The 57,671-nt window shown below is 43.0% G+C and carries 51 protein-coding genes (2 of these 51 cut by a window edge); 42 read left to right on the forward strand and 9 right to left on the reverse strand.

What is annotated here, in order from left to right:
* From FM038_RS20715 to FM038_RS20730, 4 genes are all read left to right on the forward strand, one after another.
* A protein-coding gene (locus FM038_RS20715) for a S41 family peptidase (RefSeq protein ID WP_223292932.1) crosses the window boundary here: on the forward strand, positions 1–95 show its 3' end. It extends 1,417 nt beyond the left edge of the window; the window shows 95 of its 1,512 coding nt (coding positions 1,418–1,512); the start codon falls outside the window, past its left edge; its stop codon occupies positions 93–95.
* Positions 96–123: 28 nt separating this feature from the next.
* Complete coding sequence (locus FM038_RS20720) at positions 124–471, forward strand: hypothetical protein (protein WP_142871389.1); 348 nt, start codon at positions 124–126, stop codon at positions 469–471.
* A 237-nt stretch (positions 472–708) separates the two neighbouring features.
* Positions 709–969 carry a hypothetical protein gene (locus FM038_RS20725; protein ID WP_142871388.1) on the forward strand — a complete coding sequence of 87 codons (261 nt, stop codon included), beginning with the start codon at positions 709–711 and terminating at the stop codon, positions 967–969.
* Between the two features lie 78 nt (positions 970–1,047).
* Positions 1,048–1,572, forward strand: coding sequence for a peroxiredoxin family protein (locus FM038_RS20730; protein WP_142871387.1), 525 nt, complete (start codon positions 1,048–1,050; stop codon positions 1,570–1,572).
* Positions 1,573–1,617: 45 nt separating this feature from the next.
* On the opposite strand, the gene FM038_RS20735 is transcribed toward FM038_RS20730, so the two are convergent.
* From FM038_RS20735 to FM038_RS20760, 6 genes are all read right to left on the reverse strand, one after another.
* Entirely contained in the window at positions 1,618–2,472 is an 855-nt protein-coding gene (locus tag FM038_RS20735) for a PA4780 family RIO1-like protein kinase (protein ID WP_142871386.1), read from the reverse strand.
* Between the two features lie 115 nt (positions 2,473–2,587).
* Positions 2,588–3,001, reverse strand: a complete 414-nt coding sequence (locus FM038_RS20740; protein WP_142871385.1) for a DUF3010 family protein — start codon at positions 2,999–3,001, stop codon at positions 2,588–2,590.
* A gap of 118 nt (positions 3,002–3,119) precedes the next feature.
* Positions 3,120–4,874, reverse strand: a complete 1,755-nt coding sequence (locus FM038_RS20745; RefSeq protein ID WP_142871384.1) for a hypothetical protein — start codon at positions 4,872–4,874, stop codon at positions 3,120–3,122.
* A gap of 687 nt (positions 4,875–5,561) precedes the next feature.
* Entirely contained in the window at positions 5,562–6,332 is a 771-nt protein-coding gene (locus tag FM038_RS20750; RefSeq protein ID WP_142871383.1) for a phosphoadenylyl-sulfate reductase, read from the reverse strand.
* Entirely contained in the window at positions 6,307–8,040 is a 1,734-nt protein-coding gene (gene cysI / locus FM038_RS20755; RefSeq protein ID WP_142871667.1) for an assimilatory sulfite reductase (NADPH) hemoprotein subunit, read from the reverse strand. Before cysI ends, FM038_RS20750 begins: the two co-directional genes overlap by 26 nt.
* Positions 8,041–8,137: 97 nt before the next feature.
* Positions 8,138–9,940 carry an assimilatory sulfite reductase (NADPH) flavoprotein subunit gene (locus FM038_RS20760; RefSeq protein ID WP_142871382.1) on the reverse strand — a complete coding sequence of 601 codons (1,803 nt, stop codon included), beginning with the start codon at positions 9,938–9,940 and terminating at the stop codon, positions 8,138–8,140.
* A 348-nt stretch (positions 9,941–10,288) separates the two neighbouring features.
* Between FM038_RS20760 and FM038_RS20765 the strand changes: the two genes are divergently transcribed.
* Both FM038_RS20765 and FM038_RS20770 read left to right on the forward strand, forming a co-directional pair.
* Positions 10,289–11,674: a MipA/OmpV family protein gene (locus tag FM038_RS20765; RefSeq protein WP_142871381.1), complete on the forward strand. Its 1,386-nt coding sequence runs from the start codon at positions 10,289–10,291 to the stop codon at positions 11,672–11,674.
* Between the two features lie 282 nt (positions 11,675–11,956).
* Positions 11,957–12,223 (forward strand): hypothetical protein, encoded by a 267-nt coding sequence (locus tag FM038_RS20770; RefSeq protein WP_142871380.1) that lies wholly within the window; start codon positions 11,957–11,959, stop codon positions 12,221–12,223.
* Positions 12,224–12,561: 338 nt separating this feature from the next.
* Here the strand turns inward: FM038_RS20770 and FM038_RS20775 are convergent, their stop codons facing one another.
* Complete coding sequence (locus FM038_RS20775; RefSeq protein ID WP_142871379.1) at positions 12,562–13,047, reverse strand: TetR family transcriptional regulator; 486 nt, start codon at positions 13,045–13,047, stop codon at positions 12,562–12,564.
* A gap of 118 nt (positions 13,048–13,165) precedes the next feature.
* Positions 13,166–14,047: a hypothetical protein gene (locus FM038_RS20780; protein WP_185965713.1), complete on the reverse strand. Its 882-nt coding sequence runs from the start codon at positions 14,045–14,047 to the stop codon at positions 13,166–13,168.
* Positions 14,048–14,282: 235 nt separating this feature from the next.
* Between FM038_RS20780 and FM038_RS20785 the strand changes: the two genes are divergently transcribed.
* The 36 genes from FM038_RS20785 (at position 14,283) to FM038_RS20960 (ending at position 57,309) form a co-directional block, all read left to right on the forward strand.
* A complete protein-coding gene (locus FM038_RS20785) occupies positions 14,283–15,206 on the forward strand; it encodes an LpxL/LpxP family Kdo(2)-lipid IV(A) lauroyl/palmitoleoyl acyltransferase (protein ID WP_142871378.1) in 924 nt (307 codons plus the stop codon).
* A 247-nt stretch (positions 15,207–15,453) separates the two neighbouring features.
* A complete protein-coding gene (locus tag FM038_RS20790; RefSeq protein ID WP_142871377.1) occupies positions 15,454–17,742 on the forward strand; it encodes a nitric-oxide reductase large subunit in 2,289 nt (762 codons plus the stop codon).
* Positions 17,743–17,963: 221 nt separating this feature from the next.
* Positions 17,964–19,514, forward strand: a complete 1,551-nt coding sequence (gene norR, locus FM038_RS20795) for a nitric oxide reductase transcriptional regulator NorR (protein WP_142871376.1) — start codon at positions 17,964–17,966, stop codon at positions 19,512–19,514.
* 82 nt (positions 19,515–19,596) lie between these two features.
* Positions 19,597–21,042, forward strand: a complete 1,446-nt coding sequence (locus FM038_RS20800) for a M16 family metallopeptidase (RefSeq protein ID WP_142871375.1) — start codon at positions 19,597–19,599, stop codon at positions 21,040–21,042.
* Positions 21,039–22,640: a M16 family metallopeptidase gene (locus tag FM038_RS20805; RefSeq protein WP_142871374.1), complete on the forward strand. Its 1,602-nt coding sequence runs from the start codon at positions 21,039–21,041 to the stop codon at positions 22,638–22,640. The genes FM038_RS20800 and FM038_RS20805 overlap by 4 nt, the downstream gene beginning before the upstream one ends.
* Before the next feature lie 410 nt (positions 22,641–23,050).
* Positions 23,051–23,683: a response regulator transcription factor gene (locus FM038_RS20810; protein ID WP_142871373.1), complete on the forward strand. Its 633-nt coding sequence runs from the start codon at positions 23,051–23,053 to the stop codon at positions 23,681–23,683.
* A 114-nt stretch (positions 23,684–23,797) separates the two neighbouring features.
* On the forward strand, positions 23,798–24,070 hold the full coding sequence (locus FM038_RS20815) for a Flp family type IVb pilin (protein WP_142871372.1): 273 nt from the start codon (positions 23,798–23,800) through the stop codon (positions 24,068–24,070).
* 61 nt (positions 24,071–24,131) lie between these two features.
* Complete coding sequence (locus FM038_RS20820; RefSeq protein ID WP_419555604.1) at positions 24,132–24,434, forward strand: Flp family type IVb pilin; 303 nt, start codon at positions 24,132–24,134, stop codon at positions 24,432–24,434.
* A gap of 119 nt (positions 24,435–24,553) precedes the next feature.
* On the forward strand, positions 24,554–26,005 hold the full coding sequence (locus FM038_RS20825; protein WP_223292933.1) for a Tad domain-containing protein: 1,452 nt from the start codon (positions 24,554–24,556) through the stop codon (positions 26,003–26,005).
* Positions 26,005–26,874 carry a hypothetical protein gene (locus FM038_RS20830; protein ID WP_142871370.1) on the forward strand — a complete coding sequence of 290 codons (870 nt, stop codon included), beginning with the start codon at positions 26,005–26,007 and terminating at the stop codon, positions 26,872–26,874. Before FM038_RS20825 ends, FM038_RS20830 begins: the two co-directional genes overlap by 1 nt.
* Before the next feature lie 3 nt (positions 26,875–26,877).
* Entirely contained in the window at positions 26,878–27,552 is a 675-nt protein-coding gene (locus FM038_RS20835; RefSeq protein WP_142871369.1) for a hypothetical protein, read from the forward strand.
* A gap of 2 nt (positions 27,553–27,554) precedes the next feature.
* Positions 27,555–27,752 (forward strand): hypothetical protein, encoded by a 198-nt coding sequence (locus FM038_RS20840; protein WP_142871368.1) that lies wholly within the window; start codon positions 27,555–27,557, stop codon positions 27,750–27,752.
* A gap of 13 nt (positions 27,753–27,765) precedes the next feature.
* A complete protein-coding gene (gene cpaB / locus FM038_RS20845) occupies positions 27,766–28,662 on the forward strand; it encodes a Flp pilus assembly protein CpaB (protein ID WP_142871367.1) in 897 nt (298 codons plus the stop codon).
* The gene (locus FM038_RS20850) at positions 28,659–29,969 is read left to right on the forward strand and encodes a type II and III secretion system protein family protein (RefSeq protein WP_142871366.1); all 1,311 of its coding nucleotides are present in this window, start codon (positions 28,659–28,661) and stop codon (positions 29,967–29,969) included. Before cpaB ends, FM038_RS20850 begins: the two co-directional genes overlap by 4 nt.
* Positions 29,970–29,978: 9 nt before the next feature.
* Complete coding sequence (locus FM038_RS20855) at positions 29,979–31,712, forward strand: TadA family conjugal transfer-associated ATPase (RefSeq protein WP_142871365.1); 1,734 nt, start codon at positions 29,979–29,981, stop codon at positions 31,710–31,712.
* Positions 31,705–32,556 carry a type II secretion system F family protein gene (locus FM038_RS20860; RefSeq protein WP_142871364.1) on the forward strand — a complete coding sequence of 284 codons (852 nt, stop codon included), beginning with the start codon at positions 31,705–31,707 and terminating at the stop codon, positions 32,554–32,556. The genes FM038_RS20855 and FM038_RS20860 overlap by 8 nt, the downstream gene beginning before the upstream one ends.
* Before the next feature lie 9 nt (positions 32,557–32,565).
* Complete coding sequence (locus tag FM038_RS20865) at positions 32,566–33,429, forward strand: type II secretion system F family protein (RefSeq protein ID WP_142871363.1); 864 nt, start codon at positions 32,566–32,568, stop codon at positions 33,427–33,429.
* A gap of 1 nt (position 33,430) precedes the next feature.
* On the forward strand, positions 33,431–33,775 hold the full coding sequence (locus tag FM038_RS20870; RefSeq protein WP_142871362.1) for a DUF192 domain-containing protein: 345 nt from the start codon (positions 33,431–33,433) through the stop codon (positions 33,773–33,775).
* Positions 33,763–34,266: a tetratricopeptide repeat protein gene (locus tag FM038_RS20875; protein WP_142871361.1), complete on the forward strand. Its 504-nt coding sequence runs from the start codon at positions 33,763–33,765 to the stop codon at positions 34,264–34,266. The genes FM038_RS20870 and FM038_RS20875 overlap by 13 nt, the downstream gene beginning before the upstream one ends.
* A complete protein-coding gene (locus tag FM038_RS20880) occupies positions 34,263–34,952 on the forward strand; it encodes a TadE/TadG family type IV pilus assembly protein (protein WP_223292934.1) in 690 nt (229 codons plus the stop codon). The genes FM038_RS20875 and FM038_RS20880 overlap by 4 nt, the downstream gene beginning before the upstream one ends.
* A gap of 139 nt (positions 34,953–35,091) precedes the next feature.
* Positions 35,092–39,144 (forward strand): IPT/TIG domain-containing protein, encoded by a 4,053-nt coding sequence (locus FM038_RS20885; protein WP_142871360.1) that lies wholly within the window; start codon positions 35,092–35,094, stop codon positions 39,142–39,144.
* 53 nt (positions 39,145–39,197) lie between these two features.
* The gene (locus tag FM038_RS20890; RefSeq protein WP_142871359.1) at positions 39,198–39,605 is read left to right on the forward strand and encodes a hypothetical protein; all 408 of its coding nucleotides are present in this window, start codon (positions 39,198–39,200) and stop codon (positions 39,603–39,605) included.
* 156 nt (positions 39,606–39,761) lie between these two features.
* Positions 39,762–40,469, forward strand: a complete 708-nt coding sequence (locus FM038_RS20895) for a hypothetical protein (protein WP_142871358.1) — start codon at positions 39,762–39,764, stop codon at positions 40,467–40,469.
* A 25-nt stretch (positions 40,470–40,494) separates the two neighbouring features.
* On the forward strand, positions 40,495–40,929 hold the full coding sequence (locus tag FM038_RS20900) for a hypothetical protein (RefSeq protein ID WP_142871357.1): 435 nt from the start codon (positions 40,495–40,497) through the stop codon (positions 40,927–40,929).
* A gap of 70 nt (positions 40,930–40,999) precedes the next feature.
* Positions 41,000–41,545 (forward strand): hypothetical protein, encoded by a 546-nt coding sequence (locus tag FM038_RS20905; RefSeq protein WP_142871356.1) that lies wholly within the window; start codon positions 41,000–41,002, stop codon positions 41,543–41,545.
* Positions 41,546–41,549: 4 nt separating this feature from the next.
* Positions 41,550–42,230, forward strand: coding sequence for a hypothetical protein (locus tag FM038_RS20910; RefSeq protein ID WP_142871355.1), 681 nt, complete (start codon positions 41,550–41,552; stop codon positions 42,228–42,230).
* A 134-nt stretch (positions 42,231–42,364) separates the two neighbouring features.
* Positions 42,365–42,808 carry a hypothetical protein gene (locus FM038_RS20915; protein WP_142871354.1) on the forward strand — a complete coding sequence of 148 codons (444 nt, stop codon included), beginning with the start codon at positions 42,365–42,367 and terminating at the stop codon, positions 42,806–42,808.
* A gap of 68 nt (positions 42,809–42,876) precedes the next feature.
* Positions 42,877–43,896 (forward strand): hypothetical protein, encoded by a 1,020-nt coding sequence (locus tag FM038_RS20920; RefSeq protein WP_142871353.1) that lies wholly within the window; start codon positions 42,877–42,879, stop codon positions 43,894–43,896.
* Between the two features lie 59 nt (positions 43,897–43,955).
* Positions 43,956–44,174 carry a hypothetical protein gene (locus FM038_RS20925; RefSeq protein WP_142871352.1) on the forward strand — a complete coding sequence of 73 codons (219 nt, stop codon included), beginning with the start codon at positions 43,956–43,958 and terminating at the stop codon, positions 44,172–44,174.
* Between the two features lie 402 nt (positions 44,175–44,576).
* Positions 44,577–46,106 (forward strand): hypothetical protein, encoded by a 1,530-nt coding sequence (locus FM038_RS20930; RefSeq protein ID WP_142871351.1) that lies wholly within the window; start codon positions 44,577–44,579, stop codon positions 46,104–46,106.
* A gap of 237 nt (positions 46,107–46,343) precedes the next feature.
* Complete coding sequence (locus FM038_RS20935; RefSeq protein WP_142871350.1) at positions 46,344–48,194, forward strand: hypothetical protein; 1,851 nt, start codon at positions 46,344–46,346, stop codon at positions 48,192–48,194.
* A 71-nt stretch (positions 48,195–48,265) separates the two neighbouring features.
* Complete coding sequence (locus FM038_RS20940) at positions 48,266–49,708, forward strand: OmpA family protein (RefSeq protein WP_142871349.1); 1,443 nt, start codon at positions 48,266–48,268, stop codon at positions 49,706–49,708.
* 78 nt (positions 49,709–49,786) lie between these two features.
* Entirely contained in the window at positions 49,787–50,941 is a 1,155-nt protein-coding gene (gene zapE / locus FM038_RS20945; RefSeq protein WP_142871348.1) for a cell division protein ZapE, read from the forward strand.
* A 141-nt stretch (positions 50,942–51,082) separates the two neighbouring features.
* Positions 51,083–53,170, forward strand: coding sequence for a methyl-accepting chemotaxis protein (locus FM038_RS20950; RefSeq protein ID WP_142871347.1), 2,088 nt, complete (start codon positions 51,083–51,085; stop codon positions 53,168–53,170).
* Between the two features lie 160 nt (positions 53,171–53,330).
* Complete coding sequence (locus FM038_RS20955; protein WP_142871346.1) at positions 53,331–55,574, forward strand: DUF6351 family protein; 2,244 nt, start codon at positions 53,331–53,333, stop codon at positions 55,572–55,574.
* A gap of 61 nt (positions 55,575–55,635) precedes the next feature.
* On the forward strand, positions 55,636–57,309 hold the full coding sequence (locus FM038_RS20960; RefSeq protein ID WP_185965711.1) for a methyl-accepting chemotaxis protein: 1,674 nt from the start codon (positions 55,636–55,638) through the stop codon (positions 57,307–57,309).
* A gap of 199 nt (positions 57,310–57,508) precedes the next feature.
* Here the strand turns inward: FM038_RS20960 and FM038_RS20965 are convergent, their stop codons facing one another.
* Positions 57,509–57,671: the 3' end of a CehA/McbA family metallohydrolase domain-containing protein gene (locus tag FM038_RS20965; protein ID WP_223292935.1), read on the reverse strand. 1,412 nt of this gene lie beyond the right edge of the window; 163 of the gene's 1,575 nt are visible here — the last part of the coding sequence; its start codon lies beyond the right edge, outside the window; it ends in the stop codon at positions 57,509–57,511.

Below are 57,671 nucleotides of genomic sequence, written 5' to 3' on the forward strand. Positions count from 1 at the left end.
AGGGACTCGTTTCGCTGATAGTTAGTGAGCCTACAGCGCCTCAAGTTGTCTACAATCACAAGACTCCACCTCTGAAAGAGGCTAAATTCAATTAACTCAAGACCAAGTAAAATGAGAAACAATATGGCAAGTCAAAAAATAACCGCATTAACTGCCGACACCTTTAGCCGAGGTGCTTTAAGAATGACTGTCACCTTGCTAAGAGGCATCAATCCCCAATTAGCACTATCGGTACAAAACCAATTGTTCAATCCAATCAATCCTCAGCCAGATAATACCCCTAACCCTAAAGACAATTTTAAAATCAGTATGCAGCCTTTAGCGGTAAGAAAAGTGGTGGAATCCTTAAAGTCAAAAGGTGAACATCCTCAAGTAGATCCTGGCACGCAGATGATGGTAAAGGCGCTCATTATAGATTGGATAAATTATGCCAACTTACTTATTGAGCTAGAAAACAATAAAGAGGCGTAGTAGAGTCAAAAGGATTAGTAGAATCGAATATTGTCATTAAGCTCGTTTTCATCCTCTTACCGGCTGAAAACTCATCAGTAAATAATAAAAATAAAGTAAAAAACAATAAGGTATTTAGATGAGCAGTCCTATCGGCGGATTCTACCTAAACGCACAATATAGAAAAAAGCAGCCAATTTCGAGCTCTCCAGTAAAGCTCAGTTAACCCTTGAGACTAAAATATCTATAGATAACCAAATGGTCTTAGAAGATAGCCAGACGTGTCTCTCTGAGCATGAACTTAAGATAAACAAGGAACACCTCTCGGTCATTGTGTTACCGACAGTAATTGATAATGAAATGATAAGGCTAGAGTTCACCCTGAACATAACCGAGCCCAATCGTGACTCACCGGTATCCAAACAACAAATATTGAACCTATCATCAGGAGAAAGTCTCACCGCATTAGTTGAGGGAGATGAACGCATCAAGCTCACGACAAGCTGCTCAATTATCTAAACAAACAGTACAAGCAAGCTGCAAATAATGTGGTAACTTGATTATAATTATATATATCTCAGCCACTAGGTATCCAAGATGTTCAAACATGCGATAAAATTTATTCTGTTATCACTACTCAGCTTTTCAGCTACAGCCACAGATCTAAAGGTCGGCGATACTGCGCCTAACTTCAAATTGCAATCCACCGATGGACACTTCTATCAATTGAGTGACTACTTAGGCAAACAGACCTTAGTCCTTGCTTGGTACCCAATGGCGAACACCCATGGATGCACCCTAGAATGCCGCTCTTTAGTACAAAAGGGGCACTTGATCCGTGAGTACAATGCCGTTTACATGATGGCAAGCGTCGATGACTTAGAAGACAATAAAGATTTTGCAGAAAAACAGAAAGCAGACTTTCCAATGCTGAGCGACCCCAGCAAAAAAACAGCCAAAGCTTACGATGTACTCAACTTTGTACGTGTCGCCAGCAGAGTGACCTTCTATATTGGCAAGGAGGGTAAAATCTTAAAGATCGATGAAGATATCAATGCAGAAACAGCAGCTGAAGATATTGCGGCAAACTTGAAGCAGTTAGGGATTGAAAAAAGTAACTAAGTGCCAGGTATTAGGTTCTAGTCCCTAGGAACTAGAACCTTCTCTTTAACCTTCAGCAGCTTCTCTAATCCGTTCTTTACGTTCTTGCTCTTCGTCGAAAGCGGCTTCAATTTCAGCCAGTACCGAATCGACATCGGCAGCCTTATCACTCTCTGCAAACTGACCCGTCAACTCAGACTCAGGATTTAGCTTACCCGACTCAAACAGGGCCCACATCTCTTTAGCATACTTGCTACTAAGAAGATCAGGAGCATACTGACCGTAATACCGGGTCATATTGTTCACATCCCGTTCAAGCATACGCTTAGCATTATTGTTTGCTGCCGCGTCGACTGCCTGAGGGAGGTCTATGATCACAGGGCCTTTACTGTCCAGCAACACATTAAACTCAGACAAGTCGCCATGGATTAAGCCGACACACAACATACGCTGCACATCTTTTATCACTGATTTGTGCTGCTCTAGTGCCTGCTCACGGGTCAAGGTGATGTCGTTGAGCCTTGGCGCCACATATCCTTGATCATCGGTGATCAGCTCCATCAATAGCACACCATCGAAACAACCATAGGGCTGCGGGACTCGCACGCCGGCATCGGCTAGGCGAAACAGGGCATCGACTTCGGCATTTTGCCAGGAGTTTTCCTGCTCATTACGGCCAAATTTAGAGCCTTTCTCCATCGCACGAGCACGTCGACTATTACGACCCTTTCTGCCCTCACGATATTGAACCGCCTGCTTAAAGCTACGCTGCTCGGCTTCTTTATAAATTTTGGCACATCGTACATCATCACCACAACGGACGACATAAACATCTGCCTCTTTGCCACTCATCAAAGGACGAAGGACTTCATCAACTAAGCCTTCATCGACGAGAGGCTGAATGCGTTTCGGAATTTTCATAGCGCACTTATACCCTACTTAAGGTTTTGATGGAATAACAAAGCCGAATTTGATTCAAAATAGCCAGTAGCCATCAAAGAATTCATCAGCATTGGTAGCAAAAGTTCAGTTAACATTAAGCTAGCAGCTCGAAAGCAAGATCGTAGGCTTTTCCTAAATCGACTGTCTTCGGCTTGACCTCTTTTAACTCAAGCGTACGTTTATCTGTCGCTCTAAGCGTTGCAGGGTGTACCAACTCCACACAAACTGTTGTTCTGGCTAATATAACTCCTTCCATTAAGAAGGTGCCAGCTCCTCCAGCGCCTTGTCCCTTGCTTGCCCTACGATTTAGGACCACTTTTTCAATATTATTCTCTTCACAATATGCATTGATCGCGGCAGAAAAAGTGGCGACTTCCTCTTGACTAGGGTTTTTACTTAAACTCAGTTTATTAAACTTAGGTGACACTAGCTCATGAGAGCCGCGATGGCCATTAAGGCTAACAATTCGCACTTCATTTGCCTTTAAAAAAAATCCAGCGATGATCACTTTCTACCTCGACTATTTTTACTATCCCAGCGACATTCAACAAGGGGGGTAACCACCGAGAAACTCGCTAAAAAAAAGAACCAGCAAAGCTGGCTCTTTAATGGGTCACTATAATAGCTTACTCGCCGCCTTGTGTATCCTTGTCTGATGACACTTTATTATTCATGTAAGAATCAAAAACGATACCTTGATCATTAATATCCAGACCCATCTGTACCTGCATATTGTAATCTTTCATCATTGAAAACTCTTCAGGTATAGGCTCTCCGGTCATTTCAGCTAAGCTAAGAATAGGCGCAAAGACTTTACTGTAGTCCAAATAAACACTGTATAGACCATTATTGTCTAACTTTTCGCTGGATAGTTTTTCGGCAACAGCAGCTGCTTTGTCTCCCGTATAAAGCACCAGATGATCGCCTTTCACTGCAAGTTTAGGTGAAATGCCGTATTCAGGAGGAAGAGGTACTATGTGTGAAAGATCGAGTGCGCTACCATCTTGCGGTAATTGAATATTGGCAAGCTCAGGTACAAAGGACTTAGCCATGTTAAATAGCATACTTGGATTATCGGCAGACAAGCTAATGAGTGCATCGACACTTTCTAAACTGGGTTCGCTCTGATCCGATGCTTCAGCAAACTTGTAATCAATCAATGTAGCACTGACACCACGAACTCCATTTGCCATGCCAGTAAACATGCCTAGCATCGCTGGGCTTTGTCCTGACATCTCCTGCTGTATTTGATTCAAAACATCACACTGATATTGAGGTTGTAAAACCTCATCCCATACTGCGGTTAACGAAGGTACCAATTGATTGAGTTCGATGCCTATTCCCATAGAAAACACAGAGTCCTGACTGTTCTTCACATAATCAGGAATAAAACCACGCATGCTCTTGAGTGCATTGAGCAAGGTCTGATTCTTACTCTCAATCACAGTAGAGAAATCCATGCTGCTCTCTTTATCACCAATTGAAAGCTGATTAAGTCCGAAAACAGTACGAGGCCAATTAGCTGCAATCGCCGACAACTCACTATGACAATCTGGCGTTCTGAGCTCCAATAAAGGATCTTCCCCCTCTTGCTCTGCTAACGCTGTCAACTGCCTAGCGAGCTGATTACCATCTTTGGTGGTCATTGCTTTAACCAGCTCTTGATGATTAATAAAGCCGATAGATTCATCACGGAAACCATGAGTTTTGATAATATTCTGTAAAATACCTGAATCTGCCAACGAGGGGGTTATAGGGTTTAAGCCTAAAGCCGTTTCAAGTATCCCTTCACCAAGCATTGGTGTATCTAAGGTCACGGTGAGTAAACCAGCTTGCTGAGAAAACAACAGCTCAATGGGCTCAGAATCGCCGACATCAGTTAAGGTATATGCTCGGTAAGACACTCCTTTAACCGTTTTCATCTCATGGCTATAACCACTTTCCTGCTCAGCTTTATCAAGCAGAGCCCAGATAGCTTCAGGTTTTGCCACGTCGAGCTTAAGAACTGGCAGTAAGCCTAAGGTATAGAAATAACTCTTAACCTCATCAGCCAAACCAAAAGTGGTGACAAACTTTTCACCACTCTCTAGGCTTTCCATATATATCTGACTCAGACTGACGAAAAACTTTGCTCTAGCATCATCTGACTGCTCAAATTCAGCAAACATGTCATCAGGGTAGGTTTTATAGCTTTGCGACAAAGAGTTGATATATGACTTAATGGGAAAAGGAGCCAATTGACCAGAAAATATTGGTGTGTCGGCTGGTACAGAAGCAAGCACTGTGTTTGACTGTTCAGCACTGGAACTAGGCTGTTGACTCACCCAGTACCCGCCTGCTCCGGCGGCGACAACAGCGGCAGCAATTAATATTTTCTTCATTCATTAAACTCCATTTTATTGTTTGAAATTCCCTTAGGGGATAGCGTCTATCTCTGTACACAATAGAACTGACTCAAGTGTACTAGAGCAGGAACAAACTGACCATAAGCGGATTAGATATACTATAAGATAATTAGAATATTCAGGTACTAGACACCACAAATAGCCCGGCTAAAACCAGCGCGTAAGATGCTGAATATAAATCAGTTTTACTGCATTACTTGTGGGGTGTTCTGACAAGAGGTTAAGGCTGAGCTGACTAAACTTAACCTGAATAGCCTCATCGGGCTATTCAGGTGTAACGGCTTTTGATTAAGCAGGCGCTAACAAGCCAACCAAAACCAGTATCTTATCTCGACAAAGAGATAAACTAGATTTTAAAGACTGTCTGTGACTTCTAGCGAGTATTGTCACAAGGGTGACAACAAGCTCTAGGAAGATCTAAAAGTCATTGAGTCCAATGTTTATAACCTACAAGGTAACCAACATATGGACTCGATACAGAACGGCATTCTAAAACCACCTACGGGAACTTCTGACTATAGACTAGTTTTTTTACTTGTGCATAAGTTTGTGCGTAAAAATGTACAAAACACTAAAAAATACAACGAAAGTAGAATCAAGCACTCTATTTCAGTTATAAAATTAAGTAGATGCGAACAAATGAAAATAAAATCTTATCCACAACTAAATCTCGAAGTGCAGGCCACACTCTCGCTTCAAACCATTGAAACGAGTCTCCTCTTCAGTCATCCCAAGCTCTAGCGGTTTGCTTGAATGCGTATCTCCAACAGAAACATAACCTTGATCCCACAGCGGATGATAAGGCAGCTCATGCTCAGTTAGGTACTCGTGCACATCTTTATTGCTCCAATCTAAGATTGGCAAAATTTTATACCGCGTCCCATGGATAGCCAAAATTGGCAGAGCTTCACGCGTACTCGATTGACTGCGGCGCAAACCAGCAAACCAGGTCCCGACCGCTAACTTATCGAGGGCCCGCTGCATAGGTTCAACCTTATTCATCCGGTTGTACTGCTCTAAACCATCTAGTCCCTTTTCCCACAACAAACCAAAACGCGCCTCTTGCCAGGCTGGCGTCATCGGTGATGCAAATGTCTTCAGGTTTAGCGCTAAGCGCTCTGACAATTCATCGATAAATCGATACGTTTCAGGAAACAGATAGCCGGTATCGGTTAAAATAACGGGAATATCGGCTTTCTGAGCGCTAACCAGATGTAACATCACCGCGCCCTGGATCCCAAAACTTGATGACATTGCGTGAGTGTCTGGAAGATACTCAAGCGCCCACGCCACTCTCTGCTGTGGTGTTAGCTTAGCTAAATAGCGGTTAATTCGCTCAAGCTCACCCTTCTGCTCAACGGCTGGCGCGCTCAAGAGCGCCAGCAACTCGACAGAAGTGACGACTGATTCAGGCATTTGTATTCTGTTGTCCATGAAAATCCTTAGCGGCATCGTTAACCGCGGCCACGACGCCGATACGTACCGTAAAATTACCGAAAGTCTCAGCCTCTTCCCGCTCATCAACATATCGTGCAAACAAGCTATCTAGCTCAGATAAAATCTCAGCCTCTTGAATATTTTCACGATAAAGTTTATTTAAACGTGTACCTTCAAAGCTCGCGCCTAAATAGAGGTTATAACGACCGGGCGCTTTACCTACCAAGCCAATCTCCGCCGCAAAAGGTCGGGCACAGCCATTGGGACAACCTGTCATACGGATAACGATCCCTTGATCCAAGAAGCCATGCTTCTCCTGCAATGACTCAACTTTAGTGAGGAAGTCCGGGAAATAACGCTCGGCCTCAGCCATTGCAAGCGCACAAGTTGGCAAAGCCACACAAGCAATAGAGCGGCCACGAGTTTCTGTAATCAACTTGCCCATTAAACCGTGACTTCTAGCCAAAGCTTCAATGGTTTGCTTATCTTCTTCGGTGACACCAGCAATGATTAAGTTTTGATTTGATGTCATACGGAAATCGCCTTTATGGATCTTGGCTATTTCTCTTAATCCTGTTTGCAACGGCTGGCCAGGTAAGTCTTTGATCCGACCCCCTTCAATAAACAACGTCAAGTGCCACTGATTATCGACACCTTTAATCCAGCCATAACGATCGCCACGATCGCCGATCACTACATCACGTTTAGGCTCGAACTTAACCCCTGCGCGCTTCTCAACTTCTGCTTTGAATGCCTCATAACCATGCTTCACTATGGTGTACTTAAGACGTGACAGTTTACGGTTGGAACGGTTACCCCAATCTCGCTGTACCTTAAGCACGGCCTCGGCAAATTTGAGCGTGTCTTCGGCCTTGATAAAGCCAAAATCATCGGCAAGACGTGGGAAGGTTTCCACTTCGCCATGAGTCGATCCCATCCCGCCACCAGCCACTAAGTTAAAGCCAATCAGCTCGCCCTCTTCGGCCACGGCAACAAAGCCTAAATCATTGGTATATACGTCAACGTCATTGTCTGGTGGTACAGCCACTGCCATTTTAAATTTACGCGGCAGATAGGTCTTACCATAAACAGGTTCAACCTCATCGCCCTCGTTGGTGACAACCTTATCATCACCTAACCAAATTTCAGCGTAAGCCTTAGTGCGTGGTAAATATTGATCTGATAATTGCTTAGCCCAGTAATAGGCCTGCTCATGCAGACGAGATTCCACAGGGTTAGGATTACACATGACATTGCGGTTTACATCGCCACAAGCCGCAATTGAATCTAGCGCCTTGCTGTCCAGGCTCTGGATCAGAGTCCTTAGGTTACGTTTTGAAATACCATGGTACTGAAACGTTTGGCGCGTGGTTAAGCGAATGCTGTTTGAGCTGGTCAAGTTGGATGCGATCTCATCGACGCCTAACCATTGCTCAGGACTACATACGCCACCAGCAACGCGGGCACGTAACATAAAGCTATATAAAGGCTCTAGTTTTTGTTCTTTACGTTCATTTCTTAGGTCGCGGTCATCTTGCTGATAAAAGCCATGGAATTTAATTAGCTGCTGATCGCCTTCACTGAATGAGCCTGTAACTGCGGTATCTAACCCCTCCTCAATCGTGCCTCTAAGAAAGTTACTGTCTGTTTTCAGGTACTCATTAACCGATAATTTTTCTTCACTCATGGCCACCGCCTCACTCATCTCTTTGGTGCGACGCTCATATTGGCATCGCATCTTATATTAGGTTTAAACAGAAGATCTACTCACTGGGTTCGAGGCCCGACAAGGCTTCTGAATATCAATAAACATCTTTCTGGTAACGTTTTTCACTACGCAGGTTTTCGAAGTAGGCATCAGCTTCTTCTGCTGATTTACCACCAAACTTAACCGCTACATCCAGTAAGGCTTGATGCACATCTTTCGCCATACGCTCAGCATCACCACAGATATAAAAGTGTGCACCAGACTCAAGCCAACGCCACAGCTCTTCACCTTGCTCAGCGATCTTGTGCTGAACATAGATCTTGTGCTCTTGGTCTCTTGAGAATGCTAAGTCGATACGAGATAGCGAACCATCGTTAAGGTATTGCTGCCACTCAGTTTGATAGAGAAAATCCTGCTCAAAATGAGGATTTCCGAAAATAAGCCAGCTATTTCCTTCAATGCCTTGAGCTGCACGCTCCTGCATAAAGGCTCTAAACGGTGCAACGCCAGTACCAGGTCCCACCATGATCACTGGTGTTTCTGGGTTTTGAGGTAATCTAAAGTGATTATTTGGCTCGACATAAACTTTGATTTCAGCCGCTTCATCTGCCTGTGCTAAGAACTGTGAAGCACCACCGAATCTAGCAATACCATCTCGGTCATCCTCGACTAAAGCCACAGTTAAGTGCACCTCAGATTCAACTTCAGATTGGCTGGAAGCAATTGAATATAGACGAGGCGTTATGGGTCGCAACATAGATAGCAACTGCAGTGCCGTTACTTCGGCGCTATAGTTTGTCACCAGATCGGCTAACTGATTATTGTGTACAAATTGGCGTGTCAGCTCTTTATCTTCGGCAATCGCGATTAGCTCACCATTGCCGCTTAGTGCAGACCAATCCTTTATTAAACCGGGATAAAGCTGAGTTAGCTCCTTTTTCTCGATCAAGGCTTGTTTGAGTGACAATGCATCTTTGCCGACTGTCACCGCTTCATCACCCTCTAAGGATAGCTTGGTCAGTAGCTCATCGACTAAGGTTTCTGAATTGGTAAACCAGACCCCTAGCGCATCACCGGCCTGATAACGGATCCCTGACTCACCAAGATCAATCTCTACATGGCGAACGTCACGATCTGAATCACGACCCGTTAGTTTCTGACTCACGAGTAGCTCAGCGGTAAAAGGCTTCTGCTTGGTAAACGCACTTGTAGTAGCGCCTGGTAGCCCTGCTCCAGAGAGTGAGACAACACTCGCACCCGAAGTGTCAATTAACGGCTTAACTGCTTCTAAAACGCTCTGCTGCCATTGCTCTGCTGCAGATTCATAATCAACATCGCATAGCGCTATGGGTTGAATAGATTTAGCACCGAGGGCGGTAAGTCGCTCATCGAAATCTTTGCCCGTCTGGCAGAAGAATTCGTAACTGGTATCGCCCAGTGCTAATACCGAATAGTTTAAATTATCTAACTTAGGCGCACGCTTCGATGCCAGGAACTTATGCAACTCGATAGCATCATCAGGCGCTTCGCCTTCACCATGAGTACTGACAACCGCAAGCAATATGGTTTCTTGCTTCAATTGACGGACCTTATAGTCCCCCATAGAAGCGAGATTGACGGCATAGCCTTGTGCTTGAGCTTTCGCGGCTAATTCACTTGCCACTCCGCGGCCATTGCCAGTCTGACTACCATAAAGAATAGTGATGGTCTGCGCGGGAGCACTTTGAGCAGCAGTTTCGCTACTAAGAAGGTTGGTTCCTTGCTCGGCAGTAGCGGATAGATATCCACTTACCCATGCAAGTTGCACGGCGCTCAGCTCTGCAGTGAGCTGCTTTAACTTATCCACCTGCACTGTCGACAATGGCGAAGCGAGTGATGAAAGCTCTTTTAACAACATGGGTACGGCCCTATATCAATGTAATGTCAGTTAGCTTAGCCGCTATTAAGAAAAGCAAAAAAGAATAAAATCTGATTTTTAATTCCTTTTTGGAATATAGGAGGTTTATTTTTAAACAAAAAGAGAGGATTCTCGAGAAGAATGACCATTTTTACTGCATAGGCCAGTCTGTAAATTGATGGGGGCGTTAATTAAACATTTAGCAATTCAAGAGGCTTAGCTGAACAAAAAACAAAAGAAAGCGTAGGCATGTTCAGTAGAGGTACAGATAAGTTAAGGGATAATAAAGCTTTTAACTTTCTGTTTTCATTTTATACTAGCCAGATAAAGACTCCTAAAAAAAGCCATATGAAAAATTACTCTCTACTTATAGCTACCTCTCTTTCACTCACACTTTATAGCGGGCTAATTTTTTCATCAGAACACAGCGATGCTGATGAAATGAATCAAACCGATGAGAAAATGGCACCTATTTACGCTACTCAATTTCAATCAGAAAACTGGGGCTTAGGTATAGGTATTCGTAGGGGGGATATTCCCTATGCTGTAGATGATGATGAAGTCCACGATGTGCTTCCCTTGATTAAGTACCGTAACGATTACTTTTTCATTAATGGTATGGAGGCAGGGGTTCACCTTTGGAGCAACGATGAACACCAAGTCAATGCCTATACCCGTTTCAGGTTTGTCGACATCCCACAGGAATTACAAAACAAATCTCAATCTCAGGCTTTTGACTTCGGTTTACAGTACCGTTTTTTTCACGATGCCTGGGAGTCCGATATTGCCTTCATGTCTGACTCCAATAAACACAGTTATGGTTATGCTCGAACCCAATATCATTGGGAGCATGGCGATTGGTACCTCAACCCCTACGCCGAATTCCACTGGAAGAGTGCCGAGTTCAATCAACATTACTACGGACTAGATCAATATGATGTCGATGGAGGCATTGAGTTCAATGCAGGTATTAAAGCTAGGTACCATCTCTATAGTAACTTATACCTATTAGGCCAATTCGGTGTCGGGCGAATTGATGATGAAACTGCAAACCTGCCGACCATGGATACTCAATATCAATATGAGTCATTCTTAGGTTTCGGCTTCTTTCCTGACTTCAGTAACAAGAGTACAAAAAGTAAGGCGACTAAAGTAAAGCCAGTGAGCTCATCAAGCAGTGATGACGAATTTTTGCGTATCGCACACGGCTGGGCAACCCCCTCTAACCTCAATGAGATACTGTCATGGCAAACACGTACCGATCCCTATAACAATCAGCTGACCTCAATATTTTACGGAACACGCCTGACCGAAAGCTTATTTAACTTTCCGATAGAGCTTTACTTCACCCCAGGTGCGGTATGGCACCACGATTCAGAAGTACAGAGTAATTTGGCTGAAGGTGTTATCGCGATAAAAGCCTTCTATACCTTCGAGTTCGGTCCGAGGTGGCGATTAGGTGTCGCTGAAGGCTTATCCTATGTCTCCAGTGTCACTCATATAGAAGGGAGTGAACTCGATGAGAAGGGCTATAAGCCCTCTAAATTACTCAACTATCTCGATTTCTCATTAGATCTGAATATGGGCGATCTATTTAATAGCAGTTCATTAGATAATATGTGGATGGGTTACAGCATACATCATAGATCGGGGATTTATGAGAAGAGCTCTGCCTTCGGCCGTATTGGCGGCGGCAGTAACTATCAAACTTTATATCTACAGTGGCACTTCTAAAGCGCTATATACTGAGCAAGTCGCAAGTGTTAATGCCGTCACAATATCGTTCGTACGCATGGCAAAATTGTCGAATATGTTGTCGAATATATTGTCAGCCATATTTGAACTGAACCTTTGCAGTACCCTTGCTCTAAATAGAAGTGCAAAACAGTCAGTAGAACAGAGTTTTTTCTAAGTTGTAACTAAAAACCAACAAACTGACTTGCATAAAATATCAGCATCTGGTTATATATTGGCTTATTAAAATTGTTCATGAGTGGGTTACAAGGAGTTGATAACATGCAAGCATCGGCCATCAGTTCATTCACAGATTTCGATGACAGACGGATCACTCAACCTAATATAGATCAGCACTGGCATAAACTTTCCACAGCGCAAAGATTCGCATTTTATACCCTTGCTAAACTGGGTTATCAGCTGTTATTTGTCAGGCAATCTAGGAATGAAAAAACGGCGGTTATCAGACAAGATAATCAACTAGTGACCATAGACAGTGAGGGAGATATCAATTTCAGTCCCAAACTGGTGTTACGTGAAAATAGATAATTACGATTTAACAAAATAACAAAAAGGAGCACTAAGCTCCTTTTTGTTATTTATAGCTTTCGTCAATGTAATACCAGTTGCATTAAAAGTTTGACCATTCAGCGGGAATTCAAAGCCCTGTAGGCGAGGCGAGGGATTGAAGCTAATAGTAATTCTATATCGAAAGCCCACAACGAAGCTTAAAGGGCTTTGAAAGCCGCACTACGTGAGTGACTCAGGCTTCCCACTTCTGCTTTGCACTGGCTCAAAAGGGAATAACCATTTCTTCACCAATGCGCCTTGAATTGAAAAGCCTAAGTCGCTCTGAATTGGTCAAATACTTAGTGCAATTGGTATAACTAAGCCGCTTGGGCATTAATTTCACTAGCTTGGGCCAATAGCACCACAGCACTTCGCCCCAATAGATCATTAAATATGCTTAGCCCTGGCGCACCGAGTTTGGCGTTAGCTAAATCACGTGCCATATCTATTGCCTTAAACATGGTGATCTCACGGCTCGAGTATCCACATAAGCTAAAAAACAAACGCAACACGGCGCAAAACCCTGGTTTATTCAGTGCTTCCATCCAAGATAGCTCTAATGCTGAAGGATCGGAAAAGTCTAGTTCATCGATAAAAATACTGGCCATATTGTTATCGAGTCGAATTAAAAACTCTGCTTTTCGCGGAAAGTGATGACTTATTCCCGTACGACTGATCCCGGTTGCTGTAGATAGTGTGGTGTAAGACATGGACTCATAGCCAATAGATAGGACCTGCTTAAGTGCCTCATCCAGAATCTGCTGAATAGTTTGCTCAGTTTGAGCTTTTGAACGTTTTGCCATGCCAACTCCTCCACTCTCAATGCTTCATGCCTCTATAGTTACGCTAGATGCTATCAAACCAGATAGGGGAATACTTGACTAACTCAGCACATCAACAAGCTAACGAAAGCTTGTTCAGCTAAGGTTCAGCTAAAAAGGCGGGATCCACAGAGAATGGTTCAGCGTCAGTCAATAGACTTTGCTCTTGTAACCACTGTTGAGCACCTTCTCCCCCTAGAAGGCTGACTAAAGTCGGCTCGAAATACTTTCGTAAAGCAGGCTTACGCCAGTACATATAGTTGGGTAGGTTCATAAAAGCCTGGGGGCTAAAAGTTCTATGGATTAAACTGGAAAATTCATTTAATTCATCTTGATTTAAGAATATTAAATGAGGCAGTAAATCAGCGATAAGATCACCAAATTTATCAAACTTGTTTAGCTCCTCTAAAGAGTAACGCTGCAGAATTTGATCTAACATTGGCACCGACCAATGGCTCATAAATGACACATCTTTAATCACATCAAGATTTCTTCTGTGATATTGCTGCCAAGCCAGATCTAGGCTTTTTCTTTCTTTCGCCGAACGCCAAATAAGGTAACTGTCGGCCAGCCATTCATGTTGAAACTCGCTTAACGGTTTAAACATGCCTTGTTCAACGAGTCTTTTGGCCTCCAAATGACCTAATTCATGCCAGAGGGTCATCTGTTTCTGCTGAGCTAAATCAAAGGAATAGATGCTACCAGACAGGTCGACAACCACAGACTCGGGTAGATGGCTTGGCGCCAGAAGCACTAAACCAGATATATCCTCGTCATCAACAGCGAGTACCATGGCGCCTCTTCGGCCTAATTCATGTCTAAAATCAGCTTGTGTATTAGGCAGCTGCTGCCGTACATGCGGAGAAAGCTGGTTTAGACAAGTCTGTAAAACGGATACATGGCAAACCAAAGCTTGCTTGGAACCAATATCGGTCCAAAACAGGCTTACATTCAAGTTTAAAGCTAACGCCAACCAGATCAAAGCTTACTCACTATTTCAATTATTTATAGCATGGCCACTCACATCATCATCTTAATCAAACGATTAAACTGCCATTAAAATCAACAGAACACTTAACCATTATTGGATGGATAATAAAATGATGAATTAATTTTACAGCTATCCCCACTCACATTGGAGTAAGCTAGAATATTTCCACCATCATTGACTAACTTACGTTAGAATAATAGGTCTTTTCAAATTCTAGAGTCTCAACGTGGTAGAAAAAGCCCAATTTTCGACACATTTATATCATCCAAAATATTGGCTCCTTTGGCTCGGTGTAGGCTTGATGCGCCTGACACAACTACTGCCTCTATCGATACAGATGAAACTAGGAAGTCTTATCGGGCGCTTAGCTAAAGCCGTCATGGGCAGTCGTGTGCACACTGCCAAACGTAATTTGGAACTTTGCTTCCCAAAGATGAGCGAAGTAGAACGACAAGACTTGCTGACGCGTAATTTTGAAGAAACCGGTAAGGCCATCTTCGATACCATCAACGCCTGGTGGTGGTCGGATGCTAAGATTCAACGCCACATGAGCATAAAAGGCCAAGAGCATGTCGAAAAGACACTCGATGACGGCCATGGCGTTATCCTGTTCGCCGTGCATTGTCTGCCGCTGGAGATGGGCGCACGAATTTTCGGTCAGTTTCAGCCTGGTGTGGGCGTCTATCGCCCCCATAATAATGCCGTTATGGAATACCTACAGGTACAAGGACGTCTACGCTCTAACAAAGCCTTAGTGCCTAAACGCGATCTACGTAAGATGGTTCGATGCTTAAGGAGTCCAGATGTTATCTGGTATACAGCAGATCAAGATTTTGGTCGCTCCAGTGCCACTTTCATCCCATTTTTTGCCATGCCAGATGCGGCTACTATCACAGGTGCAACCACTCTCGCACGTCTTGGAAAAGCAAAAGTATTGCCCTTTAGCGTGGTTCGTAACAAGGACGATAGAGGCTATAGCATTGAAATTTTTCCCCCTCTGGATAATTTCCCCGGCGAAGATGAAGTTGCCGATGCTAAGCGAGGCAATAAAATTATCGAAGAGATTATTAACCGCGAACCTAGTCAATATATGTGGCTACATCGCCGCTTCAAGACGCGTCCAAATAATGACGATCCTTCGGTCTATTAAACAAGAGAATGCTCAGTAGTTCACCTACTGGGCACTAGCTTTCGAGAAAAAGTCCTCAACTAATACCAGTCGGTACAACAGTCAAAATGACACTCAGTGTCATGATGACCGCATAAGTCATTGTCACAATGACATGCGGAAAGACTTTTAATGCAATAACCTGAATAATATAAACAACTTAAAAACATGGAACGGTTAATGCTATTCCTCCTGCGCCTGAATAAAAATTACCGCGCTAAGAGGATTTATGAGCAAACTAAAATTAACCGCAATTGCACTCATCGCAGTGCTTATTGCATCCTTCACTGTACTGCTCAGTTTAGGGAGTGATATTTATCGTGAAAAACCACCGATCCCCATGGCGTTCGTTAACGTCAATGGACAAACATTATTTAGTAAAGATGATGTAGAGCAGGGGCAACTTGTTTGGCGTTCAATGGGGGGACATCAACTAGGTTCAATATGGGGGCATGGTTCATACGTCGCTCCCGACTGGACTGCAGACTGGTTACACCGTGAAGCGCAGGCTTGGTTAAATATCACAGCAGAGCAGCGTTTTCAAAAAGATTTTACCTCCCTATCAAGTGAACAACAGGCGGGTCTAGAGCAGCTTTTACGTGAAGATATGCGACATAACACTGTAGTGACTCATGCCGATGACACCACACTAGTCACCCTTTCTTCGACACGCATTGCAGCCATTAAGACAATCTGTCAGCACTATCTATCACTCTTTGGCGACGATCCACAGCTCTCCACGCTCAGGGAGCAGTACGCAATGAAAGAGGGCACAGTCCCTAGTCTTGAGCGCCGAGAAAAACTCAATGCATTTTTGTTTTGGGGAGCATGGGCGGCGATAACAGAACGCCCAGATCAAAATTATACCTATACCAACAACTGGCCATTCGACCCGCAATTGGGCAATACGCCAACGTCGAGCAATATTGTCTGGTCAATCCTAAGTATCGTCAGCTTGATCGCGGGTATCGGCGGACTCGTCTGGTACCATGCAGCGGGTAAACATGAATCCCTTCCTGAGCCTGCAGCTCAAGATCCACTTTTTTTTAAGAAGCCATTACCTTCACAAAAAGCGGTAGGTAAATACTTTGTCACCGCAATCGGTCTATTTTTGCTACAAATACTGCTCGGTGGATTAACGGCTCACTACGCTGTAGAGGGGCAATCATTTTACGGCTTCCCATTGGCTGAAATTCTCCCCTATTCAGTGACTCGAACTTGGCATACTCAACTGGCAGTATTTTGGATCGCGACCACTTGGTTAGGCACAGGCCTATATGTTGCGTCGGCACTATCTGGACACGAGCCTAAATATCAACGCCTTGGCGTTAATGTGCTGTGGGCTGCTTTGGTTGTGGTAGTACTTGGCTCAATGGCTGGTGAATGGATTGGTGTACAGCAATACTTTGATTTAGACATGAATTTCCTCTTTGGTCATCAAGGATATGAGTACATAGATCTTGGCCGCGTATGGCAGATCCTGCTACTTGGTGGACTATTAATTTGGCTTGCACTCGTTACTGCTGCCATCAAGCCTGCACTCAATAAACAAGGCGATATGGCACCCGTCATTTGGGTACTCTATGCCTCTTGTGTGGCTATCGGTCTGTTCTACGGCGCAGGTCTGTTCATGGGCAAGCACACCAACTTAGCTATCGCGGAATACTGGCGTTGGTGGGTGGTTCATTTGTGGGTTGAAGGCTTCTTCGAAACCTTCGCCACATCAGTTATCGCACTTATGCTTGTCCGTCTAGGGCTTATCAGGACACGCAGCGCCAACGCTGCAGTGCTCTTCACTACGCTTATCTTCCTCACTGGTGGATTAATCGGAACCTTGCATCACCTGTATTTTACTGGAGCACCGACTTCAGTGATTGCTTGGGGCGCAATGTTCTCAGCCTTAGAGGTCGTACCGTTAGCTATCATAGGTTATGAAGCGGTTGAAAGTTACCGTCTGCGTCAAGCAGCACCTTGGATGATCCGTTATAAATGGGCCATCATGTTCTTCGTTGCCACCGCATTCTGGAATCTTTTCGGTGCTGGAGTACTTGGCTTCCTGATTAACCCACCTATCTCACTGTATTTTGTACAGGGGCTGAACACCACTGCAACCCATGCTCACGGTGCATTTATGGGTGTATACGGCATGCTAGGTATTGGCTTAATGTTGTTCTGCATGCGAGGTCTTACCGGGCAAATGCAGTGGAATGAAAAGTACCTTAAAGGTGCATTTTGGACACTCAATATCGGTTTGATGGCCATGATAGTGATGTCACTGCTACCTGTCGGTATCGTGCAGTTTTTTGCTGTTATCGAAAATGGCTACTGGTTTGCCCGCTCACCTGAAGTGATCCACAGTCCACTCATCGAGACTCTGGTTTGGATGCGTGTTCCTGGCGATATAATCTTCGGTCTAGGCGGCCTGTTTATGGGGCTATTCTTCTTCGATATCATCAAGAAGGCCATAGGTAAGCGCACCACAATCGACGACAATGAAGAGCTATCGGCTAACGCATAGATAGTGCTAACCATACAGAGGGGCCTTGGCCCCTCTTATACAATCGGTATTATCCCCTTCAAGCCCATCTATTCACAATAAACCAACGCTGCCTGCGCATAAATAACAAAAACTTGTCATAGCGCAATATTCCAACTGTCATATTGACATAGTATCAATATGACAATGCACACCTGTTTGCTTTGAATTCGATTGCCAAACAAACCGCTTTAGGAGTCTATATGGCCTTGAGTCAAACTGAATTAACCCATATCGCCTTAGATATTACTTCTGGACTATCTAACCGAGATCGATTTTCAAGACTGCTCGACATCATAAGACAAAACCTCCACTGCGATGCTGCCGCCTTGTTAGCCTTTCAGGGCGGGCTATTTACCCCATTAGCCATAGATGGGCTCAATGCTGATGTATTGGGAAGGCGTTTTCTTGTCAATGAGCACCCAAGATTAGAAGCCATTGCCCGCGCTGGGGATATTGTCAGATTCCCCTCCGATAGCACACTGCCCGACCCCTATGACGGCTTGATCCCCAATCAGGGAGATGAGCTTAAGGTCCATGCTTGTATCGGTCTGCCTCTGTTTGCCAGTGAACATCTTATCGGCGCCATCACCATAGATGGCTTCGACCCGCTACAATTTGATAAGTTTACAAACGGTGAATTAAGAAGCTTAAGTGCCATCGCCGCAGTCTCACTCAATAATGCCTTGATGATCGATAGATTAGAGAAACTGGCGGCACAATCTCAAGACTCACCTCCAGCAATGCGGGTAGGCATAGACACCAACACAGATGTAGAGATCATCGGCCAGTCAGAGATCATGCAATCACTGCACAATGAAATAAAGGTCGTCGCAGACACAGATCTCAACGTGTTGATCTTAGGTGAGACTGGCACAGGCAAGGAGCTCGTCGCTAAAGCTGTACATCAGGGCTCTGAGCGTAAAGACATGCCATTGGTATATCTCAACTGTGCGGCTTTACCCGAATCCATCGCAGAGAGTGAACTCTTTGGCCACGTCAAAGGCGCATTTACCGGTGCTATCAGTAATCGCAGTGGCAAGTTTGAATTGGCCGATAAGGGGACACTGTTTCTCGATGAAATTGGCGAACTGCCACTGACACTACAATCTAAATTACTACGTGTATTGCAGTACGGCGATCTGCAAAAGATCGGTGACGATCGCAGTCGTAAAGTCGATGTTCGCATCATTGCCGCCACCAATAAAGATCTCAAACAAGAGGTGTTAGCGGGACGTTTTCGTGCCGACCTCTACCATAGACTCAGCGTTTTTCCTCTTCTGGTACCAGCTCTGAAAGAGCGAGACGATGATATAACCCTATTGAGCGGCTATTTTGTCGAGAGATGCAGGCAGAAATTAGGCATAAAAACCCTAAGCTTAAGCCCTGCCAGCCTGAGCCTGCTCAAGCGGTATCAATGGCCTGGTAATGTCAGAGAGCTAGAGCATGTCCTTCATCGCGCCGCCGTATTGGCTAAGTCACAATCTCGAGGTGAACTGTGCCAGATCTCCCCTCTTCATCTCGATCCTATCATGCCCGCAGAGGAGCAAGGCTATACGCCTCAAAGCAATAATAAACACAATCAGTTTGAAATAGGCGATCACAGCCTCAAAGATGCAATCGACGAATTTCAATCTCAATATATCAGGCAGGCATTAGCCGAAAATGAGGGACAATGGGCCGCTACCGCACGAAAATTAAAGTTAGACTCGGGCAACCTACACCGATTAGCAAAACGTCTGCGGTTGAAATAAGTTTAAACTGAAAATTAAGCGCTAGCTCTGCGAGACAAAAAACTGTTATAAAATAGTTATAGCAGCCAGATAAAGCGATAAAATGAAAACGGATTTTTATTTAAAATATTATTTTGCAACCAGTTTAAGCCTCCTTCTAGGTATAGGCTTACTATGCCAAAGTGCCATAGCAAAACAGCTAGATCTTGACCAGATGGCATTACCTCTCTATCAGGTAGAACGAGAGATCCGTTACCATCAGCTAGACAATGGCCTTCAGCTTAGAGTATTGCCTTTTGCATCAGGACAGAGCGTATCGCTTGCCAGTCAGTTCAGCGTAGGCTCTCGTGACGAAAAAACGGGCCAAACAGGTTACGCTCACCTTTTTGAACATATGTTGTTCAAAGGAAGTAAAAACGCCCCCGGTGACAGCTACGCGCAAACCATGAGTTCACTCAGCGGGCAATTTAATGCCTCGACCTTTTTCGATTACACTAACTATTACCTCACCTTACCCTCTGAAGCACTCGAACTCGCCCTATGGCTAGAGGCCGATCGCTTCATTCGTCCCGCATTAACCGCTGAAACCGTAAAGAATCAACAAGCAACGGTTTTAGAGGAGATGGCCACTAGCATAGATAATCAGCCCTATGTACGCCAAGCGATGGAGTTTCTTTTAGAGCAAGCCAAAGGCACTGCCTATCAACACGCCGTTATCGGATCTAAACAGGATATAGCGAGCTCCACGCCTGAGAGCCTAAACCTATTTCATCAACAACATTATCGCCCCGATGCCATGCAACTTAGCATTGTCGGTCAAATCCCCGAGAATACTCAGCATTGGGTTGAGACTCAGTTTGGTACATGGAGTCAACCAGCAACACCATTGGCACAACATCAGCACCTTAGCTTTGACAATAAGCCAGTCAAGGGTGAGATAGTAGACAGTCGCGGCCCTTGGCCTGCATTACTGCTTGCCTGGCATACCGTCGGACAAGCACATAAAGATGCTGCAGCAATATCGTTACTTGAAGCTTACTTATTCCAAAATAGAAATAGCATCATTAAACAGAGCGGCCTAAATGATCCTGAGCAACTACTCACTTATTCAATTCCACTGTCTATGGAACATATGGGCGTCACCAATCTAGTCATGGTACCCAGAGCCAAAACTTCATTAAACCAACTCGCTAAGAATGTTGAGCAGATGATTGCAGCAATAAACAACCGAGGAATAACTGATAGCGATCTAGTTCAATTGAAGGCTCAATGGCTCAACCTCAAACTAAGACAACTAGATAGCCCCTCCCTATTGGCAAGATCTCTGTCGGCAACATTAGCTCAAGATCAACTAACTCCTCTGACTGGCCCTTGGGAACGAATTAATGCCGTTACCACTGCAGACATGCAACGCGTGTCTCAAAGCTACTTCAATCAAGGATATGTCAGGCTAGACCTATTACCCCCCTGGTATATAAGATGGGGGAAAGCCATGCTCGAATGGCTGCCGAACTCTCTGACCGATAGCTTAGAGGATTGGGTATTATGATATTTTTAAAACCGCCAAAGGTTAAGACTTTATCTTTATTCCCTTTGTTATCAATCATGGTATTGATGCTAGGTTGCCAGCAAACAAAGTTAGTATTCACTGACAAAAAAGAGCCCGTAACACCGGTATTTAATCAGCTAGAAGGTGCGCCGCAAGTTCAGTCCAGTGTTGAGTTGGCATCACATAGTGATATCGAGTCCTGGACACCGGAAACTCTGTCGATTTCAGCAGAATTTAGCTTGCACCTCTTTCCCAAAAGCCCGTCTGAACTCAACTATGTAGAGCTTGTACTGATAAACCCTAACAAGCCCTTTAACAACATAGATATTCTCAGTGCTGCGCTCAACGAGCGTGCGCTCTGGCTAGCGGATCAGTATCCAATCTCCTGTATTGAGAGCCTAGGTGTAAATGCAAGAATGCATAGCATTAGCCTTAAAATGGCCTGCCCCGCCCATGAGGTCCCACAAGCATTAAACATTCTTGCCAATAGCTGGAGTCATTCTGCATTTGAGCAAATTGATCTAGAAAATATCCAAAGAAAACTAAAACTCAACAAGCATATCAATGCTTATAGCGGTGCAGAAATTGACAAAGTTTGGGCCAGAATAATCTTAGGCAAGTCTCATCCTTATAACCAGGCACTAGACAATCAAGACCTTCTGAATGAACTGAACATGGCGAGTCTATCTGAGCTTCAACAAAAGATAGGGACAGGGGCTAAATGGCACCTATTTATGTCGCAGCCTTCAAGTTTACAAATACCTGACGCACAAGACGCAAATTTATCCAAAAGAAATAAACTGATACAGCAAGCCACTAAGCTAGCTAAACAGCTAGAAAACAGATCAAGTATGGTTAAAGAGCAAAATACTACGGCATCCACGCTCCCAACAAGCAAAGAGGAGGTTAGTGATAATGGAAGTGATAGCCAGCCTTATATCAACACAGGTAAAATCATCTATCTAATCGATGCCCCTGGGGCCGTTCAGACGCAGGTGAGAGTGGGATATAGACTGCCACTTTCAGCTTCTGATACAGATCCTCTCAAGAGTGAAATATCACTTAGCGATCCCTTAAACTGTCAGCTACTTGCCAGTTGGTTGGGACGTAGTTTCTCCGGTCGCCTCTACTACGATCTCAGAGAAAAGCGAGGACTCACCTATGGCATTTACGGCCGTTGTTTCGATAACCCCCAAGCTCGTACGCTGAAATTTTATGGCAGCACGCAACTACAACACACGGGGGCCTTCGTCTCTGGCATCCTAGATCACCTTCAACTCACCACAGAGCAAGGTATAGGTAGCCAAGAGCTAGAAGCCCTTAAGACCTATGAGAAAAGTAAGTACGCACTCACAATGCAGTCTCAGCACTCAATGAAAACACAATACATTAACCAATTATCCCTAGGCCGTAATAATAAAGAGCTCATCATAAACCAAGCCAGGATCCAAAAGTTAGACTCGGTCACATTGAAAGAAATTGCCAAGCTGAACTTCAGCTCACCACCTTTTATTGTGCTTAGAGGCGATGCAGATAAAATTCGACAAGATCTAGCAGATAAACTGCCTAGCTGGAATATTCAAACTATTGAGCCATAAAAATAACAGAATAAAACCCTATCACTTATCTGTGACATCCAAAAACAAATAGTGAAAACCCTCCATGGATTAGTCACTTACATTCACACATTACAATATAAGATGACACGTACCACCTAATAAACAATATTTTCCACCCCATATTTTGATCTTTTAAATACATATCTAAAATCATAAAAAATAATAAAAAAACAAACTACAAATACTAAATCAGCCCAACAAAACAAACGTAACAAAATATTTACTACTTTAAACAGTAATTGTAAATTAAAGAACACTTGAAATTTTAACGGTACAATATCAAGTGATTTAAATATATAATGAGCTAAAAAAACAATAATAACATTTAAAGTAGTATCTTTATCCTAGTACAAAAGTATTACATCTAACAGATGTCATAAGGAAATGAAATGTATGATGGCGAAATATTCACTATCAATGGAAACTCTAGTAACTTTATAACCGCAAAAAGTGCTGCAGGCCTGCTAAACCTAAGCTTAAACAAGGATAAAAATCTTGTTCGGGCATGGTTAAACACGACTTCAAATACAAAAATATTACTGCACTTCATTGACTGCATGCAGAGCTATCTGCAACTGGTCGAATATGACTTATTTAAATCTGGGACTCATATAGCAATCTGCTCAACGTTAACCATTGAGGATGAGTTATTACTCATAGAGCATGGTTTCAATGCTGCATTGCTTTCAAATGAGAGCCCTTACACTCTGATAAAAAAAATGACCACTGTAATTGATGGCAATTTATGTTTTAGTAATGAAGCATGTTCACGGTTCATATTAAATACAAACAGAAGCCCTTTAAACAAAGATAGACTGACTCTTATATTTTCAACAACGAAGAAAGAAAAAGAAGTCATTAGCCTAGTTTGCAGTGGCATGAGTAATGAGCAAGTAGCCAACAAACTCAATGTGTCGATAAACACAATAAAAATGCATTTGCAAAACATTTATAAAAAGGCACAAATTAAGAATAGAGGACAGCTTCTTCTGACTTATGGTCAAAATTTTGTAGCACATTAATCCTACCCTTAAGGATATATATGTAACAAAATATTATCCATATGGGCAATTGAGGCATTTTCATACTTGTATAATATATCGACGATCATATTTTATATTTCAAGGAGAGAATGAATGTTAAACAATAAACAACGCGGTCAAGGTATGACCGAATATATTATTATCGTCGCACTGATCGCTGTTTCGGCTATCGGTGTATATAGCTTCTTCGGACAAACAATTCGTAACCAGGTAGCAGGTTTATCATCTGAGATGTCAGGTGTTGATTCCACCGCACAAATTACAGCAGCAAAAACCTCAGCGGTTGCTGCAACGAATGTTGCTAAAGAAGATTATAACTTGGGTAATTACAACGAAGCGGCCAATAAGAGTGCTTCAGGTAACTAACTACCTATAAAAGCAAGAAAAGGAGCTCTTTTCTTGCTTCTTTCACAAATGGATTTGAATGATGAAAAACCTCAATCATCAAGGTCAAGGCATGACCGAATACATCATTATTGTTGCCTTAATAGCCGTATCAGCAATCGGTGTCTATAGCTTCTTCGGACAAACAATCCGCAATCAAGTGGCAGGCTTAGCTTCAGAGATATCTGGAGTTGACTCCAGTGCACAAATCACTGCTGCAAAGGGCTCTGCAACACAGGCTACTACCCTTGCCAATAAAGATTATAACCTCGGCAATTACAATGAAGGTGCGAATAAAGCCAGTGGCGGTAACAGCGGCGGAACTGGTGGCGGCAGCGTAGACTAAGCCATTGATATATTTATAGATTTCACACCATTTATTAGTGTAATGAACAGTTACAATTCCAAATATCGCCAAGTTAACGCTCTATTTAAAGTGCATTTTTAGCACATGGAAGATACACAATGAAGCATGGACGTATGCTGACACGACATCAAGGCCAAGCTATGGTCTTGTCCTTAATTTTAATGTCGTTTGCATTGATGGTTGTAATTTTTAGCTTTAATGCCTCACAGCTAAATTTAAACAGTAGCAGATTACAAAATACCGCAGATAACACAGCTTACAGTATTGCCACCATTGCAGCCCGTGATTTCAATTTTAAGGCATATACCAATCGCGCTTCGGTTGCCAATCAAGTTGCGGTAGCACAAATGGTGGGGCTATCGTCTTGGTTTAACATGACCGACAAATTCGCTAAAAATGCCTGTGATACCCTATGTTGGGTTCCATACTTAGGGCAAGTCCTATCAGGAATCGAATCTGCAGTAGGTGCGATAAATAGTGTTGCCCAGCCAGTACTCGAAGCCTTAGTTTATGCTGAAGATGTCATCCTGCAGACCTTGGCAATGTCTCAACAAATTGTACATTATGCTGGCCTTACCTCTACTGTGATCACTGCTGATGACATAGTCAAAGCCAATGACCCTAAAGCTAAATTGGATCTAATGCAGAATCCACAAATGCTTAATGATGTCAGAAATGTATGGGTCAAATTTCAAAAAAGACATAGCAGAAGTAATCAGAATCAAAATCAAAATCAAAATCAGAATCAGAATCAACGAAGCCGTTCACAGAATAACTCCAGCCAATTTCAAGACTTCATTACCGTCTCGTTAGATTCTAGAGACTCTTTCAGTAAATCTCGTAGCTATAAACTCGGTTTCCCTTGGTCCTTTACCGCCTTTCCACTTCGATGGAAAACTTATAAGGCAGGTGGAAGTGAACTGATATCTAATGGCAACAATGAAGCTGAAACTTGGACATCTATGGATACCATCAGCTTTCATTTATCAAAATTCCGCTGCAGTTGGTCTGGATGTCGTTGGAGAGGCTACAATGAAATCCCGCTTGGCTGGGGCGCAACACGGTCAGATAACAGAGCAAATATAGAAAGAGTCGGTAACAATAGCTCTTGGGGAAGTAGCAGAAATAGAAATGGATGGGCCTCCCGTTATGCAGGCGATGATCAAGAAACACGGGGTGGCTATAACGGTGTCCAACCATTTTACGGCTTAGCCAATGGCGCCCAATCAAAAAACCAAACTGAAAATATTGCCGTTGTCATTTCAAAATCTCAAAATAATATTCGCACAAGCAGTACCGTAGACGTCGGTGAAGACAATACTAATCCGGCACAAAGTGAACAGATGTTGGGCGATAGAATGACAGCTATTTCTGCCGCAAAAGTCTACTATTCAAGACCTTATGATCTAATGATATCTTCATCTGCATGGCGAAGAAGTGATGGCCGTCATGAGTATGGCAACCTCTACAACCCCTTCTGGCAAACACGCTTATCAGACACCACAAATACTGAACGTAATGTCGTTTTAGCATTAACTAGGATGCTGTAATGCAATCTCCAGTTAATAAACAAGCCGGTCAAGCGCTAGTAGAAAGCGTGGTGGGCCTCACTTATGTCGTCATTCCACTGCTCATAATCTTGCCATTTATGGCAAAAATTGGCGGAGTACAGCATAAAGCTCAACAAGCCTCCCATTATTCAGCTTGGGAAAGAACCGTCTGGAAGGAGCGCAGACCCAGTAAGCTTCCCAGAAGAAGCGGGTTATATCTGGCTCAAAAAAGTGAACAAGATACAGCTAAACAGATCCCATGGCGGTTCTATCAAAATGATGGCAACAAACTGACCAGTCGAAACAGTAGCCAATGGGATTGGAACAAGAGTGTTCACCCAATATTGAGACATCAGACCCAACAGAATCAAAGCGCTGATACACTGCTTAAGTCTAATCAACAAACACCAGCAAATACTAACGTGCTTGATAGATTCACTCGCTCCCATTCGGGTGGTCGGCTACCAGGTGCAGTGGGCAGTGCTGTCGGCCGTGCTGTCGGACTGCTTTCATTCACCGGGTTTTCATTAGAGCGCGATCAGTTTTACCGCACAAGTATCAGTTCTAACATCCAAAATTTATACCTAGCGCCATTCGACAATTTAAACCTCAATATAAGCAGTAATAGCGCTTTACTCGCTTCTGGCTGGAATGCTGCAGGTCCTTATCATGTAAAAAATAGAGTTAAGAGGTTAGTACTTACCAACTACATGGATGTCAGCGTTATTCGTACCGCACAAAGCTTATTAGGCATCATCCCTTTTGGTAAAGAACTACGCCCAAGTAGGCTAAAACTGGGATATGTAGACCCAGACATTCTCCCTACCAACCGGCTCTGTACCTACGGCACAACCAATTGCGGAGGCTAATGAATGAAATTTCACTTACTGCTATCAAGCCTAATATTTTCAGCCACTACATATGCTTCAGATTGGCCTGAAATTGAATTTCCTGACACTGCGAAGGTAGAAGTGGTGGCGGATAGTATGAGATACCACGGCTACCCAATGAAAACCTGGGTGATGAACGACAAACAAAGCCAGATGATGACGGCAAATTTTTTTACACAACAATGGCAAGAAAACAGTGAGCGTTTTGATGCAAAAATGTTTAACGGCGATTACGTCATTAACAGTTTGCAGAGCCCTTACCTTCTCACTGCCCGTATCAGTAAAAACTATGATGGTGTTGTGACTTATGTCGGTATCACAAAAAATGTTGATGAATCTGAGCTCATTGACGCAAATCAAATCCAGTTTCCAAAGCCTAATGGCGCAAGGGTAATTTCTGACATTCAATCCCAAGATCTTTTCAAACTGGGTCGCACCTTAGTACTGAGTAGCCCTCAAAGCCTATCTGCTAGTTACCATTACTATCGCCGTCACTTTCAACAGAGAGGTTGGGCAGAAAACTCTGCCATTTTAGACACTCATGCAGGTAAAGCTGTGCTACAGATGAGCCAAGGAACAAACCTAATAGACATTAGCTTTAACAAGAAAAAATCAAAAGTTTACATTGTAGCCAATCAAGTCACGGAAGGACTTTAACGATGCATATTTCCACCAGAAAACTCAATATGAATGGCCAAGCAAGCGTCGAATACCTAGTGGTATGTTCAGCGCTTATTGCCGCACTATTAACCCCAATAGAGAACAATAACAACGTCATGGAACTTTGCCTTGACTCATTAAGAGACTGGTATACCGCATTTGCATACAGCAAATCATTGCCAACTCTGCCCAACTAAATTAGGTCTAACAATGCAAATAAAATCTATAGACTTCAACTGGGTTCTTCTCGTCATCGCTATTGTGCTTGGCTGTATCGCAGCTTGGGCGACAAAAAATTACTTCATCACTAAAGAGCAAGAGCTAAGAGCTGAGTTATCAAAAGATAATATCGTGATGGCTGATGTCGTGGTGGCAACGCAAGAACTAAGAAAAGGCGACATAGTCTCACAGCAAAATATGTCTGTTAGGCGGATCCAAGCCGACACCTTACCCCTTGATGCCCTTCACCCTAGAGACTTCGATAAAATCATGGGGCAAATGCTACTTGCACCTATCTCTCCAGGTCGCCCGTTAATGGCTAGCTACCTGCCAGGCCATAGAATTGAACAATTTTCCGATATGCTCAAAGAGGGTCAACGAGCGGTCACTATAAACATCGATGAAATTAACTCAACCGCAGGCATGTTGGTTCCTTCTGATCATATCGATCTCCTCCTATCCTTCAAAGAAGGTAGCGGCAGCGATGATCGCAATAAACTGCAATTATTACTGGAAGATATTACGGTACTGGCAACAGGTAAACACAGCATAGATGTCAACCCAGAGTTAGTAGACACGCTGTACGACAATCCAAATGCCTATGACACTGTCACCCTCGCTCTCAATGTTAATGATGCGGCAAGAGTCACACTAGCTAGAAAGAAAGGTAAGTTTATCACTTTTCTCCGTAATCAAAACGAAAGCCAGCCCCTTGAATTTGTCTCTCTTCACGAGGGTCAACTTTTTAATCAATCTGAAGATGCTTTAACGAGAGAAGTAGAGATTATTACTGGAGGTAACGGCATAAAAACATCGATTCAAGCCTACCCACTGCCTACTCAAATGTTAGAACAACTGAGCCAACTAAAGAATAAAGCAGCGCTATGAAGACTAATAACATCATTAAAATTATTTGGGTATGCCTATTCATCCCCTTCCTCAGTTTCGCCCATAACAATAAACCATTGAAGCTCTACGTCGGAGCTGTAGAGCTTTACAAAACCGCTAATGTTGAGCGAATTGTTGTTGGTAATGGAAACGTTGTCAGCGCCAAAGTGGTTGATAACAAAGGTGTTATTCTTATCGGGGAAGCCTCTGGAAACACAGATCTACAACTATGGCAAAAAGACGGTAAATTAATCAAGCTCAGTATCACAGTCACCAACGACAACAGCTTGCGGACCACTGACAAAGTAAAACAGATGCTGGCAGCATTCCCTTCTTTAAAAGTGACCGAAAGCGATGGCCTCATCGTCGTACAAGGTGAAGCCGACCTAGCATTGAAACAGCAGTTAGAGAAGATTATTGATGAAGCCCCAAATGTTGTCTCTCTCGTAAAATATTTACGATTCGCCAAAGCGTTAGCTCCCATGGTCAAGATGCAGGTCAAAATTGTGGAATTTAATAAATCAACACTCAACAACGTCGGCATCAAATGGGACACCGCCATGTCAGGACCCGCTTTCGGTGCCGCAAAGGCCTTTAGTGCTAACCCCATCTTCAGCGTGGCTTCACCGGGACAATATGCCGATGCCATTGGTGGTGCAATCACTGACAGTATTGGTGTCTTAGATACTCGAGGTTGGAACTATTTTGGCATAGTTACCGGAATAGGCTCTCAAATCCAACTTCTTTCAGAAAAAGGCGATGCTCGTATGTTAGCCGAGCCTAACCTAACCACTCGTAGCGGTGAGTCAGCTAGCTTTCTAGCCGGCGGTGAATTTCCTATTCGCAGTATCAGCGGGCTTGGTGCAGTCGATGTCGAGTTTAAAGAATATGGCATAAAGCTCGATATTGAGCCTGTTGTTGATGAAAACCTCAATATCGTCAGTCGCGTCATGGCCGAAGTCAGTTCAATAGACCCTTCTGTGTCTATTGACGGTATTCCAGGCATGCTAACTCGCCGCACAGAATCAGTCATAAATGTAAAGAACAACGAAACCATTGTGATCTCAGGACTCGTCAACAGCGAAATGTCAAAAGTCGTCAATAAATTCCCATTCTTAGGTGACATTCCTATCTTAGGTGAATTATTTAAATCCAGAGACTTTAAAGATAACAAGACAGAGCTGGTCATCTTTGTCACGCCTACTGTTGTCTACCCGGGAGAGGAGAGCCATGACAAGCAGCTCGCTCGTGGTCAAGAGATGGCTATTGAAGCCAATGAACTCGAAGCATTTTATATCTTAGATTAGGAGAGCAAGATGTTTAACGTAGTCGTTAGCACCACAAAAGGTACCAAGGTAGGCGAATTCCAGTGTATTCACTCTCACTGTAAAATTGGCAAAGATCCTGAGCAACTTATTGTCTTAAGAGGCTTTAAGGTATCTAAGCACCACGCAGTTTTGACTCAGAATGATAAAGGTATCTTCATTCAAGATAACAAGAGCCGGACGGGTCTAAAAGTGAATGATGAGAAGACAGCCCAGTTTGGGCCTCTCACTCTCACGGATATGATTCAAGTCGGTGATTATCAGATACGGGTACACAGTACCGATCCTGAATTTTCTGCTCAGCCAGTGACCCAAGAACCAATAACAGACTCTCTCAAAACCGAATCGATAACTGATACTTCTCAAGAGAGTGCTGAGCCGCTTAAAGAGAACAGTAAAAAAACACAAAGCACGATACCGCTTCAGAGCGCTGCTCAGCTAGAGAGTATTAAAGTACGTAATGATTGGCGACGAAAAGTACACTCTGAACTACTAAAGCAGATGGACTTACGGCGAGTTAATGTCAATGAGATGAGTGATGTTGAGTTAAGGAGTCAAAGTGAGTCCTTGATTAATCAAATAATTTCCAGCTTTAAACTCCCTAAAGAGATTGAGATAGAGTCCTTAATCAAAGAAGTCCTCGACGAAACGATCGGCCTAGGGCCTCTGGAAGGGCTTCTTGCGGATATAGAGGTCACAGAGATCATGGTCAACAGTCACGACCAAATTTTCTATGAGAAAGCAGGCAAGCTTTACCTTTCCGATATTGCCTTCTCAGATGACCAAGCGGTACTAGGAGCGATCGAGCGAATAGTCACCCCGATAGGCAGACGTATCGATGAAAGCTCTCCTATGGTCGATGCTCGTTTAAAAGATGGATCTCGAGTCAATGCCGTTATTCCTCCACTCGCCTTAAAGGGCCCTTGTATTACTATTCGTAAATTTATGCAGCAGAGGCTGAATTGTAATGATTTAGTCAATTTTGGCTCGATGAATCATGCCATGGCAGAGTTTCTTGAAACCGCTGTTACTCAAAAACGAAATATTGTCATTTCCGGTGGTACAGGTTCAGGTAAAACCACTTTGCTCAACGTGCTATCAAATTTTATTCCCGATAATGAACGTATCGTCACCGTCGAGGATGCGGCAGAGCTGCAGTTATATCAGCCGAACCTTGTCTCACTAGAGGCACGGCCACCAAATCAGGAAGGAAAAGGGGCTATTGAAATTCGAGATCTGGTAAAAAACTGTTTACGAATGCGACCAGACCGTGTGGTGATTGGTGAGTGCCGAGGTGGAGAAGCACTCGATATGCTGCAAGCGATGAATACTGGCCACGATGGTTCATTAACCACCGCACACTCAAACTCTCCACGGGATTGTATTTCACGTTTAGAAGTCATGGTAATGATGGCCGGTATGGACTTGCCAGTACTAGCCATTCGCGAACAGATCACTTCAGCGGTTAATATCATAGTGCAGCAATCACGCTTTTCAGATGGCTCAAGGCGTGTCACTAGCATCTGTGAGGTCACGGGATTAGAAGGTAGCATTGTTCAACTGTCTGAAATATTTAAATTCGAACAAACCGGATTTAACGAAGAGGGCAAGGTTCAGGGTTACTACACAGCAACTGGTACTATGCCGGAGTTTTACGAGCAACTTCGTAAACAAGGAGTCAAAGTGAAACTCGATATCTTCGATAAGGAGGTAAGAGATGTCTAGTGCTATTTTTGCCGCTGTTTTTGCCTTTTTTGCGGTAGCAATTCTGGTCTGGGCACTTAAACACTTATCTGCAACCTTAGCCGTCAGGTATCAGGAAACTTTCACCTCATCGGCAAGAACCAACTTATTTGACATGTTTCTGTTTATTGAGCCACGTCAGCTTTTTTGGCTCAATATGATCACCTTACTGTCAGTGCCTTTCATAGTGAGAATATTTCTTGGTTCATGGATTGTCGGATTTATTATCAGCATCATTTTGGCCATTATCCCAAGATTCGCTTATAAATATCTGCACACCCGTCGACGTCGTAAATTTGTTCACCAACTGCCCGATGCCCTCAATATGATTGCTTCATCAATGCAATCAGGTGCCAACGTTAGCAGTGCCATTGAATTTATGGCTGAAGAGATGGAAGCCCCAATGAAACAGGAGTTTCAGCTATTTCAGCGCGAACAGCGTTTAGGGGTCGAGTTTAATACAGCCTTAGATAATATGCTCAAACGCATTCCGGAAGATGAGTTTCAACTAGTGACTGCAGGTATGCAAATATCCAGAGAGGTCGGTGGAAACTTAGCCGAAGTGTTACTCAGACTATCTTCAACCCTAAGAAGAAAAATTGAAATGGAAGGCAAGATTGATGCCCTCACCTCCCAAGGGAAAATGCAGGGTGTGGTAATGACCCTCTTACCCATCTTTATTGGCGCAGTCCTTTATCAGATGGAGCCCAGATCCATGGGCAGAATTTTCACCGAGCCTATGGGCTGGGCACTAATAGCATTGATAGTCATTATGCTCACCAGTGGCTATCTATCCATTCGCAAGATTGTCGCAATCGATGTATAGGTGATAAATATGGTTAATATCATTGTTAGCTTTTTTACTATCGCCATCATTTTTATGGCGGTTAGCTGTATCCGAATCTATCGCAAAGTTCCCAAGACTAATCGTGAATTTATGGATCCGCTATCACCAGGGCTCAAAATTCTTTGGCCATTAGTGAGACTGTTTGCTTTTTATATCAGTGAAAACCTTAGCGTTGACTATTTGGAAAGAACATCTAAAAAGTTACAGATCTCAGGCGTGTCATACATGATGACTGCAGAGCAATACTTTGCCATAAGAATTATCAGTACACTCTTCGCAATAACCTTAGCTTTTATCTGCTGTTTATTACTCGAAGATATCAATCTTAAATACCTATTTATTGCGGCATTATTCGGTTACTTCCTGCCCGTAATGACACTGAATGACCTGCGTAAGAAACGCCAAGGGCTTATCGTAAAATCCTTACCTGTCTATTTAGATTACCTGACCATGTCGATAGAAGCAGGGCTCAATATGACAGGCGCAATTGGACAAGCTGTAGATAGAGGGCCTGCTGGCCCGCTAAAGATTGAGTTCGATAAGGTTATTCGCGATATGCGAGCCGGTATGTCACGTGCTCAATCATTCAGAAATATGGCTGAACGGGTTCAAGTCACTGAAGTCAATAGTTTAGTCAGCGCCTTAGCACAATCTGAAAAAACAGGCGCAAGTTTAGGTCAAACATTAAGAGTGCAGTCAGACCAGCGCCGAGTAGAGCGTTTTCAGCGTGCTGAAAAAAAAGCACTGGAAGCACCTGTAAAGCTGGTATTCCCACTGGTCATTTTCATCTTTCCAGTGACCTTTATGATTTTAGCCTTCCCTATTGCAATGAAATTTATGTATGAGCTCTAACATGAAAAAAACACGTTTAACTAATCACAACGGCAATCACATTGAGCAAGTCTTTCTTGCAAACACTCCCTGGCTACGTCTCAGAGGCTTGCTTGGTAGAAAACGCTTAACCCATGAGCAAGGCATGTTAATCACGCCGTGTAACTCAGTGCATACCATAGGCATGAAATACCCGCTCGATATTGTCTACCTCAATAATAAAAATAAGGTGCTAAAAATCAAAAGGAACCTACAGCCTTGGCGCAGCAGTACCTGCAGAGGAGCGACCCAAGTATTAGAGCTGGCAGCAGGAAATACAAATAATAAGAATATAAATCAAGGAGATACTTTATCATGGCAAGATTGATACTGATAAGCCTATTGATGTTTAGCCTGCTTAGTCTTAGCGGATGTGCCTCTTCTCATAAAGAGGAGAAGCCTGAAGGCAATCAACAGATCATGACCCTGCAGGCAGAAGCTGAGCAAGCCTATAAAATGGCGCGGCTCGATCAAGCTGAGAGCTTATACCTGCAGGTGTTAACCAGTGTTCCCAACTATGCTCCAGCTTGGTTCAGGCTTGGAAACATCTATACTCGCACTGGCCGTCATGATGCGGCAATATCCGCCTATATGCGCTGCTTAGAGCTAGAGCCTGCCAATCAGAAAGCTTGGTATAACATGAGCTTGGTTAGAATAAAACAATCAACACAAGTGCTCACATCCGCAGCCAGACAAGGGGATAAAGATAGCCCTGTAGGTCGTCAAATCCAGGCACTGTTGCATGCGCTCAACACCATACAGAGTGAAACACATAAGCCAACCTTGAAAAATCTGCCTAGTGAGCAAGCAGCCAGATGAAAACAAGGCAACTAAGTCGCCAGCAAAAAGGCCAGAGCATGATGGAGTTTAATCTCGCGCTGCCTTTTTTAATGCCGATCATTCTCGTCGCTATGATGATGGTCGCCCAATGGGGATTTATTTACTCAAGTAAGAGCACATTAGATGCTGCAACCATGCAGGCAGTTAGAGCAGGCGCATTACACCACGGTAGCATCACTGAGATCCGTAAGGGCTTAGCTCACGGTATGATGCCATTGTTTGCTCATGGAACAGATATCAGTGACACAGTTGCTGCCGTTGTAAAATCTAAAATAGCGACTGGCATACAAAGCGAGATACGTATACTAAACCCAGATAATCAGGCGTTTAGTCAATTTAAAGTGCGCAGCAAATACCCCAATGGCTATATCTATGAGATCCCCAATAACAACTTAATGTACCGTAATCCAGCACTGAGAAGCGTCGGTAATAATCGTCAGTTAAACGTGCAAGATGCCAACTTATTACAAATTGAAGTTCGCTGGTGCCAAAAGCTCATCGTCCCCTTCGCCAACTATGTTATCGAAGAGATCGTCACCTCGGTGCTATACGCGCCAAGTTTGGACCAGATTGCTTGTAATGCACTTGGCGCAGCCACTGGAGATGCTTTTCTAGCACTCACCTCTCAAGGACTAATGCGCATGCAAACCCCTTTTCGGATGTAGCCACAAGGTCTATTAAAAGGCTAGGAAGCTAGGAAATAACTAACAGACGAACAAGCAATAAAAAGTACCAATAAGCACAAAAATTAGCGCTAAGAACTTTTATAGAATTGGAAAATTGGAAATTTATAGGGATATAAAGATGAAACACAGCACACTCAAACCAACAGCCAAACTGTGGTTGGTTGCCTTACTGGCCGCAAGTCTAGGGCTAGCAGGTTGTAATGGGGAACTAGAAGCAGGTGAAGGGCCTGACTCTCAAGAACCCATTCCTACCGATCCTACGACACCAGATCCAGATCCGACTCCTGATCCAGAACCAACGGATCCTGCAGATCTCGTTGGCACCTGGGAGAACAAAGATGAAGACGGCGATGGCGTACTGGATGAATTTGATGGATATCCATTTACAGCAGCCAAGCAGTCGCTGCCGTATATTACTGAAATTGAACCGAACGATAACCCATCAATTGCAACTCAAACATCTTTAACACCGCCATTTAGTATCAGTGGTGCCATTTCACAAAAGTCTGACAACGGTGATCTTTTTTCGTTCGAAGCCGTCGAAGGGCAGTTCATCACTCTCATTCTGAAATATACATCAGCCAACTTTAAGCCGAATATCTATTTCTCAGATGAAGACGGTGATGCACTTAACTTCGGGGAGATAGAGATAGCGACCTCATTAAAAACAATTGCTATCAATGTTGAGATTTTGGCAGGTGGATTACACCACATTGGTATCAACGATAAAAATTTCGATGGCGATGAAAGTTTCACATACCAAGCTCAGGTTTTCATCGATCAGGACGGTGATGCGATTGATGATATCAAAGAGATAGCCCTCGAAATTAGCAACCTTACTCACGATACCGACGCTGATAGTATCTCTGATACTGAAGAATTTTTATACCCACTGTACTCTGATAAAATCAGCTTTAATCAGGACAACGACGACACCCCCAATTGGCTCGATACAGATAGCGATAATGATGGTATTTCAGACCAACGTGAAGGCGCTGACGACATAGATGCAGACGGAATAGGTAACTTCCTTGATGATGACTCTGATGGCAATGACATATTAGATTCGATCGAAGTTGGCGAAAACATCAATCAGCCCAGTGATCTCGACTTTGATACGATTCCAGACTATCTCGATCTTGATGATGATAACGACGGTTTACTCGATATCTATGATCAACAAAGACTCGTTGACCTTACAGAAAATGAAAACTCGGTGACCAGCGCCCCTTATGCTCTACATAATAATGTAGAGGTGAAGTTTCTCAGAGAAGGAGATCTTGTAAAGATCCCCGTTAGCGAGCCTATTGGCTCTAATCAACATTACCTAGTCTTTAAACGTGATGGGCTGGCACCAATAAATCATCCAGTGTCAGTATCAACGGGGATTGTTCAGGCTAATATCCCGCCGGCAACAAGCAGCGTATTTGTTACCAATGGCACAGAGAGAACAAACAGTCGCTCAATCACGGTCCATGCTGAGAGCACGCCTATTTTCAGCCATTCGGGCGCCTTGGTAATTAATGAAAATACGCAAGTTGAACTCATGGGTGCCGATTTTTCTGATGATATGACGATCACAGCCAATGGAAAACCCATTGAGATATTAAGTCACACCAGCTCACAAGTCACCTTGATGTTGCCAGCTGCATTAACCGACGGCCTACTCGAAATAAATACGTCAATCGGACAAGGCAATACAGTGAGCTACTATGTCACTGAACAAGTTGAGATGACGCTGACTGATATTGAAGGGATAGATCCTGCTAGCCTATCTCTAGAGACATTACTGGGCACAAGCTACAGTTTCTCTGCATCTAACACAGTAACAATTGATAGATTTAAAAACAAAATCACGCCTGTAACCACTTACTTTAACACCCAAGATGAGCGCAATGAAAAACTCTACCTTGCCAGTTACATATTACCGACAGAATCGAATGTCTCACTGGATATCACTAATGCCAGTTTCAAATATGTTTTAGACTACATTGGCGTCAGTAAAATCCCTTTATCACAACTCAGTCAATTCAAAGATACCGTAACCTTATATCCTGAGTTTACTGAAATACACGAACACCTCAATACACTCTTAGCGCTATCACCTACCGCCTTAAACGCACTTGATTCAAGCACTATAAGCTTGTTGATCCGTAATAGTTATGCCATCTACGCTAAATATACTCAGGCAAATGCGAATGTAGCGCCATCTCAAAAAGTACATTCAACCTCTTCGAAGCAAGTACAAGCCAATAACAGCACCATAAAGCCCACTATCGTCAATTATGGTGCGGACCATTTCGACTACTCACTGGAAGCCACCAATTTTCTAGATAACTGGCTACCCTCAGATCCTAGCTGCCCAGACAATTCAAACATTAACGACGAGCAGAAAAGCAAACTCAATTATGATGGGTGTGTTGAGCTTCAAAACCGAACAAAGCTGTATTTAAGTACCATGATCATTCCGCTAGGTGAAAATGGAGAATACGATCCGGATGAGCTAGGAAGCCCACTCAGAAAGCATGTGCTAAGCGGCTGGGATGGAAATATGATGGGCCCTCAATCCGGTACTTTTCTTGGGTTAGAGTTTTGGTCAAAAGATCAATATTACAATGAATGTCCCTATCAGAACTGCTTATACCAAGTGATAGCACCTGGAGTGGGTACTCCTGTTGGGCCATCACCTTTTAGTTATGCTCAAACTACAGATTACGATCGCGCGATTCATAAAGCCCGCCGAAGCATTGCGGTTAGAACCATTATTGATGGAATTTTACTTAAATTTTTTGACATTATTCTTACTGGTGTAGGATACGATTCCACAGGGTTTGACCCAGTGGTAATCACCAAATTAATCATTCAATACTCTCCAAAGCTGATTGAAGAAGCAGAGAAGCTTTACGATGATGATAATGTCAGTAATGAGGATATTGAGAACTTCGTTAAGCAGATCGCTATTGAATTTCACAAAAATGAAGTTGAGTTACTTGCCGATCCAGCCAATGCAGGCAAGCTGGGGCCAATAACAAAGGCCGTACTGCTGGAGTTGGGGGTGTCACCTCAAGATATTGCCACCATGGCAGCCGGTGCTGCATTACGTAAATGGACGCCCTTTGTTGGCCAGATAGATGCAATCATCACAGGTGCACAAGTGGCCGATATTCTAATCGATCAAGTAAAAACGATTAAAGATATGATGTTTGTACCAATAAAAGCCGACTTCACCGTAACTTGGGGACTTAACATTATCGATATTGAACCAAGTATCATGAAAGCAGAAGCAGTCGATAAGCCGCTGACTATTATAGGCACTGGTTTTGGCGTCAATGCACGTTGGTATTGGTTTGACGAAAAGCCTATCACATTCTTAAAAGACAAGAATGCTTCAACGTCTGCAGAACGAATTGAGCATGACAATATCTCATCAGAAGGAACGCTACTTGAGATAACCGTACCAGGTAGCTTTCTCGAAAATGCAGTCGGCCCAATCTCCGTCAAAGTAGAACATAGAGGAGAACCAGCCACATCGCCTATCGATATTCGTATTGGCGATGGATTAGAGATCGCCAGATTAAAAATAAATACAGGTCAACCAGGCGATAAAATAATCATTGAAGGTATTGGTTTTGATAGTTTAAAATCAAAAAATCGTGTTACCTTTGAAGGTAAAAATGGTACCAGAGTTGTCGCAAGCGTTATTAAAGTGGAATCAGGTAAGTTAACAGTGACTGTGCCTAATAATATTATTACAGGAGATGTCACCGTTGAGGTAAATAACCAAACCAGTAATGGTCTTGAATTCACCGTACCTTATATTCTGGATATCACCTTTGGCGATAACGGTAACTTTAATGATGACATTTTTAAGTTAGTGGTAGATGACCAAGTCATTAAGGATGGAGCAAGCCCTCAAAGAAAGGTTGGTCCAATTTCGGTGCCTTTAAGTGCAGGTAGTCATATCGTTAAGTTGATTGGTATTCGCGCCGAAGACGAAATTGGTACTTATTATATTGAATTTGAAGGTGATGTCATTGCAGTCAGTGGAGATGCACTTGAAGGCCGGGACCTACTCAAAGACAGTGTAAAGTCTTTCCAAGTTAATGTAGGTGCCACAACTCAGAGAGTGAAGAGCAGCGTTAGCCCTTTGAGACAGTTACAACAAGAGTAAATTTAATCAACAAATGGGGAGCACTTAGTGCTCTCTCATCATAAGGATCGATGATGTTACGTTATATCAGTTTAATACCGTTATTTTGGTTTTCACCTCTGCTTGCAGCACCTGATAGTATATTGAGTGAACGCTGCTTGGCAACGTTTGAATTTATTAAAACCCAAGATTTAGACCTATTTATAGCTGAAATGCCTTTTACTCCCAGTAAAACTGAAAAAGCACGCTCTGCAAAAGTGTTACAACGTGCTCATCAAAAATGGTTTGTAAAAGAAAAAATTAACAATATCGAGGTGGGTGAGATAAGTTACCAGCAGCCAAGTACTGCGAAGCAAGAGAAATACGGAGCATTAAATCAAGCTAGAGTAAAACTCACCGTCGTTGGTGAGAATTACAACTCCAGAGTGAGTTGCAATTTTATTCAAACTAAAGACGGGTGGTTTCTATCCTCTTTACCTTAGTGTCATTCCACAGTCTTCGCCTAGCTGATATTTAAATTTGACTATGCTGTTTAGGCTATGATTTTAATGTGGCTCAATATTAATACTCAACATAACGACGCTGGCGCTTTCAGCCCACCGAGAAGGAAATCAGCCATGAAAGCTGGGAAGTTGTAAATGCAGTATTCGCAATTACCTAAAAAGGCCCACAGGTTTATCAAACCCATCGGATTACCAGATCAATTGCGTTTGTCGACTAAGCGTCATTATGTTTGTCGTGGTTTGGCAGTGTTAGGCCTGTTGCCATTATCGGCTTCTTTATTAATGGCAATAACCCTTGATGGTGGAGAGCAATCTTTTTATCAGGTTTTGGTGGCCCTGCTACTCCCTATCCTGTTCATTCTTGGCACACTCAAGCATCATTTAGTACTCGATAACCCAAGCGGGCAACGCTTTAAGCAATTACAGTTTATGGGCTTTCACTTTAAAAAAGCCAGCCAAGCTCCACTGCAATCCACCGAGTTACTCTTACGTCATGATAGCCATGACAGGAGCCAATATGAGCTCAAAATAGATACTTTGGTTTACTCAATCGGCAACTTAGCCGACACAAAGCAAGTAGTGATGTTTATTGCTCACACATTTAAGATCCCAGCCAAAGAGCAGATAAGTGACTTTCCTAATATCCATGACTTAACCTCGCTGCCACCCGCAAACGCCACTGATGATAAAAATAGTCACGCTACAGATGAGATATTTCCTCCGATAATTATCCCACCGCTTTGGTCCCCAAAAGTGGTGTTACGATTTTTTTATCCCTTGCCATTTCTTATGGCATTTGGAGTTGCCATAAAGTTTATTGGAGACCTACTCCATGTACTTTAAACAGCTTTCCCCCACCAAAGCTATAATGGCTAAAACTCAAACGCAGATTATTACCCGTTGCTTTTGTGCAAGTTTGGTCGCGTTACTGACCCTGTTCGTTACCACGGGCTTTGAGCGTTGGCCCTACAGCGAAGTGTTTATCTGGTCATTTCCCGCCCTACTAAGCTGGCACTTTCTATTTGCACGTCGCCGAGTCGAGTTTGATCTAGAACGTCAGGTGATCACCAATAAAATTAGCTCGCTCTACCCTCTAAGCCTGCAAGTCATCCCAATCAAGCATATCGCAGCACTTCAAATACAGCGACGACTCGGCCAAATTAATGGTTATGATCTATTCATTGTGATGGACTCACAAGTTGAGCCATTGAAATTTGAGTATGGAAATTTGCCTAAAATGAAAAACCTGGGTCAGCAATTATCACAGTTTTGCACGATTCCATTGCTGTGTGATTTGAAATAACTAAGTCATTTATGCATATATAAATCTATACATACAAATAAACTCTGCAAAAATTTAAAAGGACTTATTCATGTTTAAGTATTTAGTGTTAGCTTCGCTCTTGTTTACAACCTGCTCAACGTGGGGAGCAATGGATGAAGAAGACTATGATAGATGGAGCAAGGCAGCGAAAAAAATCGAGTTGTCAAAACCGTACTTATTGTGTGAGAAAGCGGCAAAGGTGGTCATAAATCAAGATGTGGCTCTTTTTAGAGAAATTTTTGTTGAGACTCCAGCAACAGATGAACAGGTAAAAGCATTTTTAGCAGAAGAGCATAACAAATTTTTTATGAAGACTTACTTAGGTATCAATAATTACCAAATAAAAAAAGGTAAAGAGTGGGCCTTTGAAAATGCTAAAAATAGTAAAAATTACATTGTAAGCAGCTCTGCTGAGCAATGGGGGTATGACTTGGAGCTTTGGGTTGAGTATATATTCGATACCTTCGATGCTAGAAATAACACAGCCCATGTAGCATGGTGGACGATGCAAACTCGCCTACTTACAAGACAAGTGGCAGGTTATTTCTTTGCTCTAAATGCGGTTAAAAGTATAGATATAGGGAAATACTCATAGCGATATGGCTGAAACAATAGAATTAGACAGTAAATCTTGGTTTTTTGATCTGCACATAAAAGGGATGCGAAATTTAAATGCAAAAAGTGACGTTAGCTTATATGTAGCCAACCTATTTTACCCTTTATCAATAGCCGTATCATTGCTACTTTTTGGTGTAATGGTAGGGCTGGCTGTGGCTCCTTTGAGCTTTGCCAATACCGAGTTTGCTAGGACGATGGTACTTATTAATATTGGGCTATTACCAGTTTATTTAATTATTCGGTATATCTTAGTTAGATTACGTTACTCAATTAAAGGCACATTACGTTGTTACGTCAGTCAGCAACGCTTATCAATTCCAGCTAATGCAATCATTAACAAACCTGCAGGGCAGCTTGACCTGTGCCGCGATAAAATCGAATGCATTACCGTTCAATATAAATCCAAAATGCATCGTTTACATGTACGTAATAATATTATTGCTTGCAACCTAGAGTTAAAAACTGGCGAAGTTATCTCTCTTAATGCGATGTACTTCCCACTTAAGCGTATTGTTTATATGTTGCGATTTTTTGACTATCCATTGACCACGCAACACCGTCAGTGGCCATGGCGTAATCTTCCGAGCATTATAGCGGTTACATTCCCAGTATTAGTTAATATCACAGTCAATGGCTTATTGTTTAAGCAGTATTTTTTATAGTGATGACTGAAGAGGAAGTCCCCCAGAAAATTTCACTACCTCATGAGTGATTAAAGCTAAAAAGATAGCGCTGATTACATGACAACAATTCAAATAGACTTTGTCTCGCGTAAGCGCTTTAAACGGAGATTAGAATGAGATTAGCAGCAAAAATCATCACAATGACTAGCGTAGCGATACTCAGCTTTTCAGCTACCGCCCTTGAGCGCTACGCAGGGCTTGCAGATGGCTCTGATGAAAATTTAAAAGCTGTCTGCAAAGACTATATGGTCAATAGTTACCTAAAAAATGATCCTGAATTGTTCTTTCATTTATTGCCTAAATCAATGAAAGAACGTGAAGGAAGGCTTGAAAAAAAATGGTATGAAAATCATTTAAGCCGTTTTGGTAGTACACCGTTAACTGAATATGACATTTTTGAGTTGGATGATGCACCCATAAAGACTTCACATAAAGGAGATTCGATAAAGCGTTTCAAAATAAAATTTAAGGCCGGAACAATGGATCGTTATCGTAGAAGTGCTTGCTCTTTTAAACAAAATGATGACCAACGATGGTATTTCAGTAAAAAACCTTAACTAAGTAAATCCCTATTAATCCATAGTAGGGTTTTACTTTTAAGCGCTAAAGTAAACTAAAGGGATTTATGAGTTATAAAATTTGTAAGAAAACAGATGGGAATATTATTCTTCAAGATACTGGTTTCATTTTCGGTATTGTATTGGCGTCTGTAGGCGCTGGAATTATGTATTTAAGTTGGTTTAATTACCAAGACACAGGAGAGATATTAATTTCTTTTGTGTTTTTATTATTGGGAAGCTGTTTTTTCTTCCCTATGTTTAAGAACAACAGATTAACTATTGATGCTGAAAATAAAGAAGTTATTAAAACGAAGTCTTGGTTTGGCATTACCACCAATAAGGAAGTTGTCACTAATCGCAATTTATCTTTACTAGAAATGTCGGGCTTTACCAGCGGTGAGTTTGAGGCCTTTTTTGATAGCACTGAGCGGACTAGACATCATTACAGTCTTAAATTCTATAGCTACCCGGAATGGAATCTTTTGATTAGAAGCTTTTCAACCATGCTCGATATCATGCTATTTATTGAACAGCATTTTGATACTGACTTAGCCTTGGTCATACAGCATAAAAGGCATAAGTTTAGCGCCAAAGGGCTATTGAAAAACCATCAAAAAACGCCATTACCTAATGACTCAACAGTTAAAGAAACTGGCTTTCAAGAATTAAGAATCGCATCTACACGAGGTGGAATCATTAGGCAATGTGCTATGCCTATTAGCCTTACTTTATGGGCAATCATGACGAGCGGATTTTTACTATATTTATCTGCGTTGGAAGGTTTTACATACATCCCTGTTGCAGTGCAGTACTTAACAGCCTTCATCTTTTCAAGCGGTATTAGCCTCCTTGTCATTAATAATTTTGTGCCGACTCGCTTGAAGATTGACCATGGGAGTTTGGTTGTAAAAAACAGTTTATTTGGTCATGCTAAGTACCCATTACCTGAAGTGATTGGTGTTGTTAATGTGGCAAAAATAACTTATTTGATAACACATCAAGGCTCAGAACAACTCGCTTATAAAATACCCACAAAGTACAGTTATGCCATACACAGTTGGCTACTGCCATTCCTAAGTAAATAGCACACATAAAAGAGTTAAGATTAAGGAAGATATACGATGAAAAGGAGTACTTTGTCGCCATGACCATGATCACGCTAGCACTAACTGCTACGGCTTCTGCCGTAGAAGGGCAAGGTAATTATGGATTCACAGCCAGTACAAATCAGGATGAAATCTTTCTTGATAAATGCCGTATATGCCGAAGCGCACTTGAAAAGGCAGATGTAGATACATTGACATCTTTTGTCAATCCGGACTTTCTTGCCAAAATCGCAAAGGCGTTGAAAATGCGTTATTAAAAACGTCGAAAAAGGTATTGTCCCGAATTTCAAAAGAGGGTTATCAGTTACAATCAATAGCTCTCAGTCCAGTAAAAGATCCTAATTTTGCAGATGTCGATTCACAGTGGAAAGCCAGAGCAGGTAAATCGACTGAAAGCGGAGGTTGTGGGTACAATAAAATGACGAATGGGACCTGGAAAATACACCCTCGCACATATATATACTGCAACCATCAAAGAATCAGCCTCATCTATTTAACACCAACGGGGCTGACTTATTCCAAACATTAGTTAAAGCAGACCTTGAAAACAAACTAATAACTTTGAATTGGTTACTAATTTTTATTAACGCTAGTGATTAAAATTCGATTAATATACCAACAATAACCAATAAAGCTAGTACGAGCACAAGGAATACATAGTGACTCATTCAAAACGAATATTTGTACTCATTTTTACACTTTTTTTTACTGGCTTTACGACTGCTAACCAAGCCCAGCAACAATCCAATAATTCATTACAAGATACTCACCAGGCAATTGAAGTATTTCAAAGCAATACAAAAAGCCTGTTAGATAAATCGCATCTGTTAAATGCTCAATACGCGATTCAAATGCAAACCTTAAGTGAGACTTTACAGCAGACTGAAAGTGCAAAAAGCGTATTACAAAGTAACTTAATCGGGGATATTGAGTATAACGCCTCAAGTATGCTGGCAGTTGCTAATCAGTACCTTAGTCACTATCGAACCTTTGTCCACTCAATAAGCCAACAGTCGCCTTGCTATCAGCCTGAGCAAGTGGGCGAATTTGAGCAGACCATTGCAGAACTTGAGGTGTATGTCGGGAATATTCAACAGCTTGCGGCAACTCAAGGCGACAGCGAAGCATTCGCGGCCTTAATGGAGATTAATATTAATCAAGCCCGCGTCTCTATGGTAGTTAATCAATTTGAGATGTTCAAACTTTGCTATCTGACTGAAGCTATTGGTCCTCTCAGCCAAGAGTTCGAAGCACTAACCAAAGTGCTCGAACAAGAAGCTGCGAGACAAGGCTATGTGCAAGCCATTGACTCGCAAAACCAAACAGAAACCAGCGAACTCATCGATGATGACAATCATGCTGAAATGACTGAAAAGTTTCGTGATAATATTGTGCAAACATATCAGTTTAAGGCCGGTACAGCGCCACACTTTAATGAGCTCACTTATCTGTACATTGAAAATGTTGCGCAACTTAAAAGTCTAAATTTTTCTAATGGCTTATCGGTTAATAATGACTTATCACTCGAACTTCCAGCCAGTGCACAGGTTAACATCGACCAGCGTTACCTAGCTAAGATTAGTGGGACCGTTGAGACAGATACTGAGATTGTCACCCTGGATATCAATATAGAACGTGCTGCAACATCTCTTATTGGTGATATTCAATTTATCGATCAGCAAGTAAAAAACTGTGTAAACCGAGCCGCACAGTTGAATCAAATTACTTACAGCCACCAGCTCACTCAGCTTAATTGTACATTTGATCAAACTACTAATATTAAACTCGATGATCTTAGCCAGTTACAGCAACTTAATTTATTAAGCGTAAAAGGGGGATCTATTGAGTCACTTGTACCTTTAGCATCTCTGCCCTCTTTAGGCACCCTTTACCTTAGCCAGTTAGCGGTAGAGCAACTTGATGGGTTAAGCCAGTATCGAGGTTCGCTTAATTTTACCCACGTCAGCAGCAAGGATTGGGCAAAGTTGGCTCAATCTAACGCTGATTCAATCAGTATCAATCAGCTCGAAAATTGTCGATCTATTCAACCGTTAACTAATGCAAGTAATATAGCGGTGATGTATAAAGGTCTAGACTCAAACGCGTTAATGGCAACAATGCTCCAAGTCGAGAACGGCACTAAATCTGTGATGGTAATGACAGATTGTACCAAGGAACAAGTTTATTAACGAGCTTGTAAAGCGCGCCCTTTGGCATCTGCTGAGAGGAATAGTGCTCAAATTAATTGATGACTAAATTGTCTACCAAATAGCATGTTAGCCCCTGCCACAAATGCAGCTTGGGTAATTAAAAGAGTATTAAGTCAGAGTCAAAATACATCCTAAAGGGTAATGGTAAGCCAAAGAAAAATCAGGATAATATCGCGGTTAAATTAACTTAGTTTCAGTATTTGTAAGGATGCAAATATGTTGGTAAAAAAACTTGGACTTTTACTGTTATCATCCAGCTTTTTGGTCGCTTGTGGCGGCTCTGACTCTGATGACACAACACTCCCAGATGTGCTTCCACCTGTCACCGATCCCACTGTTCCAGCCGAATATAATCATCAAATTCAGGGAGTGGTTGCCTACCAAGGCGCAATAGCAGGCGCCGATGTGTGTGTAGATTTAGATATGAACCAGCTATGTGGTGCCCAAGAGCCTACTTCTAGCACTGACAATGATGGTTTTTATCAAATAGATTGGGTGAGCACGGCTGACACACCTAGTTTTTATTTACTGGCTAGCTGGACTGATACTAGTAATAGCAATCCAGCCCAGCCGAAATTACTCTCCAGCGCCTTTAAAGCAGAAAAGCTGAAGCACATTGCTAGCGCTTCAAGCGCTTCGAATACCACAACAAGTTCATCAAAGGTTACAGCGGTTATCAGTAATGGTGATGCACAACTGATCTCAATGAGCGGTCATGGTGGTGCCATTAATGCGCTGACGCACCTTGAGTTTCAGCGCTATGAGCAGATGCTAGCTCAAGGGTTATCTGCTGATGAGATACAAGCGCTAAGGATGCAGCTATCCATCATCCTCAACGCCCTGTATGCGCCACTTACTGGCGAAGCTTATCAAGTCACTGCTGAGCGTTCCGCTTCTGATGAGTTTCTAGATACTTATTTTAGTCATCAACATATCACAGCGCTTATTGGTGATAGATTAATGGCGACCCTTGCCATTGATGAAGTGATGGCTGCAAGTAAAGCCTCAATAACATATTTAGCCCTTCAAAGTGATGTGACTATCAGCGACTACTTAGCTAATGATCCTATCGACGTTCGCTTTCTGGTTAACGATACACTGATCGCCCAAGGATTTATTGTCACGCCTTTTGATGACAAAATCATGTCTGATACCGACTGGCAGGTACTACAAACCAGTTTACTGAGCGATAATATTCACCCTCACGGTTTTACCTTAGCCCCCACACACCTCAACAACTTCTACTCTTTAGAGTTCGGAGATTCAGAGCAAACGCTATCAGGCTTTATCTCCAATAGCCTGCTAACAGGCAGTGTAATTGATACAGGTAACGCACAAACTGTTGCTACCGCCTGCTGGAATGAGCAACTTGAAAAGTGGATCAATCCGGAGCGTGACGATCAAGATTATGCTCCAGTGGTAGCTCAATATACAAACAACACCGTTAATACTCACTATCAGGGTACTGCAGTGGCTATCAATATTCAGATAGAAAAACACCTCACGAATACTGAAACTTGGGGCGCGATTTTGAACGCTCAACCACAGCAGTTCAAACTGTCTGAGCTGCAATGGCCAGAATACATTTACCGTTACCATATTGAGCAAGCCGATGATGTTATCTGTCGTACAGAGAGCAATACTAATGTCTGGGATATGCCAGCACATAATTCAGCAGAGAGGTTAACCACTGCAGATATTGCCAGATTATTTTGGGATGACTTCTATCCACAAGATGTGGTTATTGATGAGGATAATCAGCAGCTATCAGTGGAGTATACATCTGGTGAGACAAGCAGTTTCGAGTGGGCACTGAGCACTAGCCCGACTGGCCAACCTCTGTTAAGCATTGTGGAAATTAACTTACCCGTTGACCTGCAAGGCAGCGCTATTTTTGGTGAGTACCTTATCGAAGATACAAAGCTCATTGAAGTCGAACTGCATCAAAGCAGTAGTTTCAACGATATGAATGATTACCTGCTTATTACTTACGACGGTGATACAGATAACTTTAGTCAACGATTTTTAGCACATATATCGTCACTGCTTACCACGTCACAGCCCTAATGCTTGACTGATGTAGGCCAATCAATTTATTTATCGGGGAGCTTTGCTCCCCTTGTTCATGGAGTAGAATAATGACATTAAGAGCAAAAATAGCGATATTGCTTTCCATCAATTTATTGCTGAGTTGGCAAGCCGTGGCGAACGAGTCATTGTTCACCCCTTTAACTGAAGCCAAAGTTTATAAACAGACAGAGCGACACTTCTCCCCTTTTGAGCTTATCTCAGCCATAGAAAAGTCAACAATCAACACTACAACAGTGCAAGGTAAACTCACTCGAATTAACTATAAAATACCTGTTAGTTTTGAACCTAGCCATATCATCAACAATTACAAACAACAGATCAGCGTATTAAATGGCCAAATTCTGTTTGAATGTCATCAGAAAAGCTGTGGTAATGTCAGCAAATTAATGAAGCAGTTAAAACCACTAAATAACATCTATAAAAGCTCACCAGCCTTGCTTACTGCAAAGGTCCAGTTAGAAAAAAAGCTGGTTTACCTGTCTGCTTTTTCAACTAACTGGGAAAAAGAAGCAGTATTGCAACTTGATATTATCGAGGTCATTGAAGAGCCACTGGATCTTATCGCCGTCAATCCAGAGTTTTTAGGTGCAGAGGTCGTGCAGAAGACCTTTAAAGACATGAGTCACAAAGACACAAAAAACGCCAGCGACCACCCTATGATTGCTAGGCTGCCAGGTGCCTATATCGAAAAGTATCAACAATTCGATTTTGGCCAAACAGCAGTATTCACCGCGGTTAATAACGGCCAACATGCAGTTAAACAGTTAGAGGGTAAAATTACCGATATTAATTATAAACTGCCACGCACTTACTCTGAGTTCGAGGTCAATGCCAATTACCAATCCGCCTTGCTTAAACTGGGCTTTGTTAAGACCTTTAACTGCCAAGGCAAAGCGTGTGGTAAGCCGCGTCACATTGAGAAGCGCACCAAAACATTAGCCCATATTGGCGATGCTAATCAGCAGTTTTACAGCCTTTATACCCTCACTCGTGCTGAGGGAAATGTGCATGCCATGACCTATATCATTGGTTTTGAGGGCGGATTATGGGGTGAAATTAAATTGGTTGAAGAGACGAGTTTAGTCGATGATAGAGTGAGTATCGACCTTGATGGACTGACGGATAAAATTGCTCAAACGGGTCATGTGGCACTCGATGGCTTACTGTTTAAATTCGATAGCGACGAGATGCTTCCCGATGCCGAACCTGTGGTTGAGGTAGTTGCGACATACCTTAAATCACATCCTAAGCAGAGCTTCTATGTCATTGGTCATACCGATGATAAAGGTAAGCAAAGTTATAATCAGGTATTGTCTGATAAGCGCGCTAAAGCGGTTGTAAAGCAGCTCACCTCTGCGCACAAGGTGCCTAAAAGTCAGCTTACCGCTAAGGGCATTGGCGAATACTCGCCCGTTGCCAATAACAGCAACGAAGCGGGGCAAAAACTCAATCGCCGTGTCGAATTGGTATTAAGATCAGATAATAAATAAAGTAACTGGTATTGGTTGCTCCTTAAAGAAGGAGCAGCTGATATACTAGCCTATCCAATAATTACAGCACCTGCCCTCATGAGCCTTTCACCTAGCGCTAAATATCAATTAAAACAGTCGCAGTCAGGCTTTAATAAAGATTCAAAACAAGAACAGGCTGTCGCTTTGCTTGATATTCTATATGAGCAGCTAGTGAGCACTAAACCAAGCTCATCTCGCCATACTCCAATAACATCAAAAGTGTATGGGGTTTATCTATGGGGCGATGTCGGCCGTGGCAAAACCATGTTGATGGACCTCTTCTGTGATTCATTAGATGAAGAGCTGACACTCAGACTACACTTCCACCGGTTTATGGCTCGCATACATAAAGAAATGCTGGCAGAGTCTGGTCGCCAAGACCCACTAGTACGTATTGCCAAGCGCATAGCTCAACAATGTAAGGTGATCTGTTTCGATGAGTTTTTCGTATCCGACATTGGTGATGCGATGATCTTGGGCAGGTTGTTCGAAGCATTGTTTCATCAAGGCGTGATACTCGTCGCTACTTCGAATATTCCTATTACTCGTTTGTATGAATCTGGGCTACAAAGAGACCGCTTCTTACCGACAATAGCGCTATTGCAAACACACTGCAGTGAGTTTCACCTCGATGGTAAAGAAGACCATCGACTGCGATCTCTCGAGTTTCAACAGAGCTATTTTTTACCTCAACAGGCCAACTTCGAAGAGTTGTTTGATTCAAAGGCCCATAAGGTCAGCCATAGCAATGAGTCACTACAGATCTTAGGCCGCCCTATTCCAGTGATCAAAGCATGTGAATCTCAGGCTTGGTTTAGCTTCGATGCTCTATGTGATGGGCCTAGATCTCAGCTGGACTATATTGAGCTCGCCAGTCGCTTCGATACCCTGTTTGTCAGTGATATCCCGGTGCTCGGTGGCCAGCCAAAGTCATGGATCCGCGCCAGAGGCACCGAGGATGGTGCTATTGCCACTGAAACTAGTGAGCGCCAACTATCTTATGCAGTGGGTGACGATCCAGCCCGCCGATTTATCGCGCTAATAGACGAGCTTTACGATCAGCAAGTTAACCTTTATCTATCCGCCGAAGTCCCTCTTGAAGAACTCTACAGTGAGGGTGCGCTGAGCTTCGAATTCAGACGAACCTTTAGCCGCTTACAAGAGATGCAATCCAAAGAATATGCAGCAAGCGCGAAACGCATGGCAGCTTAACGCCTAAAACCAATCAATCACTCTAGCTCCCAGCTAAGAAGCAAAGTAAAGGCGTTGGTTTAACGCTTTTTTTCCTTCTAAGCTCCTCAATTCAAGATAGTGAACTAGTATTGAAGAATAGTTTTATCGCTAGGGGATCAAATGATTCAATTTTCAAGTATTCGACATCAAATCTTACTCTTCGGAGCAGCAAGTTTGCTTGCTGTCGCAATAGCTATCATTGGCTACGGCTATTTCTCTAATCAAGCTCTGCGACATGAAGTTCATGATAGTGTGCTGAGTCAGGCGCAAGAACAGGTCATTGAGAATATCAATTTAGCCGCCCAGCAAGAGGCACTGAAAATAAATGCTGCCTTTGACCATGCCATGGATATCGCGACCTCAGTTGCAGGCGGATTATATCCCGCGTCCCCCGGTCTCAGCCGAGACCAGATCAATAGCATACTCAAAAATCTGGTTGAAAATAATCACGATATCCTAGGTATTTATACCGGATGGGAAGCCAATAAATTTGATGGTGACGATGCCAATAATACTGACAATAAGTACTCATTACCCGACGGAAAATTCGCTCCCTATTGGACTCGTTCAGCTTCCGGTAAAATCGATATTCAGCCGCTAAGCGGCTTCTATTCAGAGAAACTGTCAGCGACAGGAATAAGAAGCTCCGAATGGTATTTATGCCCAATGGAAAGCCGCTCCCCCTGTGTCGTCGATCCAGCCTCATATGAAGTCCAGGGCGTTGATACACTACTAAGCTCCTTTGTTGCACCGATAATCCGTGACAGCCAATATGTGGGCATGGTCGGAGTCGATTACTCGCTTAACTTCTTGCAGCAGCTAGCAACCCAAGCCGCTGATAACCTTTATAGTGGCTCCGCAAGAGTGATCATTCTGAGCCCTAGAGGACTTATCAGCGCTGACAGCACCAATAACAACAATATTAGCAAGACAGCCAACAGCACAGATATTGCCCAGTTACTTACCGCTAGACAGCTACAGCAGACCTCAATCACAGACAGTGCCATCATCGCCAGCAAAACCTTTGCCGTTAAAGGTACAAATGTTCAATGGGAAATTTTAATCCAAGTCCCCAAAGAGCTGGCTCTAGCGAAAGCCAATGCCATTGCTGAGCAGCTTGAAACGGGGTTTGCAGAAAACCTTAACGGACAACTTCTGGTGGGCTGTATCGCCGCGGCTTTTGGCATGCTACTCATCTGGTTTATGTCGGGGTCGATCAACCGTCCGATCCGTGAGTTAGTCGACGTCGTCGCCAACTTGACTCAATCAGGAGGGGACTTAACTCAAGAGATAAAAATATCCCGTAGCGATGAAACGGGTCAGTTAGCCAGTCACCTCAATACATTTATCGCCAATGTTCGATCTATTGTGTCGGATGTCGCGCATAGCATGAGTGAACTTACCCTTAGCGCCGAACGTAATGCAGCCCTTGCTGAATCAGGTAGAGAGCAGATCAGTACCCAACAAATGGAGATAGAACAAGTCGTCACCGCGACCAATGAGATGTCATCAACTGCTCACAGTGTCTCAGATAACGCTCAGGTGACTGCTGACTCAGTGTCAACGACTCAAGAGTCGGTTTCTAAAGGTCAGGAAGTGGTCCAGGCGAATGCTACAGGTTTACAGTCATTATCAGAGCACGTTAACCACGCATCAAACGAAATCATAGAATTGGAGAAACAAACCGAAAGCATTGGCTCTATCTTAGATGTTATTCGCAACATTTCTGAGCAAACCAATCTGTTAGCACTCAACGCCGCCATTGAAGCCGCTAGAGCTGGTGAACAAGGCCGGGGTTTTGCTGTGGTAGCCGATGAAGTACGAGTCTTAGCAACGCGAACTGCCGACTCTACCGATGAGATCCAACAGATGATCGACTCTCTACGCAGTAAAAGCAAACAAGCGGTGAGCACAATGGCCGAAAGCCGGGATCTAAGCCAAACCTGTTTAACTCATGCTAATCAAGCAGTAGAAGAGCTTGATGAAGTCAGTAATCAAAGTAGTAAAATTCAGGATATGGCACACCAAATTGCCAGTGCAGCCGAGGAACAAGCTGCAGTGACTGAAGAGGTCAACCGCAATATTGTCGCCATCAATGACGCCGCAGAGGCTTTGGCTCAAGGGGCTGAGTCGGCACAAGACGAAAGTAACAGCTCGGCCAGGCTCGTTGATGAGGTTAACAAAAAAATAAACCATTTCCGTTACTAAATAATGTTCAAGATTAAGGCTCACTACACGAGCCTTAATAACAAAATATATTTCCATTATAACTTGACACACAGACACAATTTTTTGGCATTAATTATTTGCATTTTCTTCGAATCGAACAAGACTTAATAGGAGAACTAAATCGAACGAGGGGCAGAGAATGAATAGAAGTATTTTATTATTACTATTGGTTTCATCTGGATTTTTAGTGGCCTGCGGACAAGACCCCTTAGTTAAACGTCAGGTAATATCCATTGCACCCATGGATCAAAAAAACCAAATATTACAAATAGATAAACATATCAGTCTTACAGCTAGACCCGAAGAGACATTTGCCTTTCCAATCCCACTCGGCAAAGTCGGCCCAGCCGACAGCTTGTACTCAGGTAAGCGCCAATACCCATTTTATTGTATGACACTCGATGCAGGAATAGGCCAACCCCTTGTGGACAATCAGCAGGGCTACGGCGTCGCGGTTTATGATAAAAATGACAAGGTCATTGGCTATAGCAAAGACTGCATGACCATCTCAAGAATCGACTACTTCTACACCTTAGCAGGCACAGATAAAATCCTCCCTTACGATCTAAAAATGCCACCCGCTAGAGAAAAGATAGCAACCACACACATTGAGGGTAAACCTGTACCAGAAATCTTTCGCTTAGAAAGGGGCAGCATCAACCGCTATATCTATTTTATTGCCATGTTAGTTCCTGAGACAAGCTTAGGTGATAGAGACGCTAAACAGTATTGGAACAACAAGCTCATCTATCAATTTAAAGGCGGTGCCAGTATAGGTTTTCGTCAGGGGCAGATGGGCGCGAGCAGATTTATTAATCGACGACATACCCTGTTAAGACAGGGCTATGCAGTCATAGGCTCGAGCGGCAATAATACTAGCTATAGCTATAATATGTTGCTAGCTGAAGATACTGCTAGAAGGGTTAAATCCCAGTTTATTTCTCTCTATGGCGAACCGCTATACACCTTAGGAATAGGTGGCTCTGGTGGTGGACTTGCCCAATACCTTATTGCACAGAACAGCACCGGCGTTTTAGATGGATTAATGCCAATTTATAGCTACCCAGATATGGTCTCACAATCGATATTTATACTCGATTGTGATCTCCTACAACACTACTTTAACATCACAGATAATGGTAACAGTAAATGGAAAGACTGGGAGCAGCGAGAAAATATTGAAGGTATGAATGGTATCAATGGCTTCGAACATCCCTACACTTTTTTAGTCCCTCTTAATCAAATGTTTGCTGGCGCGTGGCCCTCGATGCCTAATGGCAGTAGCGAATGTGTCTATTCCTGGTTCATCGCATCGACCTTCTTTTACAACCCTAAGCAAGGATTTGTTAAACCCTACTTCTCTGATGAAGTAAAGGAGCAAGTCAACTGGACCTACTGGCAAGACTTAGCCCAGATTTATGGCACCGATGATAATGGTTTTGCCCGCACGACCTGGGGAAATGAAGGTGTTCAATATGGCCTCAAAGCGATGCAGCAAGGCGATATCAGCATAGATGAGTTTATTCATCTCAATCAATATATTGGCTCTTGGGTACCTCAAGATAAGATGCGTAAAGAGACTGCATTTACCCCATTGGGTATGAAATTTCCTATCTGGCTAAGTTTATGGGGTCGCAATAATATTACTGAGCCTAAATCTCACGTGGCCAAACGAAAACCCTCAGATCCTAAAGCTATTGATAATGGCTACCGCTACGGCCAAGTGTTTATCGGGAAAGCCGAAGTCCCCATTTTAGAGATACGTCATTATCTTGAAGAAGATCTTAACATGCATCACACCTTAGCCTCTTTCGAAGCCCGCTTACGTATGCTGGAATATCAGGGACACAATGATAATCAAGTAATCTGGATATCTCATAAAGATCATACCCCTATCGATAAAGGCATTGCATTCTTAGACCAATGGTTACTGGCAAGAAGAAACTCTGAAGATAAAGATCCTGTAATGACCAAACCCTTAGCCCTTGTCGATAGCTGCATCGATGAACAAGGGAATGTGCAATTTGAAGGCGACAATGTATGGGATGGAGAATGGAACAATAAACCAGCTGGAAAATGCAGTAAAATTTTTCCGACTTACAGCAATATTCGTGTACAAGCCGGTGGCCCATGGGCCGGCAGTATTTTCAAATGTGGCCGAGTTTCTATTAGTGATGCCATAGAAGGAGGCATATATGGCGATGTGCCCATGCAAGGCTATCAGCAAAAACTCGAAAATATATTTCCAAGTGGTGTGTGTGACTATACTCAAGGAGACATAGCTAAGCCCGATCTCGGTTTAACGCCATCTCTACAGGCTAAAAAAAATAACAGATCCAGCCCTCCTTCTGCAGTAGGCGTAAGACGAAGTCTGGAAAAGTGACTGTGAATTATGCTGTGATATATGAGAGATATCTCAACCAGATAATAAAAGGAAAATGTTCATGATCAACCTGTCGCTCAAGGCTAGATTGCTTGGTAATACAGCCATAGTGATCGGCCTATTAATTTTAAGCTCTGGCTATGCTATCTACAGCATGAACCAAATAGGCACTGAATTAGAGACTGTAGCCGAACAAGATATTCCGCTGACGGAAAAGATCGCAGCCATCACCACCCATCAACTTGAGCAGGCTATTCAATTTGAACGCTCGCTGCATTTCGGCACCACAATGGAGCGGGAGCCAGCTAACCGAGAAAATTTTAACACTGCAATGCATCATTTCGATGCACTTACGCCACAAGTCGATGCCGAGATACTCGAAGCAGAAGCCATGGCCAGTGAGGCCATGAAAGGCGCCACAAAAGCAGCCTATGCCGAGTTTAAGGCTGTACTCACGGCATTGAAACAAATTGAAACCGAGCACAAAGGCTTTGTCGAACATGTTCATCAGGTATTCGCACTTCTGCAGGCCGGAAAGCTACATGATGCAGAGGTCATGGCTCTAAAAGTTGAACAAGAAGAAGATAAACTCGATAAGGAGCTCGAGGCATTACTCCATGAGATAGGAAAATTTACCGAAGCCAGCGCTCGGCATGCTGAGGATTATGAACATCACGCCATCTGGGTATTAAGCATTTTAGCCATCGCCAGTATTATCATAGGTCTATTTACAAGCTGGCTCACCACCAAGATGATCATTGACGGCATAAAGCAAGCAACCAATATGGCAGAGGGAGATATAAACCACCAAATTGAAGTCACCAGCAAGGATGAAATAGGTGAATTGTTATCGGCAATGAATAATATGCGTCTTCGACTACTTAATATGATCAACCATATCTCAGAGACCACGGTACAACTTTCTGCCGCCTCAGAGCAACTTGCCGAAGTATCCCAGCAATCCAGCGAAGTGATCGATGAACAACGCAGAGAGACCGAAATCGTCGCCACCGCAATGAATCAATTAACCGTGACATCTCAAGAGGTCGCCTCAAATCTGGCACAGACAGCCGACTCTACGACAGAAGCCAATAAGCAGACCAATGATGGTGCTCAGATAGTACAACAGGCCGTGGTACAGATAAATGAATTAGCTAAGCAGATTGATATTTCGGTACAAGCTATTGCGGAGGTCGATGAACAAAGTGCAGCCATCAGCACTGTATTGGATGTGATTAAAGGCATAGCCGAACAGACAAACTTACTGGCATTGAACGCCGCTATCGAGGCTGCAAGAGCCGGAGAGCAGGGACGAGGATTTGCCGTTGTGGCGGATGAAGTTCGCACCTTGGCTGGTCGAACTCAGCAATCGACCCAAGAAATTAATACCATTATCGAAAAACTACAAACAGGCTCAAGTAAGGCTGTTGCTGTTATGGAGCAGAGTCGCGAGCAATCTCAAGCAGCAGTCGAATATTCCACTCGCTCAGGTGTGGCACTGACTAAGATTGCCGAGGCTATAGATTCTATTCATAATATGAATGTTCAAATCGCTACGGCTGCAGATGAGCAAAGTGCGGTTTCTCAAGATGTAGATCAGAATATTACCAAGATCCACACCATGTCAGTCGAACTCGCCTCAGGCGCAGAAGAGCACTCTCAGGCAGGCAAGAGCTTATCGGAAATGAGTGGCAAACTGGAAGAGATGGTAAAGCAGTTTCAGCAGGGCCGCTGAGCAGCCTATTAAGATTTGACTGTTTCGGTCAGTATCAGCTTACAGATAATCACTGGCTGCATAAGATTAGTGTAAAGCCATGTGTCGTTAAACCATAATCGGGTCATCGACCTTTACCATCAAGATGACAGGGGAAATAGCTCCCCTGTCATTTAATCTCTCACCGATAATACTTACACCAATGTTAATGAACAGGCCACTAATCTAATTCGACAAAGATAGGATTAGAGTAAAACCAAAGATCGTCATAGTTTCGCTGATTAATCTTGTTGTACCGAGCTTGGGTTTCGCCTTCATCGGCTGGAGGGTATGACTCCGACTGAAGCGGATCCCCCTTATACGTTAGCCCTTCGACGTTATAA

The sequence above is a fragment of the Shewanella eurypsychrophilus genome, assembly GCF_007004545.3.
In the GTDB taxonomy this organism is placed as follows: Bacteria; Pseudomonadota; Gammaproteobacteria; order Enterobacterales; family Shewanellaceae; genus Shewanella; species Shewanella eurypsychrophilus.

Bases quoted from the DNA above. Each gene is read 5' to 3' on its own strand.
- cysI (WP_142871667.1), bottom strand. From the start codon at position 8,040: ATGAGTGAGGCGGTGGCCATGAGTGAAGAAAAATTATCGGTTAATGAG.
- FM038_RS20870 (WP_142871362.1), top strand. From the start codon at position 33,431: ATGAAAAAAACACGTTTAACTAATCACAACGGCAATCACATTGAGCAA.
- FM038_RS20950 (WP_142871347.1), top strand. From the start codon at position 51,083: ATGATTCAATTTTCAAGTATTCGACATCAAATCTTACTCTTCGGAGCA.
- FM038_RS20840 (WP_142871368.1), top strand. From the start codon at position 27,555: ATGCATATTTCCACCAGAAAACTCAATATGAATGGCCAAGCAAGCGTC.
- FM038_RS20960 (WP_185965711.1), top strand. From the start codon at position 55,636: ATGATCAACCTGTCGCTCAAGGCTAGATTGCTTGGTAATACAGCCATA.
- FM038_RS20745 (WP_142871384.1), bottom strand. From the start codon at position 4,874: ATGAAGAAAATATTAATTGCTGCCGCTGTTGTCGCCGCCGGAGCAGGC.
- FM038_RS20855 (WP_142871365.1), top strand. From the start codon at position 29,979: ATGTTTAACGTAGTCGTTAGCACCACAAAAGGTACCAAGGTAGGCGAA.
- FM038_RS20860 (WP_142871364.1), top strand. From the start codon at position 31,705: ATGTCTAGTGCTATTTTTGCCGCTGTTTTTGCCTTTTTTGCGGTAGCA.
- FM038_RS20925 (WP_142871352.1), top strand. From the start codon at position 43,956: ATGACCATGATCACGCTAGCACTAACTGCTACGGCTTCTGCCGTAGAA.
- FM038_RS20955 (WP_142871346.1), top strand. From the start codon at position 53,331: ATGAATAGAAGTATTTTATTATTACTATTGGTTTCATCTGGATTTTTA.
- FM038_RS20900 (WP_142871357.1), top strand. From the start codon at position 40,495: ATGGCTAAAACTCAAACGCAGATTATTACCCGTTGCTTTTGTGCAAGT.
- FM038_RS20915 (WP_142871354.1), top strand. From the start codon at position 42,365: ATGAGATTAGCAGCAAAAATCATCACAATGACTAGCGTAGCGATACTC.
- FM038_RS20935 (WP_142871350.1), top strand. From the start codon at position 46,344: ATGTTGGTAAAAAAACTTGGACTTTTACTGTTATCATCCAGCTTTTTG.
- FM038_RS20730 (WP_142871387.1), top strand. From the start codon at position 1,048: ATGTTCAAACATGCGATAAAATTTATTCTGTTATCACTACTCAGCTTT.
- FM038_RS20895 (WP_142871358.1), top strand. From the start codon at position 39,762: ATGCAGTATTCGCAATTACCTAAAAAGGCCCACAGGTTTATCAAACCC.
- FM038_RS20890 (WP_142871359.1), top strand. From the start codon at position 39,198: ATGTTACGTTATATCAGTTTAATACCGTTATTTTGGTTTTCACCTCTG.
- FM038_RS20720 (WP_142871389.1), top strand. From the start codon at position 124: ATGGCAAGTCAAAAAATAACCGCATTAACTGCCGACACCTTTAGCCGA.
- FM038_RS20750 (WP_142871383.1), bottom strand. From the start codon at position 6,332: ATGGACAACAGAATACAAATGCCTGAATCAGTCGTCACTTCTGTCGAG.
- FM038_RS20805 (WP_142871374.1), top strand. From the start codon at position 21,039: ATGATATTTTTAAAACCGCCAAAGGTTAAGACTTTATCTTTATTCCCT.
- FM038_RS20905 (WP_142871356.1), top strand. From the start codon at position 41,000: ATGTTTAAGTATTTAGTGTTAGCTTCGCTCTTGTTTACAACCTGCTCA.
- cpaB (WP_142871367.1), top strand. From the start codon at position 27,766: ATGCAAATAAAATCTATAGACTTCAACTGGGTTCTTCTCGTCATCGCT.
- FM038_RS20880 (WP_223292934.1), top strand. From the start codon at position 34,263: ATGAAAACAAGGCAACTAAGTCGCCAGCAAAAAGGCCAGAGCATGATG.
- FM038_RS20885 (WP_142871360.1), top strand. From the start codon at position 35,092: ATGAAACACAGCACACTCAAACCAACAGCCAAACTGTGGTTGGTTGCC.
- FM038_RS20810 (WP_142871373.1), top strand. From the start codon at position 23,051: ATGTATGATGGCGAAATATTCACTATCAATGGAAACTCTAGTAACTTT.
- FM038_RS20850 (WP_142871366.1), top strand. From the start codon at position 28,659: ATGAAGACTAATAACATCATTAAAATTATTTGGGTATGCCTATTCATC.
- FM038_RS20920 (WP_142871353.1), top strand. From the start codon at position 42,877: ATGAGTTATAAAATTTGTAAGAAAACAGATGGGAATATTATTCTTCAA.
- FM038_RS20940 (WP_142871349.1), top strand. From the start codon at position 48,266: ATGACATTAAGAGCAAAAATAGCGATATTGCTTTCCATCAATTTATTG.
- FM038_RS20735 (WP_142871386.1), bottom strand. From the start codon at position 2,472: ATGAAAATTCCGAAACGCATTCAGCCTCTCGTCGATGAAGGCTTAGTT.
- FM038_RS20815 (WP_142871372.1), top strand. From the start codon at position 23,798: ATGTTAAACAATAAACAACGCGGTCAAGGTATGACCGAATATATTATT.
- FM038_RS20800 (WP_142871375.1), top strand. From the start codon at position 19,597: ATGAAAACGGATTTTTATTTAAAATATTATTTTGCAACCAGTTTAAGC.
- FM038_RS20910 (WP_142871355.1), top strand. From the start codon at position 41,550: ATGGCTGAAACAATAGAATTAGACAGTAAATCTTGGTTTTTTGATCTG.
- zapE (WP_142871348.1), top strand. From the start codon at position 49,787: ATGAGCCTTTCACCTAGCGCTAAATATCAATTAAAACAGTCGCAGTCA.
- FM038_RS20820 (WP_419555604.1), top strand. From the start codon at position 24,132: ATGAAAAACCTCAATCATCAAGGTCAAGGCATGACCGAATACATCATT.
- norR (WP_142871376.1), top strand. From the start codon at position 17,964: ATGGCCTTGAGTCAAACTGAATTAACCCATATCGCCTTAGATATTACT.
- FM038_RS20775 (WP_142871379.1), bottom strand. From the start codon at position 13,047: ATGGCAAAACGTTCAAAAGCTCAAACTGAGCAAACTATTCAGCAGATT.
- FM038_RS20760 (WP_142871382.1), bottom strand. From the start codon at position 9,940: ATGTTGTTAAAAGAGCTTTCATCACTCGCTTCGCCATTGTCGACAGTG.
- FM038_RS20765 (WP_142871381.1), top strand. From the start codon at position 10,289: ATGAAAAATTACTCTCTACTTATAGCTACCTCTCTTTCACTCACACTT.
- FM038_RS20830 (WP_142871370.1), top strand. From the start codon at position 26,005: ATGCAATCTCCAGTTAATAAACAAGCCGGTCAAGCGCTAGTAGAAAGC.
- FM038_RS20875 (WP_142871361.1), top strand. From the start codon at position 33,763: ATGGCAAGATTGATACTGATAAGCCTATTGATGTTTAGCCTGCTTAGT.
- FM038_RS20725 (WP_142871388.1), top strand. From the start codon at position 709: ATGGTCTTAGAAGATAGCCAGACGTGTCTCTCTGAGCATGAACTTAAG.
- FM038_RS20770 (WP_142871380.1), top strand. From the start codon at position 11,957: ATGCAAGCATCGGCCATCAGTTCATTCACAGATTTCGATGACAGACGG.
- FM038_RS20790 (WP_142871377.1), top strand. From the start codon at position 15,454: ATGAGCAAACTAAAATTAACCGCAATTGCACTCATCGCAGTGCTTATT.
- FM038_RS20865 (WP_142871363.1), top strand. From the start codon at position 32,566: ATGGTTAATATCATTGTTAGCTTTTTTACTATCGCCATCATTTTTATG.
- FM038_RS20835 (WP_142871369.1), top strand. From the start codon at position 26,878: ATGAAATTTCACTTACTGCTATCAAGCCTAATATTTTCAGCCACTACA.
- FM038_RS20825 (WP_223292933.1), top strand. From the start codon at position 24,554: ATGAAGCATGGACGTATGCTGACACGACATCAAGGCCAAGCTATGGTC.